Here is a 57318-nt window from a genome sequence, read left to right on the forward strand (position 1 = left end):
TGCGCTTTTCGTTTACTCTAAAAATTATTCAGATACTGCTTTTCCCTCTTGTACATGCTCCATCGCCATATGAACAAGCGACGACACATGATGGTCATCTAAAGAATAATACACGACTTTTCCATCTTTACGAAACTTGACGAGCCCTTGTTTCAACAGGGAGCGAAGATGATGAGATGCTGTCGCAATCGAGCAGTCGACAGAAGCAGAGACGTCACAAACGCACAATTCCTCTTCGATCGTCAACGCATAAACGATTCGTAGTCGTGTCGCATCTGAAAGGATCTTAAATAATTTTCCGATTTCAAGCGTCGGAATCGTATCAACGACTTGTCCAATCTCAGACGCACGCTGTTCATCAATAGCAATCGTTTCACAACGGGGAATGTCCATGTCCGTCACCTCGTTTCTATTTCTATATTGCACCATGAGAAACAGGACATTTGCAAGTTCAGCGCATCCGCCTACGAATGAGCCAAAATACAAACCATCCCCCTACGTAATCACCGATATCCCAAACGATTCGATTTTGATCGACCGCACGTACACCGATATCGATGATCTTCGTACTCTCCAATCGATTCCTATAACGCTTACGTAATCGAGAAGGAATCGGGAGACGAAGCAGTATTCGATAATAGATGTCTAAGTGGGTGTGTCCCCAAATTTCTGTAGCGATCGAACTTGTCTTGATATACAACGGACGTTTGTAGCGTCTTTCATACTTTTCCTTCAGCAAGAGAGCCATTTTATAAGATACACGATTAGGACGCGGAAATAAAATTTTCCCCAAATGGTAGATCCCCCGATTATCCACGCGAATGATTTGTGGTTCCAATCGATACCGGATCCAATAGCCCCGAAAACGGATCGTCTGCCATTTCAATACAATCACCTCTGAACGGATTATACCCTGTTCTGAAGAGATTGATGCCATTCCCATACAGCATCTGTCATATGTTGTGCAGCACGTCGTCGATCTTCTTTAGCAAAAATTTCCGAGATGACCGCATATCCTTCTAATGGGATAGGAAGAGAAGCGACATTCGTTGCCGTAATTCCACCAATGCCGATTAAAGGTAAGCGCACGGCTTCGCGAATCGCTTGAAGCATCGTGTGTGACATCGAGTCGGCGTCTGCTTTCGATGACGTCGCAAATAGAGAACCTACACCTAAATAAGATGCTCCATCTCGTTCTGCTTCAATCGCTTGCGCGACGGTTGCTACCGATACGCCGATCACAGTGTTCGGTAAGAGACGTCGCGCTGCGGTTAGAGGAATATCTTCTTGTCCGATATGCAAACCAGCTCCGACAAGTAACGCAATATCAATTCGGTCATTGATAATCAAAGGAACATCATGACGATCCGTCAATCTCTTTAACCGGACTGCCTGTTCGAAGAATTCCTTTCCCTGCGCTGTTTTTTCCCGTAATTGTATAATCGTTGCACCACCTAAAATCGCTTCTTCAACGACCGTTTCGATTGCGACTCCCGGATGATATCGACGATCTGTCACCGCATAAATGGAATAATCAATTGACATGTTCTACCACCTCCATCAAATCTTGCTCCGTCATCAGACTGATTGCATTGAACAACTCTCGTTTGAAATTACCTAGACCTTTTTCTGATGCTGCCTGTTCTCCTGCTTTTCCCATGATAAATGTTCCGTGGACTGCTGCCTCAAACGCAGAATATCCTGCACCAAGAAAACTCGCAATCAAAGAAGCTGTCATACACCCCGTACCTGTGACGTCTCCGAGACGCGGCGTACCTACTTGTAGTTCCACTTCGCGCATGCCATCCGTGATGTAGTCGATTGGACCTGTGACGACAATGACGGACTTTTGTTTACGAGCGAATGCACGAATGATTTCTCGATCCATGATCTCATCACTAGCAGCATCGACTCCTTTTGTTCGTCCATTCTCCCCAAGCAATGTCTTGATTTCTGAAGCATTTCCTTTAACGACCGTACATCCGAGTCTACTCAATTCTTTTGAAAAGGACGTACGCAATGATGTAGCTCCCGCTCCAACTGGATCAAGGATGATCGGAACGTTCAAGCGTCTCGCTTCGCTTGCGGCGAGTCGTTGAGCTGCTTGCATGTCTGCATCAATTGTTCCAATGTTCAAGACAAGAGCTTGCGCAAGTCGAACCATCTCTTCCACTTCGCGAATATCCTCCGCCATGACTGGAGATGCGCCAACGGCGAGTGTGACATTGGCGCAATCATTGATCGTGACTGTGTTCGTCAAATGATGAATGAGTGGTTTGTGTTTAAGAATGGTCGTAAACATGTGTATCCCTCCAAAGTGAATGAAAATGATGTGTCGGTCCAATCCCTTGTCCGAGAGCAAATCCATGACGAATCGCCTCTGTAACATACTTCTTGGCCTGACGTACACTGTCCGGTAAAGCTTCTCCAAGTGCCATCCGTGCCGCAATCGCTGCAGATAAGGTACAGCCTGTTCCGTGAGTATGTTGATTATCTAACCGATCTGATGTGAAACGATATTCCTCTCGCCCGTCCCATAATAAATCCGTGGCAGCTCCCGGTAGATGTCCACCTTTTAGCAAGACGGCTCCAGTCTTCATAGCCAACTGATGCATCGCCAGTCGCATCTCCTCTAGATTAGTAACTGACTGCCCTGTTAAGCGCTCTGCTTCCGGTAAATTTGGTGTGACGAGTGTCGCAAGTGGCAGTAACTCCGCGATTAGTGCTTCCTCTGCCTCCGTCCGCAATAGGGCATGCCCGCCTTTTGCGACCATGACAGGGTCTAGTATGATCGGAACTGTCTGTTTGCGAAGATGTGTTGCAATGACGTGAATCGTTTGTGCATTCGAGACCATACCGATTTTGATAGCATCCACACGAATATCTGAAAAGATTGAAGCTAATTGGGCATCAACGATTTCCGATGATAACTCTTCTACTGCTTGAACGCCCAGTGTATTTTGAGCCGTTACCGCCGTCAAAACACTCATCCCATAAACGCCCAATGCCGAAAATGTCTTTAAATCTGCCTGAATTCCAGCTCCACCACCGGAGTCAGATCCCGCAATCGTCAATACATGTTTCATATTTTTCTCACCTTTCCATCGAGCAATGTAAGGGAGTTGTTACCGACAAAAAAAGCGTCGACCGCTGTAAAAAAGCAGTCGACGCTATACGAAATCGTTATCCAACCATTTCGGTATCCGTTCGGCTCAACTTTCCTACGCTGGTATTATCCAGTTCAGGTAATAGGGTCGAAAACAGATTGGTTTTCCTCTCAGCCGGATTCCTCCAGCTCCCCTAGTTGCTCAAGTATTCATTTCGCCTTAACTGTAGCATAGCGGCAAGAAAAAAACGAGCCGAAGCTCGTTTTGAATTATAGGTATGCTAATGGATTAACTGCATTCAGAGGAGAAGAGGCACTGTACTGATAGCCTCCGACATGTAGTTCGAAATGCAAGTGTGGTCCTGTTGAATTCCCAGTACTACCAAGTGTTCCAACTTGCTGACCTTGAGAAACTGTTTGTCCTGCATGAACAGATAATGAACTCATATGAGCGTAGACTGTCGTATAGACTTTCCCGTCAAGGAAGTGAGAAATCATGACGTGATTTCCATAAGGCCCACCACCTGAAGCTGTAATGACCGTTCCAGCTGCTGCTGCGACGATTGGTGAGCCGACCGAACCACTGAAATCGACACCATTATGGAACGTATAGCCGTTCGCACCGCTTGCTGGTCCAAACCCTTGTGATACGCCACCAGAAGATGGACGAACGAATTTCCCACCGCTCGAAACAACGGGTGGGGCAACTGAAGTAGGTGATTCTGAACTCTTACCTGCTTGTTTTGCTGCTTGAGCATTCGCTTTAGCGGCTTTTTCAGCTGCTGCTTTCTCGGCTGCTGCTCTTTCAGCCGCTACTTTAGCTGCTGCCTTCGCTGCCGCAATCGCACGTTCTTGAGCTTCAAGTGTGGCTTGTAGTTCTTTCGCGTCTAGAAGTTCTGTCGTAAACTTCGTCTTACCTTTTCGTAATTTTTTAAGCGTAGCACTGCGTTCTTTCATTTGAACTTTCAACGCTTTTTTTTGTTCGATTAATGTTTTCTTCTCTTCAACCTGCTCCGCCTTTTTTTCAACGAGCGCTTGTTTTGCTTCCGCTAGCTTTTGTTGGGTTGCGATGTAATCCGAAATCATTTTATCATCTTGCTCTGCGATTTTTTTCCCTGCCATGACACGACTAAATAAATCACCTAAATCCTTCGATCCAAAAATGACTTCTTCCCATTTGATTGAGTTTCCATCGTTTTCTTGGAAGACACGTAGACGATCACCGAGTAGTTCTTCTTGTTTTTTCAACATCTCTTCGTAGCGAACGATGTCTGCTTTTAATTCATCGATTCGCAAATTCAATTTCTCGATTTGTTTATTTTTTTCGGAAATCTGAAAAATCTTTTCGTTGATCGCTGCATCGATTCGATTGATTTGACGTTGTTCTTTCGAAATTTTCGACTCTTGTTTTTTAATTGCTTTTTCTAATTTACGTTGTTCTGCGGCATTTTCAGCCTTTTTTTCTTTGATCGTTGCTGCCGCAATTGGTTGTGTTCCTGTTATAAGTAATGCTCCTAAAACAATGGTAGAAATTAGTTTTTTTAGCATATATCGTTTTCCTCACTTATGTTTTTCATATTTTATTATAGTATTCAAGTTTCTCTCATATCTGAAATAGATTATAGCACCCTAATCGTTTCAAAAAAATTTCATTTACATTTCAAATGAAAACGTTTTTTTGTAATATAATCATTTATTTTTTGAAAATCGCAAAAAAAGAACCGCTGCATAAGCAACGATTCTTTACTGTTTAAAACATCGTCATTGGGTTCACTGAGCTAGCTGGACCAGTTGCACTATAGCTGTATCCACCGACGTGGATTTCAAAGTGTAAGTGTGGACCAGTTGAATTCCCAGTACTTCCACGTAAACCGATTTGTTCACCTTGACTGACGCGTTGACCTGCGTGAGCATTGAGTGCGCTCATATGAGCATACAATGTTGTGTACGTTTTACCGTTTAATTGGTGAGCAATCATGATGTGGTTTCCGTAAGGACCACCACCTGATGCTGTAATGACTGTTCCTGTTGCAGCTGCAACGATTGGAGTTCCAACCGGACCACCAAAGTCGATCCCGTTATGGAACGTATAACCGTTTTCTCCACCTGCTGAGCCATAGCCTTGCGTGACAGCCCCAACCGTTGGATGGATGAACAGACCACCGGATGATGGTGACGGTTTAGGTGTCGCAGGTGCTGACGGTGTTGGCGCAGCTGGTGCTGGCGCAGCTGGTGCTGGCGCAGGTGTAGATGCTTTTGGAGTCGATTGTTTCGTCGAACCAGAAGGTTTCGCTGCTTGCGACGCTTTCTCTTGTGCTGCCTGCTGAGCCGCTGCTTCTTTAGCTGCTTGTTGCTCAGCTTCTTTTTGAGCCGCTGCTTGAGCTGCTTCAGCTTCTGCTCGCGCTTTTGCTTCACGTGCTGCTTGAGCTTGACGCTCTTTTTCGATACGTGCTTCACGTTCACGTGCTGCCTTTTCAGCTGCAATCGCTTTTTCTTGAGCAATCAGAATTTGCTGGACTTCTTTTGCATCCATCAATTGTGTTTCAAATTTCTCTTTTTTCTTACGTAATTCTTTTAAGCGTTTGTTTCGCTCTTTTAATTGCGATTCAAGTTCTGCTTGTTGGCGTTTCAATTCTTGCTTTTCAACAACCAATTGTGCTTTCTTGTCTTTCACTTCTTGTTGTGCATCCGCTAATTGCTTTTGCGTATTTTGATAATCCGTGATCATTTTATCATCTTGCTTTGAAATCGATTTTCCGGCCATGACACGGCTAACGAGGTCACCGACGTTTTTTGCCCCAAAAATGACTTCTTCCCATTTAATCGAGTTCCCGTCATTTTCTTGCATGACACGAAGACGATCCCCAAGTAGTTTTTCTTGGCGTTTTAATTTCGCTTTATACTTTTCGATTTCTTTTCCAAGTTGAACGATTTCTCGTTCCGTCGCCTTAATTTGACGATCTTTCGTTTCGACAGCAAAGATCTTTTCATTCAAGGCTTCGTCTAATCGATTGACTTCTTGTTGCGTCTTAGAAATTTTTTGACCCTCCTGATTAACGGAAGACTCTAAGTTTTTTTGTTTTTTAGCATTGTCTTGTTGCTGTTGTTCGTTTTTAGCTTTCTGTTCACTTAAATCGTCAGCTGCTGCAAAATGGGGTGCTGATGAAAGAACTAGTGCGGAAACGATGAGCGACGCGAACGTTTTTTTCATGTAGTATTCCCTCTTTTTCTCTAGTAGTATGTCGATGAATTATATGGAATAACAGTTACGTTAAAATTAAATTCTATAATAGTTTTTCTTATTTATAGGAACGTTTTTGATTATAGCATTCATTCCTCTTCCATAATATTTCAGTGATATTTCATTTTAAATAAATTGTTCCTCTTCTATGTAATAGAAAATGATGGAAAACAGCTTCCCATTGCAACTTTAATTCATTTTTGGGAAACTGAAGCGAATGGAGGGAAACATCAGATGAAACTAGATCATACCGGCATCGCCGTTCGCGATATGCAAGAAGCAATCTCATTTTATACAAAAGTACTTGGTGGAACATTAACAAAAGAGTACTCAAACCCCGCACCTGGTGTCGCTTCCAACATCGCCGTCATCGAGTTCGATGATGCGCATATCGAGCTGTTGACACCAACTAGCCAGGATAGTCCAATCGCTCGTTTTTTAAAACAACGTGGAAAAGGAGTCCATCACATTGCCTACCGTGTTGATGATTTAGATCAAGCAATCGCCGAAGCAAAACAACAAGGCTTAACATTTTTAGAAGATACGTATCGAACGACGCCGTTTGGACGACGACTGATTTATATGAACCCTCGTCATTCACATGGGGTTATCACGGAACTCTGTGATTATCCAGAGAACTCATAAAAAAATCAGCACTGCGACAACGCAGTGCTGATTTTTGTTTTATACGATTAGCCGAGTTTTGCAACGATTTCTCGATTGAATGCAGGAATGTCATCCGGTTGTCGACTTGAGATAAAATTATCATCAACGACGACTTCTTCGTCCGCGAAATCTACTCCAGCATTTTCTAGGTCGATGCGAATTGATTTATAACCTGTCATTTTTCTTCCTTTAACGATTTTGGCGTTAATCATCAACTGAGGTCCATGACAGATCGAGAAGATCGGTTTTTTTGACATATCGAATTCTTCGACGAATGAGACGAAACGATCATCTTCGCGTAGTAAATCTGGTGAAAATCCACCTGGTATCAAAAGGGCATCATAGTCTGCCGCCGATGTCTCATCAATTGAGAGATCAACGGTTACTTTTGCATCTTCCTGTTTACCAACAAGCTCTGCACCTTTTTTGGCACCAATGACAGTAATGTCGTGCCCCGCTTCTTTTAACGCATCAACCGGTCCAGTGAATTCTACATCTTCAAAATGATCGGCGAGTACGACTGCTACTTTTTTAGACATGTGATTCATCTCCCAAGTTATTTGAATTTAAATCGGATCTTCTCCGCGATCTCGTGGAGAAACCGGATCATCTGGCATCTCGTTTTTCCCTTTTAGGATTTCCTTTTGCTGCTCCTCTGTCAGTTTCCGTTCTTTATCAGACAGACGATCCCGTTCATCTTCCAATTTTTCATTTGGACGATCGGTTTCTTTTGGTGCCATCGAAAACCCTCCTTAAGGATGTATTCTTATAACGAATCGACGACTTTAACAGAAAGGTCAACATCGATGTTGCCACGAGTCGCTTTTGAATACGGGCAGAAATTGTGTGTCTTCTCAAGTAGTTCTTCTGCTTCTTCTTGCGATACCCCAACGACTTCGACGACGAGTTTCGCCGCAATTTTCACACCGTTATCCGCTTCGTCCTGTAAGAGGCTGACTTCTGAATTCGTCCGCGTCTCGACTCGTTTTTTCGCTTGGCGCGCCATCAAATTGTAGGCACCATCAAAACAAGCGGCATATCCTGCTGCGAATAACTGTTCCGGGTTTGATGTCGGAATGTCTTCTTTGCCTTTTGTTCCAGGCATGACTAAATCAAGATTAATGACGTTATCATCTGAAGCGACTTTCCCGTCGCGACCACCGACTGCAGATGCGCGTGAAGTAAGAATGACGTTTGACATGATAGAAAACCCCTTTTCCTGTTGAATTAAAAAAAGACTTTTTTGCCACATAAACAGTAATACCCGTCACTGGCGGAGATAAACACAAGGAGTGTTCAATCCCTTTACCCTGCCATTCTTTCAATAACGAAAAAAGACGATGAACTTAATGTCCATCGTCTTTTGATTTTGCTATTTTATCCGATATCCTCTGTTGCAACTTCTTCTTGATCAGGCAATTGAAGATAAATCGACTTCACTTGGTGGTTATCGACTTCCATGACCTTGATCGTATACGCTTGATAGCGGAATTCTTGACCACTTGATACTTCTGTATCCTGTGCCATGACCCAACCACCAATCGTATCAATATCTTCTTCTTCAATACCTAGGTTAAAGCGTTCATTTAAGTCATCAATTAAGACACGACCTGAAATCCGGTATAATCGCTCATGAATCTGTTCGATATCCGCTTTCTCATCTTTATCGAATTCGTCTCGGATTTCTCCGACGATTTCCTCCAATATGTCTTCCATCGTGATGACACCAGCTGTCCCTCCGTATTCATCAATGACGAGTGCCATTGGCGTCCGTTCCACCTGCATCTTCAGCATTGCGTCTTGAAGCGGTGAATACTCGGATACGATCGGCAAGTTATGGATGTAATAACTTAATGCTTTCCCTTTGTTCGCCATATGGTCCGTAAATAATTGTTTTGCATTGATGAAGCCAAGGATTTTATCCTTATCTCCTTCTTCCGCTACCGGATAACGTGTGAACTGATACTCTTCAACGAGACGAATAATGTCCTCCATCGATGCATCGTTCGAAATCGTGATTAAATCTGTCCGCGGTAACATGATGTCTTTCGCGATCCGCTCATCGAACGAGAAGATATTTTGCATGTAGGAAAGTTCGGTCTGGTTGATTTCTCCACTCTTGTAACTCTGCGTCATGATGATTTTAATTTCTTCTTCCGAGTGAACTTCTTCGTGACCAGCAGGTTCAACACCAAACAAACGAAGAATGACCCGGGCTGAACCGTTCAATGTCCAAATGAAAGGTTTCATGACCTTACCGAACCAATAAAGCGGTGGTGCGAGTAACATCGTGATGGCTTCCGTCTTTTGAATAGCCAAGGACTTAGGAGCTAGTTCTCCAAGCACGACATGAAGAAACGTTACAATTGAGAATGCAAGGACGAACGAAATGATCGTCGAAACGGAGTTTGGGATGTCGATTTCTTCGAACAACATACTGAGAATCGCACCTACCGTCGATTCTCCTAACCACCCGAGACCAAGCGCTGTCACGGTAATTCCAAGTTGACAGGCTGATAAATAATAATCCAAATTCTCAAGCAGCCTTTTCGCTACTTTCGCAGTCTTGCTTCCTTCTGTAATCAACTGATCGATTCGAGACATTCGCATTTTGACGACCGAAAATTCGGCGGCAACAAAAAAAGCGGTTAAAATGATGAGTAGTGCAATGACGAGTAGTCGAATAATGATCGTCGTCGTGTCGAATGTCTCCATTGAGTGTGTACTGTCCAATCGTTTCCCCGAAGAAAGGGGATTCACCTCCATTAATATAAAGCCAGATGCAAAGGCATCTGGTCGTTTACAGCAAAAAGAAGCTTTATTCTTTCAAAGCTTCCTTACTTTTTCATATTCATACTATAACGGAACTTTTGCAAAATGTGTACTTGAAGACACGATTTCAATCGGTCAGACCACGTATAGGATGAAGATTACAATCATGAGCAACATCGCGATTCCCTTTAACAACGCACTTGATAAGATACCGAGAACCGTACCGATCCCTACTGAAACGGCTGTTTGCCATGTTTTTTTACTAATGATTTTTTCCGTCAAGATGGCAAAGACGAACGGGAAAATCAATAGTCCGATTCCTGGTAAAATAAACGGTCCAGCAATCAATCCCACTGTCGTCGCGATTTTAGCCGCTTGAGATCCTCCCCGTCGATCAACAGTGTAGGCGCTGACGAGATAATCCAGTGTGAACAAGAGAATGATGAAAATCGCTTGAATCACCCAAAAACTAATTGATAATTCAGAGAAACCGAATCCGAATCCATAAATCAAAAAGCCTACTACTAAAATCGGCGCACTTGGGATGATCGGATATACGAGTCCTGCAAAAGCGACGAGAAAACACACGACGATTAGACTCCATAATAAAATTGTCACTTCCATCCCTCCCTTCTTCTAAAGTTCTTGCTTTTATTACGAACGTGAAGAGGCAAAGGTTTCATCAAGCGCTTGTTTCAATCGTCCTTCTAAAAAAGAACGATCCCACTCATTTTTATAGCATTATATTGGTTAAATTCCTGGTTTAAAGTTCTTTAAAACCCGCTTGACTGACTGATTTTGAGCAATATGTTTGGTAGAAGTGTATGGATGTGTTTTACTTCTTTTCATAACGTGAATAACTTAATTGTTATAATAACGAATGGAGGATGAAATGAGATGGCTCAACAAAACGAAGCTACATTGCATACGGATTTTACGAAGATTTATATTGACGGTCAGTGGCGCACAGGCGCAAGTGACAGCAACATGACGAACACAAATCCATTCACTGGAGAAGAGCTCTTTACGATCTCTGCCGCGAACCAACAAGATTTAGATGATGCGTATGAAGCGGCTCAAGTTGCTCAAAAAGACTGGGCGAAAGTTCCTGCCTTAAAACGCCAAGGTCTCATCGAAAACTTCCTGAAGGTGTTGTACGAAGAAAAAGAGACTATCATCGATTGGCTAATCAAAGAGTCAGGAAGTACACGTATTAAAGCGGAAGGTGAATTCCTCGCCTCAGTCTTGATCGTAAAAGAAGCTGCTACCTTCCCATTACGGATGCACGGTGAAATTCGTCCATCGGTCGTACCAGGCAAAGAAAACCGAATCTATCGTAAAGCACTTGGCGTCATCGGTGTCATCAGTCCATGGAACTTCCCGTTCCACTTAGCTGTGCGGTCGATCGCTACTGCTATCGCTATTGGGAATGCAGTCGTCGTTAAACCGGCAACAGACACACCTGTCTCAGGCGGTTTAATTTTCGCTAGCCTGTTTGAAAAAGCTGGATTACCAAAAGGTGTTTTAAATGTTATCGTCGGTCGTGGTTCAGAAATCGGTGACGCCATCGTCGAACACCCTGTCCCACGCTTGATTTCCTTTACAGGATCAACTGAAGTCGGTCGCCACATCGGAGAACTTGCCGGTAAACACCTGAAGAAAACAGCGCTTGAACTTGGCGGAAACAACGTCTTCGTCGTACTTGATGATGCTGATCTCGATCGTGCGGTTGAATCTGCTGTCTACAGCAAGTTCTATCATCAAGGTCAAATCTGTATGTCGACGAACCGAATTCTTGTCGCTTCTTCGATTCATGATGAGTTCGTCGAAAAATACGTTGCTCGTGTGAAAGAATTACAGTATGGTGATCCATCACATGACCGGACACAAGTCGGACCACTCATCAATCAATCACAAGTCGAACGCATCCTTGAAGATCTTGAAAAAACAAAAGCTGCCGGTGCAACCGTTCGTGTAGGTGGAGAAGCAAAAGACAACGTCATTGCGCCAACTGTCGTCACAGGCGTCACGAACGATATGCCGCTTGCTAAAAATGAAATCTTTGGACCAGTTGCAGTCATCATCCCATTCGATACAGATGAAGAGGCACTTGAAATCGCAAACTCTCTTCCATACGGATTGAGTGGTGCAGTGCACGGTTCATCTATTGAACGTGCGACCGCTTTTGCACTGGAAGTCGAGACAGGTATGATTCACATCAACGACCAATCGGTCAACGATGAGCCACATATGCCATTTGGTGGTGAAAAAGATTCAGGACTTGGTCGCTTTAACGGTGAATGGGTACTTGAAGAATTCTCAACTGTACAATGGTTGTCCGTCATGCATGATCGCCGCCAATACAAACCATTCTTTGAATAAATAATCGAGAGCAGGGAACTCTTCCCTGCTCTACATACTTAAAAAGGGAGCTGAACGGTTATGCCATTATTACGATTCGACGTCATTGAAGGACGTTCTGAAGAAGAGTTGAACGTGTTACTCAACACTGCACATGACGCGATGGTCGAAGCATTCGACGTACCGGAACGTGATCGGTATCAAATCGTGCATACACACAAAGCCCACGAAATGGTCATTCAAGATACAGGTCTTGGTTTTAAGCGGAGTAAAGATATCGTCCTTATCAGTGTGACAAGTAAAACGCGGACGAAAGAGAAGAAGCAACGTCTCTATCAATTGCTCGCTGAACGATTAGAAGCAAATTGTGGACTTGCTCCGACTGATTTAATGGTTTCAATCGTCGAAAATGATGCGGCGGACTGGAGTTTCGGTCTCGGTGAAGCACAGTTTTTAACAGGTAAACTATGAGCGTTCAACAAATGAAACAATTAAAGGGGGGTGTTACCGATGATTTCCGGTAACACACCCCCCTTTTTCTTCATTCATTAAACTATTAACATAAACCCTAACATGACTTATTCCACAGTGACTTCGACCTTCTCACGGGGATTTTCTCGCTGTAACGGCGCTTTCCAACTAAACTGATCAGGTTCTGGAACGAAATCGAGACCTCCTGGATGAAACGGTTGGCAACGGAGCAAACGGCGTGTCGTCAAATAACTCCCTTTTACTGCACCATGACGTTCAATTGCCTCCATCCCGTAATGGGAACACGTCGGATAGAATCGACATGTGGCTGGTTTCATGGGAGAAATGACTTTTTGATAAAAGCGAATGCCTCCCATTAAGACACGTTTCATAACGTCCCTTCTTTCTTCTTTTTTTCTAGTGTAACGCATCTGTCCATCATTTTCAGATGTTCTGCTTTATACTATAAGCAGATTTAAAAGAAGGATGTGTTGAGATGAAGGCATTAACATTCCACGAATTCGGAGGTTCTGATGTATTACGCTTCGAAGACGTGCCAACGCCAACAATCAGCGAAAAGGAAGTTCTGATTGAAATGAAAGCGATCGGTCTGAATTTTGCAGATATTTATCGTCGAAAAGGAAACTATCATTTAGAAGGACAGCCTCCCTATATTTTAGGTTACGAAGGAGCAGGAGTCATCACCGCAATCGGTGCAGCCGTTTCAACGTTCCATGTAGGTCAACGGATTGCTTTTGCGGACGTTCCGCTTGCGAACGCTGAGTACGTGGCGGCACCCGTTGATAAATTGATTCCGCTTCCTGACGGTATCTCATACGAAACAGCAGCTTCTGTCTTATTACAAGGATTGACGGCACATTATTTGACTCGCGACAGTTATCACGTTCAACCAGGAGATACCGTCTTAGTTCACGCTGCTGCCGGTGGCGTGGGGCAATTACTGACACAACTCATTCGTTTACTTGGTGCAACTCCGATTGGCTTAACTTCTTCTCCCGATAAGGCACAGATCGCAAAAACTGCCGGTTGTGAGTCTGTCTATTTGTACTCAGAGAACTGGGTCGAGCAAGTGCTTACACAAACTTCTGGTAGAGGGGTCGATGTCGTTTATGAGTCTATCGGTTCTACGCTAATGGACAGTTTCCATGTAACGAAAGTACATGGGACCGTCGTCTTCTATGGTATGGCAGGCGGTGATCCCGCACCTGTCGATCCACGCTTTTTAATGGATACGTCCAAAACATTAACAGGTGGCGACCTTTGGAATGTGTTAACGTCTTCTGAGGAACGCATCCGCAGATCGGGTGAGCTGTTTGATTGGATTTTATCTAGTCACCTTAACCTGCCCTCTCCGACAATTTTTGCTTTATCTGATGGAAAAGCAGCGCATGACTTTTTAGAAAGCCGACGTAGTACAGGAAAGTTACTGTTAATTCCTTAATCATTTTCTAGAGACGACTCTCCGTGAGTCGTTTTTTTGTGTGAAATTGGAATTATCGATTGATTTTTTATAATGAAGAGAGTAAAGTAAATCTCATCAAAACCTAAAACTCAAATTAGTTTTGAGTTTTAGAAAGGGGATTTGTATTTATGTTTCGCTCAGAATGGAAGAAATTGAAGAGTCCGATGATGATCGTCGTTATTCTCGCCCTCATCCTCGTACCGTTTCTTTACAACTCCATCTTCTTATCTGCATTCTGGGACCCGTACGGTCGTACAGAAGATATTAAGGTAGCTATCGTCAACGAAGATCAGGCGACAAAGTTTAAAGGAGAGAAAGTCGACATCGGGGATCAATTCGTCGATAAACTCAAAAAAAATGATGATTTTGATTGGCAGTTCTTGTCTCAGGATAAGGCAGAGAAAGAATTGCGTGACGGAAAAGTCTACATGACAGTCGTCATTCCAAAGAATTTTTCTAAAAATGCAACGACACTACTCGATGATCACCCGAAGAAGATTGAGTTAGAATATTACTTGAATCCAGCGAAAAACTACTCGGGAACACAAATTTCGAGTACTGCCGCAAAACAGTTAAACGAAAAAATCCGAAAATCCGTTACGAAACAATATAGTAGTGCTATATTCGGTGCGTTAAAGAAAATCGCAAACGGAATGGAAAAAGCGTCGGACGGTTCCTCTAAACTCGAGGACGGTAACCATAAAACAGCGGATGGCGCTAGAACACTAGCAACAAATCTTGGAAAACTCGCAGATGGCAGTCTGACACTGTCCGAAAAACTCGGGGAAGCGAATCAAGGTTCTAAAAAACTGAGTGATGGTGTCACGACACTCGACGAAAAAACCACCCTCTTCGCTCAAAAAACGGGTGAGCTATCTTCTGGATTGAACACACTCGATGAAAACGGTGGCAAGTTACAGGCAGGTGCCGCGCAACTTCAAGAAGGCGCAACAAAACTCAGCGGTGGCTCAACACAGGTACGCCAAGGGGCAGAACAACTGGCTGCGGGTACTGCTCAGCTTAATGAAAAAATTCCTCAGTTGACGGACGGATTAAATCAACTGGATGAAAAAGCACAAGCTGCGAATGCCTTTTTAACACAACTCAATCAAGATGCTGAACAGGCGAAACAGGACTTACAGGCCCGTCGCGAAGCACTTGAAGCAAACGTCGCTCAACTAAAAGAAGTTATTTCTGCTTCTGAACAGTTATCAGATGAAGAAAAACAAACATTACTCGGTTCTATTGGTTCATTAGAAGAAAATATTCAAAGTCTTGCTGCCCAAGAAGGTGCAATTGATCAGAGTCTTGCTCAAGCAACAGAAGCAACGAAGAAAATCGGTCAACTCGCCGCAGGTGGTCAGCAAGTCCAGTCTGCTGTATCGCAACTAAACGCTGGACAATTGAAGCTCGTCGATGGTGCGAAACAAGTTGAGTCTGGCGCACAACAATTAGCTAGTGGACAACAGACGTTCAATGAAAAACTCGGTCAGTATACTGCGGGTGTGCATAAAGCCGCAACAGGCGGTGCCCAACTAGCTGACGGCGCGAACCAACTGTCAGATGGTACACATCAACTTCAAGCTGGGGCTAGCGCGTTGAATAACGGATTAGGACAATTGGCATCTGGTTCTTCTACGATTACAGATGGTATCGGCAAAACGACCGAGGGTGCTTCAAAAATCGCGGATGCCAACACGAAACTTGAAGATGGAGCTAAAACACTGAAGGATGAGCTCAGCAAAGGAGCTAAAGACGCGACGGTCAAGCCGACAAAAGAGCGGGATAATATGCTAGCAGAACCCGTCGTCTTAAAAGAACATGACTATTCGACTGTCAACAATTACGGTTCTGGTTTATCAGCTTATATCCTTAGTATTGCCTTGTTCGCAGGTGCCTTGATGTTCTCTTCGGTCTATCAGATTCGTCCCGAACATGGTGAGAGTCTGACATGGCGCTTCCTCGTCGGTAAATTATCACTTATCTTACCGATTGGCGCATTACAAGGTGTCGCAGCGGCCACAGCAATCGTTTATGTGCTGGATGCTGATGTCGCGAGTGTCCCTGCGCTCTATGGATTCGCTGCCTTGACAGGTATGACGTTCATTACCATTCTGTTCACGCTCGCGATGCTACTCGGTCGCGTCGGACAGTTCCTTGCCTTCTTACTACTCCTTCTTCAAATCGGTGGTAGTGGTGGAACGTTCCCTGTCGAAATGACGCCAGGGTTCTTCCAAGCGATTCACGCTTTCTTACCGATGACATATTCGGTCGGTGGATTCCGCGAAGCGCTTGGACTCGGTGTGACGGATGCCCTCGTATCCAATAGTCAAGTCCTTGCGATCATATTAGTCGTCGCATTAATCATCAGCTTCGTTGGAGGGCTCGGAGCCAAACGGATTCTACTCTCAACGAAAGCGAGACGAAAACAACATGACACAGTCTGATAAAGAAACTTTGATACTCGACTCAGCAATGGCTTGCTTTTCAGAACTCGGTTATAAGGGAACGACGATCGAGCGTGTCGCCCGACGCGCTCATGTCGGAAAACCAACCGTCTATCAATTGTTCGAAAGTAAACTCAATCTGTTTGAATCACTCGTAACACGTGTGTTGCAAGAGATGAAAGAAGAAGCAGAACGCGCTTACGTCGAACAGGCGACCGTAGAAGAAAATAAACAAGCAATGATCGACGCCATCGTCTATCATCAGCAACAACACTTATTCATTCTTCAAATCATCGAAGAAACACGCAACTTAAAATTACAAGAGATGCAGGAATTACGGATGCGGATTGAACGACATGTCGTCGAATATATCAAGACATTACTTGAGACTCGTCTTGGTCAAGACGATCGCGACATACCGGTCGATGTCACGGCCTTCCTGATCTTTCGAACGTATATCGCGTTGATCGCCGAATGGCCATCGATTGCGCGTCCACTTGAACTCGATACGATTCGACGTGCCATGTTGCGCGTTCTGTGAATAAAAAACCGCTGATCAATGGATTGGGCTAACCTAAAATTTTGAGACAATATAAAACACCTTCGGAGTGGTACACTTTTAAAAAGTACTAACATCGGAGATGTTTTTGCATGGGCAAAAACGTATATTCAAGTGAAGTGAAATGGGCAGTAGTAAAAGATAAGCTGAATGGTAAGTTAACGACGAAAGAGATTATGGAGAAGTACGGAATCAAAAATGAATCTCAAATTAAAACATGGATGAGATGGTATCGCGCTAACGAACATTATCGATTTGATCAGCCGATTGGAAAACAATATACCTATGGACATGGTCCAGATTCTGCAAGTGAGGATGATAAGAGAGAACGACAAATGTCTCATCTGAAGATGGAAAACGAAATTGAAGATGGAAAACGAAATCTTAAAAAAGTACATGGAGATCGAAAGAGAGTTGAGAAAGAAGTAGTCATAAAAATTGTAGAGTTTCTTCGGGGAAGTATACAATCACCGCTATTCTTAGCGTTTTGAATGTACCGAGAGCAAACTATTACCGTTGGATTAAAGAATCTGTGAAAGCACCCTCGGTGCTCGAAAAAGCATCATTGGACTAAGTAAGCAGACGAAGTATCGGAACGGACATCGAAAAATAAAGGCATTATTACAGCAAATTTATCAGTTGAAAGCCAATCGGAATACCGTACAGAAAATCATGCAAAAACACCATCTCCAATGCCGGATCAAGCTGAAACGAAGATGGAAGTCTCAAGGTGAGCGCATCGTAACGGCACCGGATCTCATCAAGCGCGACTTCACAGCAAGTAAACCGAATCAGAAGTGGGTGACGGATATCACCTATATCCAATACGGCAGCACGACGAAATATCTTTCAACTATCATGGACTTATTCAATAACGAAATCATCGCCTACAAGTTATACGAGCATCAACAAATGCCTCTTGTGATCGATACGTTGAAGATAGCGCTTGAGAACCGAAACTATCCCGAAGGGGTCATCCTTCATTCGGACCAAGGCAGTGTCTATACGTCATATGCCTTTCAAGAATTCGTTAAGAGCAATCACCTAATAAGTAGCATGTCTCGTAGAGGAAACTGTTGGGACAACGCAGTTATTGAATCGTTCCATTCTAACTTTAAAGTCCAAGGAGTTCCAGTACGCCAAATTTAACTCGCTAAGAGACTATGAGGTCTCTGAACGCGTTATTAATTACTTAAACTACTATAACGAAGAACGAATCCAAGAAAAATTAGGCTACCTGACACCGAAAAGATACGGTGTACTGGCAGCCTAATCAAGGTGTTTTATATGTGTCTCATAGTGCTAGGTCAGTCTAGGATCGGCGGTTTTTTATTATCCAATTCTTTTTCTAAATCACGTGCCGTTTGGCTAGATAAGACTGTTTTTTCATCCTTCAGCGTTCCAAATAACCAATCTCCTACCGGATTGGATACACCGAACCAATAATGTTCATTTTTGAAGTGATGTAACAGATGCGTCTTTTTCATCCATTTCCCAAAGCGTGTTCTCGGCTTTAGCGGAACATGCGCCACATAATGCTTCCACTCGTAAACAAGTAACATGACGATCAATCCACTTGCAGCTGCAGCTGTCAATACGACAGACTGCGTCAGAAGATATGTCACCACCGCAAAAAATCCGAGATTCGGCAAGGAATACCATACTGGTAAAAATAACAGATGCAGTTCATTCGGATGCGCATGATGATCGTAATGGAGTCGTTTCAACAACTTTCGTCCGAACACGTTCTTCGGTGGTGATAGATGAAACAAAAAGCGATGGGTGAAATATTCACTAAAACTAAAGACGATCAATCCGATGCAAAAGAATAGCAACATGGACCAACTGAATGGTTGCGCGATGATATACCCACTTATTGCAATTAGTAATACAAGCATGATTAAAATATCTGGAAACAGAAAAAAACGGCGATACACATTTGACATGAATGTCCTCTCCTTTTCCTTCATTACAACGTTTAGTCGTACGTTCATCGATTCGTCACGTTTTTTCCTGCAAGACATATAGTCATCTTTGCTCCTTCCCTTATACTAAAAAAGGAATGGAGTGATGATCGTTTTGAGTTTATCGACCGGAATCATCTTTGTGTTACTCGCTTATACGCTTATGTCGCTTTACGACATGTGGCAGGTTTACCGGACAACGAGCAAGCTCTGGATATTTGTTTTATTTCTTGCAACACTGATCAGTATTGTTCTTGCCTTTTTCGTGGCCCCTGTCCTTGCACTATTCTTCTACTGGTCACGTCACTCGTTGAAACGAAATATCGGCATCCTATTACTGATTATCGTCTGTCTCGTCTCAATCATGACGAAACTGTCTGCTTGATCGACTTCCTTCATGAACTATTCATGAAGGTTTTTTTCATGATCTATTACCGAAGAAGAGACGACGCATCAATTCACGTTCCGGCATTTCTGTTGCATTGAGTACATTTAGAAATGGTCGATCATCATATGGAATCGTCAGAATCTCCGAACGTATTTGTCCTTTTTCTAAAGTGAGGATTGCTACTGGGGCAAGAGCTGTTTCCTGACACCCGACCGCTCCAGGGTTGATGTACAGCGTTTGATCCGTCTCAACTTGTTGTGCTGGATGGTGGTGACCAAAGCCAATGATTCGCGCCTCATTTCCGGAAAAAAGGACGGGTAAGTTTTCTTTCGTTCCATCCACTGCTGGCTTTAAGGGCTCCTCACCGATTTTCTTAGTCTGATCGGCATAGGCATAATGTGTCAGATACATCATTTGTTCCTGATGGGTGACATTCAATACACGCGGTAAACGCTCCAAATAACTCTGATTCTCCTGCGTCAATGAATCTGCAATCCATTGGTGATGCTCTTTCGCATGTTGGTAACTAGCGGGATAGACATCCCCATGAATCAAAGCAAGGACGCATTCATCATGGTTTCCTGAAATCGTCTGAATATCAGATCGCTGCCTTAACAAATTGATGACCTCATTATGTTCAGGTCCGATACCGACGAGATCACCGAGGCAATATATAGCATCGATGTCTGAAGACTGATCGAGATAGGACAACACGGCACGCAATGCTGAAGCATTCCCGTGAATATCTGTAAAAATCACTACTTTCATGTAAACGCCTCCATTGTTAGTACATTAGGATTTCCCGATGATAGCGTGAATTCCTATTAGATTTAGAGAAAAAATAAATTGTCAGAAAATATTGATTATTGATCAGAAGCATGTTAGGCTTAGAAAAATTCACAGAGAGGGGCACGATTGAATGATTCCGACGCAACAGCCATTTAACCAAGCCGGACGACTGATTATTCTATGCATGAGGGACTGAAAACTTTTCCGATGATGAAACGGAAATGATTTTTGGGCCCTCCTTTCGATGCATCGAATGAGGCGCCCGCACAGAATGAGTGGCGCCTATCCCAAAAATGGATAGGCTTTTTTCATGGCAAAAAATAGAGATAGATAGAGAGAGGATGACAACGTTGAAAGAATATGCGATGGATCGAATGGTAAAAGTATCAGCTGGAATGGCGAATGCCGTTCTTGTAACACTCGGTGTCGGACTCCTGATTGAGACGCTCGGCAATTTTTTACATATCCAAATGCTACTGACGATTGGCGGCGTCGCAAAAGTACTGCTTGCTCCTGCACTCGGTGCCGGTATCGCCTTTCAGCTCGGAGGAAACACACTTGTCCTGTTCAGCGCGATGATCGCAGCGACGATTGGTGGTGCTGCGCTTCAATCGACTGCTTCTGGACTCGTTCTTGCCCCCGGTCAGCCAATCAGTGCATTACTCGCAGCTGCGGTCGCTGTATATGTCGGAAAACGCATGACTGGAAAAACGAAATTTGACATGATGGTCATCCCGATGAGTGCTGTGCTTGCCGGTGGTATCACTGGTATCGGTGCTGCTGCCGTAACGACACCACTCCTTACAAAATTCAGCGCTATGATCACCGCTTCAGTCGAATCGTCTCCTATTGCTACATCTCTTGTCATTGCACTCATCTTTAGTGTCTTATTGATGTCTCCCGCTTCGTCCGCTGCACTCGCTATCGCTTTGCAGCTTGATCCTGTAGCAAGTGCCGCTGCACTCATTGGCTGTTCCGCTCAATTCGTTGGCTTCACATTGATGGCATATCGTCAGACGGATCCCGGTGGTTTGATTGCTTCTTTCTTTGTCACACCTAAAGTACAATTCCCGAATATCGTTAAAAATCCACGTCTTGTCGTTGCACCGTTTCTCGCAGCGATGATTTCAGCTCCTGTAGCGACGCTTCTTCTCTCTTTGAAAGTACCATATGAACTCGCTGGACTCGGTTTAAATTCGATGATTGCGCCACTCAATATCTTCGTCAACCAAGGTCCTCAGGCGTTCCTTATCTTCTTCTTGACTGGTGTCGTTTTACCTGGCGTCTTGACACTCGTCTTCTATCGATTGACGACTGTCGCAGGCTGGACGAAGCGTGGCGATCTTCATCTCGAAATCCAATAAAATAATATCTCTACCTTCCAACTATTCCTGATTGATTTCGGGAATAGTTTTTTTAATGCAAAAAAAAATCGTTCCTTCGAAAAGGAACGATTTCGGTATGATTCTGACTGGGCTCGAACCAGCGACCTCTACCCTGTCAAGGTAGCGCTCTCCCAGCTGAGCTACAGAATCATGCTGTGTTGTTACTGGGTATATTTTTATTATAGCAGCATATCGAAAGGTGTAAAGCCTTTTTAACAAAAAAAATTATCTTTTTTCAAAAAGATCTTTTTGAATAAAACAGTTTTAAAGTTGCGGGTTCTATGAGTGTCCTCTACTATGTAAATAAGCACATATAAACGAAAGGAGTGTTCATATGAACTTTTTAACCCGATTCAGTTTAAAGAATTCGGTGGCTGTTTTCATCATCGCCATTCTTTTAGTTTTAGGAGGCGTCTATTCTTTCTCGAAATTAAAAGTCGATCAGTTCCCAGAAATCGAATTTCCTCAAATCTCTGTTGAAGCAGTATATCCTGGTGCTTCGCCCGACGATGTCGATAAACAAGTCGTCTCGAAGCTTGAAACTGCTTTGAAAGGAATCGAAGGAGCTACTAAGCTGACAAGCTCTTCTTATGAAAGCATCGGTATCTTAAACATCGAATTCCCGTTCGATACTGATATGGATAAAGTCGAACAACAGATTGATGCTGCAATCCAAGATGCGAATCTACCAGAGGAAGCAACAACGAAATTAAATCGTCTGTCCTTTGGATCGTTCCCAATCTATAATATCTCTTTCTTTAGTAAGGATGGTAAAGACATCGAAAAAATCCTCAAGGACGATATCGAACCTGAACTTAATAAGATTCCAGGAATCAATAGCGTTTCCGTTGGTGGCTACAAAGATGATCTCGTTCAAATCACCGTCGATAATCAGAAAGCAACAGAAGCAGGACTCTCGCTCTCAAGTATCAAGGAACAAATCAACGGAAAGTATGTCTCGTTCCCATCTGGTCAGCTATCAGAAAACGATTCAAAAATACCGATTCGCGTTGAGGAAAAACTAGAAAATCTAGATAAACTAAAAAATCTACAATTGACACCCGTTGCAGGTGCGACTAGTTCAGCTAGTAGCGATCAAACAGGTGGTTCATCTGCTGGCGGTCCACCACAAGGTGCAACACAAGGACCACTAAGTACAACAGGTGGAGCAGCTACAGATCAGGCGTCTGAACCTGCAGAACCGATTCGTCTAGAAGATATTGCAAAAATCGAAGCAGTCTCGCAACAAAGCGAAAAAACACGTTACGATTTAAAAGATTCCTTATCGATGGCAATCACGAAAAAACAAGATGCCAATACGGTCGAAATCGCAGATGAAGTCACGAAGATCCTTAATAAATATGACGATCAAGTCGACTATACGATTGGGATCGATTCAGCGAAGGATATCGAGGAATCCGTCGCGACACTCGTCAAAGAAGGATTACTTGGTGCCCTCTTTGCCTCTCTCGCTGTACTCTTGTTCTTACGAAATATTCGCGCAACGATTATTGCCATCGTCTCGATTCCTTTATCGTTACTCATTGCTGCTATCTTCTTGAACTGGCAAGATATTTCTCTGAACATCATGACACTTGGCGGGATGGCCGTTGCGGTCGGTCGTGTCGTTGATGATAGTATCGTCGTTATCGAGAACATCTTCCGGCGTGTTCGAAAATCCGAATCCGGTATGACGGATGAGATCATCGAACAATCGACAAAAGAGATTTTAAAAGCAATCACGTCATCGACGCTAACGACCGTCGTCGTCTTCCTGCCAATCGGATTCGTCGGTGGAATCACTGGTAAGTTCTTCTTACCGTTTGCTTTGACAATTATTTTCTCATTACTTGCTTCACTACTCGTTGCGATCACGATCGTACCGATTCTTGCGAAATTTGCCTTTAAGAAGGTTCCAGCAGAAGAAAAAGAAGGTGCTCTTCAACGGTGGTATGGCAAGCTGATTGAAAAGTCACTCTCGCATAAGGCGACGATCTTAATTGTATCGTTCATTCTTCTCGGCGGTTCTCTAGCGATCGTTCCACGTCTCGGCTTTACGTTCATTCCGAACGAAGCCTCAAAGACACTAACGGCATCGCTTGAACTTCCGGCTGCCACATCGCTCGAGAAAACGAGCGACGTCTCATTTGAGATGGAAAAGATGTTTGATAAAGAACAAGCAATCGCTGACGTCACGACGTCTGTCGGAGCACGAGACTTTACGACAGGCTTACGTCTCGATAATAAAGCAAGTTATTTCTTGAACCTGAAGGACGGCGCGAACGTTGAGCAAACGATCAAATCACTTGAGACACAGATGGAGGACATCGCTCAAGAGGAAAACGTCAATGTCAAAATCAGCGTAGCTGAATTATCAACAGGTGGTCCTCCGTCGAACAACAACGTCGATGTCGACCTGTTCTCGAACGATCTCGAAGCGCTTCAAAAAGCTGCGAAATTAGTCGAGGATAATATGTCCAAAAATAGTGATTTAAAATATATCACAAACAACTTCAGCGAAAAACAAAAGCAATTCCTCGTTGAAATCGATCCTGAAAAAGCAAGTGATCGTGGACTATCCGGCTTTCAGATCCTCGGGACCGTCAATGATCAAACGAAGCCTGTTACTGTTGGCACGTTGAATCTTGATAATAAAGATCAAGACGTACAATTGTCTTATGAAAAAGGACTCGTTTCGAAGAAAGATCTCGAAGACGTCCAACTGTTCTCAGCAAACGGTCCTGTTGCTCTAAAAGATGTCGCGACCGTCAAAGAAGTTGAGACCTTCACATCAATTCAGAAGCTCGACGGAAAAGTATATGCTCGCGTTTCCGGACAAGTTAAAGGAGACGACGTACAAAACGTTTCTAATGCTGTAAAAACAGAGGTCGAAAAAATTAATTTACCAGACGGTGTCTCGTTGACAAGTGGTGGTGGGAATGATGATACAGTCGAAATCTTCCAGTCCCTCGGAATCGCGATTGTCGTTGCAATCGGGCTTGTTTACCTGACGATGCTGATCACGTTCGGAAAAGCACGAATTCCGTTCATCATCTTGTCTTCACTGATTTTTGTTCCAATCGGTTCACTCGTCACGCTCTTCTTTGCAAATGAACCATTATCGGTCAGTGTCATGATCGGCTTCTTGATGTTAATTGGTATCGTCACCACGAATGCCATCGTTCTCGTCGACCGTATTGGTCAAAACGTTGGTCGTGGTATGCCAATTCGCGAATCATTGATTGAAGCGGGTAAAACACGATTGCGTCCAATCCTGATGACCGCATTCGCAACGATCATGGCATTGGTACCACTCGCATTAACAACTTCTTCAGGGACATTGATCTCAAAAGGTCTCGCCCTAACAGTTATTGGGGGGTTAACGACATCTACGTTGTTAACACTCATCATTGTTCCAGTCGTCTATGAACTGTTCTTCTTCAAAAAAGCGAAAAAAGAACGAACAACCAATTAAGTGAACATCAAAAAAGCCCATCGCTTGGATTGCGATGGGCTTTTTATAGTGTGAGGCTTATGATTCCAACGGTTCATCCGTCTGCTCCAATGTACCGTCATGTTCAGCTACCAATCAGCATGCCGGTCATTGTCAAACAGTCCATCTCTTTCATTCAAGACGAATAATAGATGAATCCAACACCCTCTATTTATCATGTTTTAAGATGTCGAAGTCTTTACTGGTTTCCAAGGAGCAAGATGAAAATACTCTTCCATTGTCAACCCACTGAGTTTCAGGCGAGCAGCAAGCGTCGCCCCTACATAACGGTAGTGCCAGCTTTCATACGTATAACCTGTCCACGATTCTTTACCAGATGGATAACGAAGATGGAAACCATACCGGTGCGCATTCGCGAACAGCCATTTCGCCTCTTTCGTCTTCGCAAAACTGAACATCGCGTATTTAGAAGAATCTGCTCCCCCTATATCAAAAGCGAGTCCTGTCTGATGTTCGCTTTTTCCTGGCTCCGCACTATAAGTACTCGCTTTTTCATATCCATCTCGCGCGACATATTTATCAAACAATGCCTTTTGGTAAGCGTACGAACGGTATGTACTAAATGCGACCAGCGTAATCCCCTCTTTTTTTGCTGCCAAGCGCATTTTCTCAAAAGCTGCACGCGCTTGCTGATTCTCTCCAGGAGCGTACGTCGAACGGAGTGCTAAGTTCTTATTCGCGATGAGTGTCTTGCCAATACGTTTCCCACCGATTTGTTCATCAGTCAACAGATATTTCGTACTTACATAGCCAATCTTCGTTCCGTACTGTATTTTGGACCACGTACCGATTTTTGATAGTTCTGTTACATAAATCCCTGTCGGAATGACTGCAATACTCGGTTGCTCGACTGATGTCCCTTGACGTAAATGAAGGGATGTCTTGGCTTGACGATAAGAAGAAGTCGCCGCCTCAGCTTCTGATATATAAGTCGACGTACAGGCTACCGTCAATGCCAATGTCGTGATGAGTGTCTTGATGTATTTCATGAATCGTGTATCTCCTTTATGCATGAGGATCTGCATCCATATTTTAGATTAGAATACCATTATTTTTTTCAAACAGGGTTCATTCGGAATGCTTGTCATGAAAATGAAGTATTTCTGAAGTTTTCTAAATGTAGCTTAAGGGTGAATTGCAATGGGTAAATAACGTTGAATGCGCTTTCGAAACAAGTTCTGAAACAGAAAGGAGGAGTGTACGTGACATTGTGGGAATGGATCTTCAGCATTGGTAGCGTCTGTTGGATCAGTGAAATGATTCGTTTTCGGAATCGATCCGATTCCCAGTCGCGCGCCGCAGAACAAGTAAGTTTTTATTTGATTTTCCTTGTCTTGAGTGGAACGATCGTCTGCTCTTTCCTCTTTGCGGACGAAAGTGTTTCTCCCTGGTTGCGCATCACTTCCTGCCTGCTGTTGTGGAGTGGAGTCGCTTTACGCCTTTGGGGAATTCTCCACTTAAAACAACAATTCACTCGTCACGTCGTCGTCGCAGCTGATGACAAGCTTGTCAGTAGTGGTCCTTATCGTTTCTTGCGCCATCCATTGTACAGTGGATTATTGTTGATCACGATCAGCTTTCCTCTGTTCACGGGACAAATGGTCCTATTCGCTTTCGCTGGAGTGCTCATGTTCTTTTTCCTACTCTATCGAATCCGGATCGAGGAAGCGATGTTGACAAAAGGTTTCGGACCTGCCTATACGATGTGGGCTGCAAAACGAAAACGTTTGATTCCATTCATCTATTAAAAGGAGAAGTGATCCATTTGAAGAAACGTGCAATCGTCATTGGAGCTGGTCTTGCCGGTATGTCTGCTGCCATTCGTTTAGCTGGAGATGGTTACGCAGTCACGATGCTTGAAAAAAATGCAAACGTCGGTGGGAAACTAAATCAGCGCAGCGGGAAAGGATTTACTTTTGATACTGGTCCATCGATTTTAACGATGCCTTGGGTACTCGAACAACTCTTCTCAAGTGTTCATCGTAACTTAGATGATTACTTAGAAATCGAACGCATTGAACCCCAATGGCGTACTTTTTTTGAAGATGGAACAAAAATCGACGTCAAAGGTGACTTACCTGGAATGCTTGAAGAAGTCGAGCAAATTTCGTCACGAGCGGATTTCGTCGAATTGTTCCGGTACTCAAAACAAATGTATGACTTATGTCTCGACAGCTTTTATAAATACAGTCTCGAAGATTTAAAGGACTTAAAAAAATACCATACGATGTCTGATTTATTAAAGATGGACCCGATGAACACCGTCGCGACCGGAACAAAAAAACACCTCAATAATCCGTATCTCGAACAGCTGTTCAACTACATGGTCATGTATGTCGGTTCCAACCCTTATCAAGCGCCAGCCGTCTTCAATCAAATGATTTATGTACAGATGGGGCTTGGCATCTATTATGTTAAAGGCGGGATGTATCAAATCGCGCGTGCTATGAAACGATTGCTTGACGAGCTCCGCGTCACGGTGCATCTCAACTCACCGGTTGAACAAATCGTCCTTGAAAATAAAAAAGCAGTTGGTGTCCTTTCGAATGGTACGTTCCATGCAGCCGACATCGTCGTCTCAAATCTTGAGGTCATCCCGACTTACGAACGAATCGTACCTGAGAAAAAAGCCCGGAAGCAGGCAAAAAAATTACAGGCATCGTTTGCTCCCTCTGTTTCTGGACTCGTATTATTACTTGGTGTGAACCGTGAGTATAGTGGACTAGCACATCACAACTTCTTTTTCTCAGAAAATCCAGAGCGCGAATTCGCTCAAATGTTCAAAGAAGGAACGCCTCCTGAGGATCCGACGATTTATGTCGGGGTTTCGTCGAAATCTGATGCTTCGCAAGCGCCCGATGGAAAAGATAATCTGTTCGTCTTGACGCATGTCCCTCCTCTAACACTCCAAAAAGGTGAGGTCGACTGGGATGCGTACCGTGAAGTCGTTCTCGATAAACTGGAGCGGATGGGACTTCATGGACTTCGAGAATCGATCGAGTTTGAATATCGCTTTACCCCAGAAGATTTGAAGGAATTATACGGTCCAAACGGTGGATCGATTTATGGTGTCGCAGCCGATCGGAAGAAAAATGGTGGATTCAAGATTCCATCGAAGAGTGACTTGTACGAAGGACTTTATTTCGTCGGTGGTTCGACACACCCAGGCGGCGGTGTACCGATGGTCACATTGTCCGGTCAACTGACGGCTGACTTGATCCGAAAACATGAAGGTGCTGTTCCTACACCTTAAGATTTCTCCAATTACAAAAGAGACGGAAACTGATTCACGCATCAGTTCCGTCTCTTTTGTAATTTGTATTCGTCAAAAGTGGTACGACGTGAATGTCCGCCTTTTCTCCTGATTTCACATCCATTCGACATACGGCTGGCATCGATAAGGACTTCCAAAATGCGTAATCGAATGTCGGATCAAATGTTTCTAAGAGTAGCACCATGATATTTCCATGTGTTCCAAGAACGACTGTTTCGTCAGGATGCTTCTCCACTAGTTCGTCGATGAATGGTCGAATGCGTTGCGACGCTTCGTTGTTCGTTTCGCCTCCATACGGATTTTCATTCGGATGTTGCCATACATATGTGACCGCTCCTTGAAAATCGTCAAGCTCTCCCGGTGCCAACAATCGCTCTCGTAGTTCCTCTACCTCAATGATTGGTTGTTGACGTGCCTCCGCGAGCGGTGCAATCGTCTCGATTGCCCGTCGATACGGGCTGCTGTAGAATCTGTCGATTGGAATTTCTTGAAAGGTTTCAAGTAAACGTATCGCATCTGCCTGTCCTGTATCGGAAAGTGGACGTGCTTTCTCATCTGTTGAGTATGTCGAATGTGCGTGCCGTACGAAATAGAGTGTCGTCATGTTTTGAATTTCCCCTTTATTGGTGTGTCCAGCGGTATCCGATTCCGCGAACTGTTTCCAGATGCTGTTCAATCGGAAAACCGCAAACACGTAGTTTTTCTCTTAAATGTCTGATATGCGAGTCGATCGTCCGCTCGTCTACAGCCGCTTCCGCTCCCCATAACATCGTCGTTAGTTGATCGCGCGTCCAAACACGTCGTGGAGAATCTAAAAATACACCTAACAACTCAAACTCCGTCTTCGTTAACGAAATCTTTTGTTGGAGGTAACTACAACGATAGCTTTCCCGGTCATAGGATAGACCATCGTACTGTTGCTGTAATAAAACTTCCATTCGTCCGATCAGTTCCCCTTCTTGAATCGGTTTTGATATGTAATCATTCGCTCCTACTTCTCGTGTCCGAATGATGTCTTCCCGTTGATTCCGCGCCGTAACCATTAAGATCGGGATGTTAGAGTGTTCTCGAATGAGACGACAACATGTCCAGCCATCCATATCCGGCATCATGACATCTAGTAAAATCAGGTCGAATACGCGCTGACGGCAGAGATCAAGAGCTTGTTGCGCAGAATCCACAAGCTGACACGTGTACCCATACGGCTGAATATACAGTTTGAGCAGTTCAAGCATTCTTGGTTCATCATCTACGATCAATACATGCGGCATTTTATTTCTCCTTCCACTGCAGTGTCACTTGTGTTCCATGTCCAAGTTGACTCTTGATGTTCAATTCTGCTCCATGTGTCTGAGCAATTGCTTCAACGATGGAGAGTCCGATTCCAGTTCCTCCATGTTTTCGAGAACGAGATGCTTCCGTTCGGTAGAGCCGTTTCGTTACATGAGGTAAAGATTCTGCAGCGATCCCTTCTCCTGTATCTTCGATTTGAATGAAAACTCCTACTGCGTTGACACCATAACGAACGATGATTTTTCCCGACGTCGTATGTCGCCGTGCATTTTCAATGATATTCACGATCATCTGACGGAGCTGCTGAGCGTCACCCATCACTTCTATTCGCTCACCTTCTATCTCGAACGAAACATTTTCTTGTTCGATGTCTAAACGCATCAATCGTATCACTTGATGAATCAAGTCTTCGACATCGACAGGTTTTCGTTCCATCATAAAAGCATTGGCATCAATGCGTGCTAACCAAAATAATTGCTCAATCCATTCATTCATTTGCTGACTTTCTTCTCGAATGATCGTAATGTAGCGTTGTTGCTCATCCGGCGTCAACGTTTGACGTTCGAGAATGTCCGCGTATCCCTTTATATATGTCAATGGTGTTCGTAGTTCATGAGATACGCTTGCTAAAAATTCGGATCGTTCCCGATTCAAAAAATCGAGATCTTGTTTTAATTGCTGAATCGAACGCGCCAATTGTCCCAGTTCGTCTTGTCGATCAATCGGCAACGCTCCATCTTCCCCATCTAATAGACGTGCCGTCGCTTTTTCCATTTGAACCAGCGGACGAGAGATGAGCCGGGTCGTCCAAATGCTTGCCGCACCTGCTAATAAAAGTGCGAGCAGACCCACTTGGAAAAACTGCTGTTTCAACGGATCAAGTACGTGATCCACGATTGCTTTAGAAGCGAACATGAAGACATGACCCCGATGTTTCCCGTCGATGGTAATGGGACTGTCCGTCATTAAAAAGTCACGCATCGTCACGATTTTTCCTTGTTGACGGTAATCAAAATCCGTATGCTCTAACATGCTCTTCATCTCATTCGACAAAGGTCGTGACGCTTCAAGTTGTTTTCCATCTGCATCAGTGATCACCACAGTAAACGATGAATCTGCTTCCATCATGCTGACATGGCGCATCGTCGTTTGGTCATAGGAATCGACAAGGACATCACGGTGTGTATTTCCTCGGTTCAGTAAACCGTCCACTACTTCCTGCGTTCGTGTTTGAGACAACTGATAATACAATGTCCCGAACAACACACTGCCACAAATTAAAAATGCCGCAAGAACGATTCCTCCGACCGAGTATGAAATACGACGCATGACGATTCCTCCTTTTTCTCTCCACTTTTAGTATAGCTAAAAAAATCGCGATCGATGCAGACAAACGAAACTGTCACCTCATCTGCACACGATTTGCATATACGCTGGGTATAGTAAAGAAGACTAGTGACTTCAGGAGGATTATATATGAAAAAATCATTGACATTAACCGCACTTGCTCTTAGTTCTACGCTTTGGCTCGGTGCATGTGGATCCGCCAATAACGATGGAAGTAATAGTGACTCACACGACATGTCTCATGGAGATATGATGCATTCGAGCGACGGAAAGCTACCATCCGGTTTAAAGGAAGCCAGTGATCCGACTTATCCGAAAGGAAGCAACGTCACGTTGACGACGGATCATATGGACGGTATGGACGGAGCTAAAGCAACGATTGCGGGAGCTTACGATACCGTCGTCTATGCGATCAGTTACAAACCGACTACTGGTGGAAAGATGGTGAAAAATCATAAATGGGTCATTCAGGAAGAACTCGATCCCGTTCCAACTAAGCCACTGCAAGTTGGTGATGAAACGACTGTCAAGGCAGATCATATGAAAGGTATGGATGGAGCTAAAGCGACGATTGATGAAGTAAAGGAAACGACTGTCTACATGGTGAACTATGAACCAACGGACGGTGGAGAGATGGTGAAAAATCATAAATGGGTCACCGAGGATGAGATAAAGAAATAATAAAAAAGCCCGCTTTTCCTATAAAGGAGAAGCGGGTTTTCGGTATGATTCTGACTGGGCTCGAACCAGCGACCTCTACCCTGTCAAGGTAGCGCTCTCCCAGCTGAGCTACAGAATCATGTTTGCAGTACGTTATGTACTTGCTAGGACATGTATTAATATATCAAGAAACTAAAAGGCTGACAAGTCTTTTTCTGAAAAAAAATAAAAAAATTAAAATGGAGGAATTGAACCCCGCTTCCTCCATTTTGAATGACTTACAGGAAGGTCGACACTTGATCGATCGGTAAACGTAGTGCCGGACGCTTTTTCGCATCTTCGACCGCTTTTCCGATAGCAATCAACATGACCGGTACATACCGTGACTCGGTGATGAACGTTTCCGCAAAACGTTGATGATCAAATCCACCCATTGCGAGTGTTGATAATCCACGCGCTTCTGCCGCAAGCATCAATTGCATCGCAGCAAGGCTCGCATTCGACATAGCCGCGTCGCGCCCATAGGCTTCACTTTGATAAGCGCCTTCTACCTGTGCCTTGATCGAATCAAACAGATCCTCTGTCATGCCACCTGCTTCTACTGCCGGACCGTACACCGGATTGTAGTTTCGATTAGCTTGAACATCACCTAAGATCGCAATGACTGCTGAAGCCGAAGTGATAGCCGGCTGATTGTATGCGATCGGTGCAAGCTGTTGCTTCGCTTCTTCTGAATGGAAGACCGTGAAATGCCAGTGTTGCAAATTCCAAGCACTCGGCGCCGCTGTCGTCCATTCTAATAGTTCTTCCACTTCCTGTTTTGAAAGTTTGAACGTTTCGTCGTAATGACGAACGGAACGTCTTTCTGTTAAGACACGCATTGTATCAAGTGTTGCCTGTGTCATGTGTAAATCCCCCTTATTATTATCAGATTACTTAGATATCGTAGCATGTCTCTTTTTTATTGTCCTCTATCAATACTTCAAACGAATTTACTGTTATAAAACAATAGTTGACATTAAACTTCTGTACTAATACAATAAAAACAAGAAAAAGACCATTGCGTTTATTTTGAAGGAGGAAAAAACACATGGAACAACCCCTTTACCAAGAAGCATCTGCTGCATTCTATCGTGAGCTTCCCGTCAAGACGTGTGCCCATTGCGGAAAAGAGATGGATGAACAATGTGAATCCTATCAAACGGAATGCGATGAGTGTGCTGTAACAGAACACTAATAACACATGAAACAATCACTTATTCAGTGGTTGTTTTTTTATTTCTTACAAACTTCTTCTAAATAAATCGATATTTTTTAGAAAAATCGATTTTTCGTCATCTTTTTGTCATCTGTTTGTTACAAAAGAAACAGTCAGAATGTTACATTATCTGTATATGATATTTTTGACAAAAGGAGCGACAGACAACGATGGATCCATTTACCTCAAGCCACGCTAGCGAACTCGGTCCACGACCGCGGACAAAAAAAAGAAAGTTTTTCCCTCGGTTCTTCTTACTTCTCACACTTGTCTTTCTCGGAGTTGGGGGATATGTCGCTTATCGATACGTATTTACTCCTGAACAACAATCCATTACGACAGGTAAATCCATTACTGAAGTCCCTGTCGTCAATATGGAAAAAGCACGCGTGGAAAAATGGAATGGTGTGACGAAAAAAGTCGCTTATTTAACATTCGAGGATGGTCCATCCGCATTAACACCGGACTTACTTCGAACATTGGATCAACTTCAGACTCGTGCCACTTTCTTTTATCTCGGAACACAAATAGATGCTTTTCCGCAAGAAGTTAAAGCTGCTGCGAAAGCCGGACATTACATCGGCTTACACGGGGAAACACACGATTACGATACATTGTACAAAAAAGGAAAGTATGTCTCAGAGATGCAAAGTGTTCAGAAGAAAATCCATGAGTTGACGAAGCTAACACCACATTTGACACGACCACCTTATGGCTCTGATCCAGGCATCACGAAAAAGATGGCATCTGCCATTCACGCTGCAGACTTCCGAGTATGGGACTGGTCGATCGATTCAATGGACTGGTATTACAAAGATAGTGCAAAAGAAGTGGCTAATACGGTCATTCGGCGAGCAGAGCGTCCATTTGAAATCATTCTCTTGCATGAACAACCACAAGCTATCAAGGCCCTTCCGGCCATTGTTGCCGGACTTCAAAAAAAGGGCTATCAGTTCGCGATTTATGATGAAGATTTCCATATTCCGTACAACTTCGTGCAATACTCGAATTTATAAGGAGTTACTATCTAGATGAAAAAATCATTCGTAGCAGTACTATTCCTGTCGAGCTTCGGACTCGCTGCCTGCTCCAACGATTCACCAGCCTCTCTTCATGAACAGCTAGAGCAACAAGTCAAAGGTGAAGAAAAGGCATTCATGCTAGCTGATCAACGTGCTCGTAAGGACGAAATTTCAGTTAATACGTACCAAGCCGTTCTTGATGCAGGTGCTGAAGAAATCAAACGCTCTCAAAATGAACGGGAGGAACTAGAAGCCTTAAATGATGAACGGCTTGCTTTATTGAAACAAGAAGAAACGTTACGTAAGGAAACGTACGCTGAACTTGATCTTGAAGAATTGAAGGATGCTGTAAACAAACTTGATGGTAAAGCAAAAACGGAAGGAACTGCCTTAGTGGCAATCATCAAGGAACGCCAGCAGACGTTTCAAACGTTCTCGAAAACGTATCGACAAGCGATGGACGCTGAAAAGAGAGTGCTTTCACGCTTGACTAAAAAACCGGATTTCGTTAAGATTGATGAGTCAACAGCGGATTTAAATCGTTTAACACGGAAAGCTACCGCGTCATTAAAGAAGTGGAACACGCTGACCGTTCAGTACAACCAAACGAAAACCCGGCTGTATCGTTTGCTCGACACATCAACTCAATAAATCACACAGGTTGCAACCAAACCCTGTCCAAAAAACCTGGACAAGGCCCCGTTGCAACCTTTTTTGTGTGGTTTTTACTAAAAATGGAGGGAAATTATTCATGCATCGCTCAAAAGCAACCTTATTCGTTCTCATTGGCGCTATCAGTTATGGTGTCCTCTCAACGATCGTCAAACTCGCTTATGCAGCTGGATTTAACTCAGCAGCCGTTTCTGGAAGTCAATTTTTCTTCGGTTGGCTGATGATTTTCAGTCTTGCCTTATTTACGAAAAATCTTCGTCTCGATCTTAAGACAGCTGGTCTTCTCATGTTGATCGGTATCTCTAGTGGTACAACTGGTTATCTGTACTATCAAAGTCTTCAGACCGTATCGGCATCCGTTGCAATCATTCTCTTATTCCAATTCACTTGGATCGGTGTCATCATCGATGCGCTCGCATTCAGACGTTTACCATCTCGCGCGCATTTCCTGTCTGCGATTCTGTTGATTGGCGGAGCCATTCTTGCGAGTGCCGCTTACTCGAGTCCACTTGACTTCCGTGGAACATTATTCGGTCTTGGAGCGGCTGTCAGCTTCTCAATTTTCTTACTCGCTAGTGGACGCATCGCCAATCATTTACCCGTCATCAAGAAGAGTTTTTACATGATGACAGGTGGTCTTGCTTTCGTCATGACGATGTATCCACCGACGACGTTCTTATCCTCTGCGAACTTCGAAAATGGACTTCTGTTATACGCGATTCCGCTTGGTCTGTTCGCGTTAATTTTACCACCGCTCTTATTTGCTGCGGGCGCGCCTCACCTCTCCCCAGCAAGCGTTTCTTTGCTTGGAGCAGCTGAACTACCGACAGCGGTCATCTGTTCCGTGTTAATTTTAGGTGAACATCTGATGAGCTCTCAATGGATTGGGATCGTCATCATCTTGATTGGAATCTTTTATCCGATCTATCGCTCGAGCAAAACAGCACCTGTTGCGAGCGTACAGCAAAACGACCTTTCCTGAGCTCAGGAAAGGTCGTTTTCTTTACTTCTGTCGTTTCATCGCATCTGCAACGAATTCGACATCTGTGCCAATGATGATTTGAACACTAGTCGCCCCCATCTTCATGACACCTTTTGCTCCAGCCGCTTTAATCGCTGCTTCATCAATGATGCTTGGATCCTTGACTTGAAGACGTAAACGTGTCGCACAGTTGTCAATCGACGTGACATTTTCTGTTCCTTTCAATCCAGCAAAAATTTGAGCTGCTTGTTGTTCATATTTATCGTCTGAGTCCGTCAAAACGACTCCCGTGTCTGTAACGAGCGATTCATCTTCACGACCTGGTGTCTTCAGATCGAATTTTGTGATCATGAAGTAGAACAGGAAGTAGTAGACGACCGCGAACGCGAGACCAACCGGGATGATCAACAATGGTTTTTTCGCAATCCCGAAGTTCAAGGCGTAATCAATGAAACCAGCCGAGAAGGAGAAGCCATGTAAAATACCGAGTAAGTTAACGATGGCCATCGATAGACCCGTTAGTACAGCATGGATGACGTATAAAACAGGTGACAAGAACATGAACGAGAACTCGATTGGTTCCGTAATTCCTGTCAGGAAGGATGTCAGTCCAAGACCAATCATCGCTCCAGCAACGGCTTTTCGATTTTCCTTACGCGCAGCCATGACGATGGCAAAGGCTGCAGCTGGCAAGGCAAACATCATGATCGGGAAGAAGCCAGCTTGATAAATCCCCGCTGTTGGATCTCCAGCGAAGAAACGCGCAATATCCCCGTTCGCTACCGTACCATCTGCTTTTTCGTATGAACCGAAAACAAACCAAAAAATATTATTTAAAACATGGTGCAAGCCGACAGGAATCAGGAGACGGTTAAAGAATCCAAACAAAGCAGCGCCTCCTGCGCCAAGACCGACCATCCATTCACCGGCACCGTTGATACCTTGCTCGATGAACGGCCAAACATAACCAAAGATGAAAGCAAGTACGAGCATGACAGCTGAGGTAATGATTGGAACAAAACGACGGCCTCCGAAGAATGCCAACCAATCCGGTAACTTAATATTGTAGAAGCGATTGTATAGAAGACCGGCAACGATACCCGCAATGATCCCACCGAATACTGCCATATTGACGGTTGAACCGAGCGTCGCCTGGTTCGCAATCGAACCAAGCGTCGCGCCATCGACCTTGGTCGAGGAATCATTGACGATCGCCGCAATCGCATCATATTTTGCTTGAATCTGTGCACTGGAATAATCCTTGTTCATCGAGTCGACGCCATTTTTTAAGACAAGATACCCGATGGCTCCGGCAAGACCCGCTGCCCCACTCGCATCAATCGATAGACCGATTGCGACACCAATGGCAAATATCAATGGAAGGTTATCAAAAATTGCCCCTCCTGCTGCTACCATCAATGGAATATCTAGCATATCCGCCGAACCTAATCGAAGTACGATTCCGGCAGCTGGTAATACTGCGATTGGTAACATCAAAGCCTTACCAATTCGTTGTAGAAACTGCAACATCCCTTTCACCCTTTCCTGAATAAAACGATAATGACAGAACAATGTAAACGCTTTTACGTTTTTAATTATTCCATATAAATATCTAAATGACTAGACCTTTATACAAATTATTCACTATCTTTTTTATTAGTATAAAAATTCATTATAGCAAACACTAAAAACCGGACTAGAGTAATCCTCCAGTCCGGTTTTTCTATTTAATTCCCACGGTCTTAACGACGAGTTGTATCTTCAAAATTTTGTTGAACGTTTCCTACGGTTTTCTTGGCGTCACCTTTTAATTGATCTTTTTTACCTTCGCGCTCTGTCGATTTATCTCCTGTTGCTTTACCGAGTGCTTCTTTTGCTTTACCCGCTACTTTATCAACAAGACCATCTGCTTTTTTATTGAGACCACTGTCATTTGACATAACCATTACCCCCATTTAAAAAGTTTTTTTTGCAATAGTTGTATGTTCCCGTATGACTGAATTTCAAACATTTCCTGTATCCATACCGACACTCATCCAAATAAAAATAACAGTGAACATCTTGTTCACTGTTATTCGATTTGAATGTATTCATTTACTGGGCGACGGAAACGCCTAACACTTGTTCAATCCGTTCGAACGCCCAATCCAACTCTTCTTTTGTGATGACAAGCGGTGGTGCAAAGCGAATGACTGTCTCGTGTGTTTCTTTACAGAGTAAGCCTTTCTCTTTCAACGCTTCGCAATATGGTCGAGCTGCTTCTGTTAGTTCAACACCAATGAACAATCCACGACCACGTACTTCTTTGATCATCGGGTTGTTAATTTGTTTTAATTTTTCCATGAAGTACGTACCGAGTTCGAGTGAACGTTCCGGTAACTTTTCGTCTTCTAATACTTCAAGTGAAGCAATCGATACGGCACAAGCGAGTGGATTACCACCGAATGTCGAGCCGTGTGAACCTGGATTGAAGACAGAAAGGACATCTTTATTCGCGGCAACACATGAGATTGGGAATACCCCACCACCCAGTGCTTTCCCAAGAATGTACATGTCTGGTGTTACCTCGTCCCAATCAGAAGCAAACCATTTACCGGAACGACCAAGTCCAGATTGAATCTCATCCGATACGAGCAAAACATTCTGCGCACGACAAACTTCTTGTGCATCTTTTAGGAAGCCATCATACGGAATTAAAATTCCTGCTTCGCCTTGAATCGGCTCCAAGATGAATGCCGCTGTATTTTCAGTGATTGCCTGTTTTAGTGCCTCCAGATCGCCGTATGGAATCGTCTTGATTCCAGGAAGAAGCGGTCCAAATCCTCGTTGATATTCTGCCTCCGTCGACATGGAGACGGCTGTCATCGTTCTACCGTGAAAGTTTCCTTCACAAACGATGATTTCAGCATCACCTGGGATTTGTTTCACTTCATATGCCCAGCGTCGTGCTGCTTTCACTGCCGTCTCAACAGCTTCCGCACCTGTATTCATCGGTAATACCATGTCTTTACCCGTCAATTGTGCTACTTTTTCATAGAAAAAGCCCAGTTGATCATTGTGGAAGGCACGTGACGTCAAAGTGATCTTATCCGCCTGTCGTTTTAGAGCTTCGATGATTTTCGGATGACGATGTCCTTGGTTGACAGCTGAGTAAGCACTCAACATATCCATGTAACGACGTCCTTCCGGATCCGTGACGAAGACACCTTCTGCTTCTGAAATGACGATCGGGAGTGGATGGTAGTTATGTGCTCCGAACTGTTCTGTCTGTTGAATGATTTTCTCTGTTTGATTCATCGAGATTCCCCCTTATAGCTCTTTAGAAAACGCTTTCAAAATCATTATAGCAGATTTTCTTGTATAATCTTCATCTAAAAAATGTATAACCTAGAGGATTGGGATGCGTAAGAATTGAATATATTGGGAAAAGACAAGACAAGTGAACCGTCATCTCTTTTCATCATAAAGGAGCGTGCGCACGTAATGGATCGTTCGACCATTGATTCCTATGAAGTCGTCATTCAAGAGTTTCCACTACCGTCTTTCATCTTAAATATCGATTTGACCATTCGTTCCTGGAACGAGTTAGCAGAACAGCATTGGGGCTGGACACAACAGGAAATCGTCGGACAAATCGTTCCTTTACTTGACCAGGAAGATATGGCATTCAGCCATCAGATTTGGCATTCCTTTCTGGAACGCCGTCAATCGGTCCAATTGCCGAATGCCTCCTTATTCCATAAGTCTGGTACTCCCATGACCTCAACGTTGCTACTGTCTCCTCTACTTGATGAAGTAGGCAATGCCATTGCTGCTTTCGTTTGCTGTATTCCGTCTGCTCAACAACCGATTACAACAAAACCATTATTTCAAGGTTTGATGGATTTACGTCAGGCGTTCGATCAAATCGCCAGTGTCGCTGTATTTGACGCGCGTGGTGCAATTACGTATATAAACGACCAACTCATGGATGTAACAGGTTACTGTCCTGAAATGCTTATTGGTCAGCCATGGTCCGTAATTCTCGATCAAACTAGTACGACTGTCTCAGAAATCCGAACACAACTCCGTGAACGCAAAGCATGGTCTGGTCGTCTTAGTCTCATTTCACACACGGGTGAACGAAAACATCTTCAAGCGACATTGATTCCGATTTATGATGCAAACGGCGTGCGTTTTCAGCATCTGTTCATCGGTAACGACATTACGGAAACAACTGTGCTTGAAGAAGAACTTGATTTTTTAGTGCATCACCATGAGATGACGCATTTATTGAATAAACGTGGATTTTTACGCGAAGGGGAAGCATTGTTCCAGTCTGCTGCATCACATGAACCCATTGCACTCATTTTGTTCGATATCGATCGTTTCAAAGTCATAAACGATTCTTTTGGAACACATGTCGGGGATCAACTCCTTCAAGCAATGGCAACACGGCTTTTGCAACATGCGACGGGTGTCCTTGCTTTTCATCCGACGAGTGATTTATTCGGTGTCCTATTACCTGCACCCTCGAGTAATCTACTCTTTCAATATGCTCGAAAATTACAACAAGCGTTACAACGTCCTTATTACATTAACGGTCATTCACTCATCGTTTCTTGCACATTCGGTATCACCGTCTATCCGTCTGAAGCGAAAACACTTGAAGATTTATACCGCCGCTCTGAAACTGCTCTCTATGCGGGAAAATCAATTGGTACGGGAACGATTCAGTACTTAACACACGAGATGGACACACAATTCACACGTAAAATCCAACTCGAACGTTCTCTCTTCACGGCACTTGAAGATCAGTCGCTCTACCTTGCTTATCAACCGATCATCGAGCTTCAATCACAAGCCGTCAAAGGATTCGAAGCGTTATTACGGTGGAATCATACGGCGCTCGGAAATATTCCGCCGGATGAGTTCATCCCACTCGCCGAAGAGGCTTCTCTAATCACACCAATCAACAACTGGGTCATCATCGAAGCATGTGAACAGCTCGCGAAGTGGCAACAAACGATTGACCCTGAATTGACGATGGCGATCAACATTTCACCGCACCAATTCCAAAGTGACTCCTTTATTCGAACGTTGCAACATGTCGTAACGGAGCGACTCGTTTCGCCATCTTCCGTCACGCTCGAGATGACAGAGAATATTGCTATCTTACAGACACAACGAACCGTCGAACGCATGCACCTCATTAAGTCACTCGGTTTCCGCTTATCGATTGATGATTTTGGAACCGGCTACTCTTCTTTACAGTATCTCAGCGCGTTTCCAATTGATGAATTAAAAATCGATAAAGTGTTCATTGATGGACTAGCAATGAACGAACATGCTTTGCTGGATTCTATCATTCAACTGGGTCGCAATCTAGAGTTGAACCTCGTCGCTGAGGGTGTCGAGACAGAACATGCCTTGACTTACTTGAAAACGACAGATTGCCAGTACATGCAAGGGTTCATTTTCTCTGAACCACTGTCCGTACAGGATGTCGAAAAAAGATTCTTAACCCCTTAATAAAAAAAGAAGTCACGGTGATTTTTATCCACCGTGACTTCTTTTGCATATCGTTTCTTACAATTGAATTTCTCCTACGACCATTCCGTAAACAGCCACTCCGGCTAAGACAACAAGAATCATGCTAGCAATCCACTCATAGCGTGACATGCCTGTCCGTTGCTGTTCTCGTTCTGCTAACGCATATGCTAAAATGCCTGGCGCATAAACTAATGCCGCAATGACGATATACCAAACGCCCGACGCATAGACGAGCCAAATAGAGTACGCGGATGCGATGACCGAGAAGAGTAACATTTTCCGATTCCGCTCTTCCCGTGAAGTCCGGATGCTGTACAAGGCTGATAACAGATATGGTAAGAGCGCACAAATCCCGGCAATACTTGATAGAACGAGATACGTCTGTGCAGAGAATAGCGCAATCCCAGCAACAATTTGTGTGGCGATCTGTGTAATCAGTAGTGCTCCGACTGGTGCCCCTTTTCGATTCGTCTTAGCGAACGCTTTTGGGAACGCACCATCTTTCGCAACCAAATATGAAATCTCTGATGCTAAAATCGTCCATCCAAGAAGCGCTCCGGATAGAGAGATGATTAAACCAATCATGATGATCGTCGCGCCGACTGGTCCGATTGCTGCCTCTAATACATACGCCATCGTCGGTTCCTTTAATCCAGCCAGTTTTTCTTGACTAAGGACGCCAAGTGATAAGACCGAAATCAAGATATAGATGACTAAAACACCAACGAGTCCCGTTACGGTCGCTTTTCCGACATCACTTCGATTTTTAGCACGACTCGATAAAACGACTGCCCCTTCAATTCCAACGAACGCCCAAAGCGTGACGAGCATCGTTCCTTTTACTTGATTGAAGATTGAACCGAGTTCTGTACCCTCTCCCCAGATGTCTAAATTGAACGTTTTGATATTAAAGGCGATCCCAACCAATAGAATGAAAATCAAGATTGGAACGAGCTTTGCAATCGTTGTAATCAGATTGACGAGGGTCGCTTCCTTGATCCCGCTTGAGACAAGCCAGAATAATCCCCAAATGACTACCATACTCATCAAGAGAAGGAATATCCGATTCTCTGCCGCGAAAATCGGGAAGAAATAACTAATCGCATTGAAGACGAGTGTGATGTTCGCAACCGTTCCAATCCATGCAGATACCCAGTATCCCCAAGCACTGTTGAAACCGACGAAACGTCCGAACCCTTCACGTGCATAGGCATAAATACCACCTTCAAGTTCGGGTTTACTGTTTGCAAGGTGCTGGAAGACGAGCGCGAGCATGATCATTCCAATTCCTGTAATACTCCATCCGATGAGAATAGGTCCTGCACTTGCACTTTGGGCCATTGCACCGGGAAGGTTAAAGGCACCTCCACCGACCATCGAACCGATAACCATTGCTGCGAGAGCAAAGAAGCCGATTTTTTGCTGATTCATGATGAGACACTTCCTTTTTCCGTATATCTATTACATCTTACGTATATTCATTCGAAAGACACAAAAGTCATTATAACAAATCACCTTTTAAAGTAAAGAAAGGATTTGAGACGAATGAACTGGATTCATGTATTTCAGCTCGAGGACCTCTTTAAACTCCTAATGGCTGCTGCCCTTGGAATTTTCATGGGATTCGAGCGTGAAATAAAAAATAAACCGGTCGGTATACGCACTAGCCTCGTAATTACCCTCATCAGCTGTCTTTTAACCATCGTATCGATCAAATCCGTTTCACTCTATCACGATATGGCGACGAATGTTCAAATGGATCCGATGCGCCTTGTCGCACAAATCATTGCCGGTATCGGCTTCATTGGTGCTGGTGTCATTTTGCGTCGTCCTCACGATATCGTCAGTGGATTGACGACGGCCGCCATTATATGGAGTTCAAGTGGAATTGGAATTGCTGTCGGTGCAGGATTTATATGGGAATCAGTTTTTCTTGTTTTGTTTTTGTTCTTCTTATTAGAGGGGTTGACTCGAGGAATGCGCCGTATTAATAACAGTCGGTTCGAAGCGAACGTCCTTGTCGCACACTTGCTCCTTCCTGCTGATCTGGATCCATCTGAAATCATCTTCGCTCTTGAACGAAAAGGTGTTCATATTACGAATATGCGCATGCGAGGAGATCCGGTTCGATTGACATTACGAATGTATTCCCCGCATAAACTGACCATATTCCTACTTTATGACTATTTAAAATCACTCGGAATTAAGGATATAGACCTTGATCAGTGAGAATTATCTGAAAATTTATGTTGCATTTTTAATCACTTTCACTTAAATTAACAATATGTTCACATTTTTCTGAAATATTTAACTCTAACTCTCGGGGGGTCATCGTTCCATGAATAAAACATCGAAAATTGCGTTTGCTGGACTATCTAGCATCGCACTACTTGCTGTCGCTGCATGCGGGCAAGGAAATGATGAAAACACAAGCGGATCTGATTCAAAAAACAAGAAAAAGGAAGTCACGCTCGTTTCGACGACAGATGTACCTCAGCTTGATCCGACGAAAACGACGGACTCGACTTCCATCATTGTTACGAACAACGTCTTTGAAGGACTTTATCGACTTGATGGTGATAACAAGCCGACACCTGGAATCGCAGAAAGTGTCGAAGTGTCAAAAGATAAAAAGACATATACGTTCAAATTGCGTAAAGATGCGAAGTGGTCGGATGGATCAGCCGTCACAGCAGATGATTTCATCTATGCTTGGAAGCGTGCACTTGATCCAAAGACAGCCGCAGAATATGCGTACATTTTGCAGGACTTGAAAAATGCCAATAAAATTATGGCAGGCAAAGCTGAACTCGATGAACTCGGTGTCAAGAAAATCGATGATCAGACACTTGAAGTACAACTCGAAGCTCCAGCACCTTACTTCCTTGGTTTGACGAGTTTTCCGACTTACTTACCATTAAAGCAATCATTCGTTGAAGATAAAGGCGATAAGTTCGCGACAAGTGTGGACACTATGGTCTTCAACGGACCTTTTGTCCTCGATAAGTGGCAAGCGAACGCGGGTTGGACATATAAGAAAAACCCGGATTACTGGGATAAAGCAAACGTCAAGATGGATCAGATCAACGTTAAAGTCGTTAAGGAAATCTCGACTGGCGTCAACCTCTTTGAAGCAAAAGAAGTCGACTTCGCACCGATTACATCTGAATTCGTTTCACAATATGAAAAATCCGAGGATTACAAGACACGTCCAGATGCTCGGATCAACTTCCTCCGCTTTAACCAAAAGAATAAAGCATTGAAAAACAAGAACATTCGAAAAGCGCTCGCACTTGGTTTTGAGAAACAAGGGATTACGGACGTCATCCTAAACGATGGATCAAAACCAGCAAACTTCATCGTTGCGAAAGACTTCACGTTCACACCGGATGGTGAGGATTTCCGAGCGAAATATCCGGATCTTCAAAGCTATGATGCCGATGCAGCGAAAAAAGCTTGGGATGCTGGATTGAAAGAACTTGGTGTCAAAACAGTCGAACTCAGCATGCTCTCACGAGATGAGGATGCATTCAAGAAAGTCTCTGAATACTTAAAAGGTGATCTAGAGAAACATCTTCCTGGTTTGACGATCAATATCAAACAACAACCGTTCAAGAACTTCCTCGACCTCGAATCGAAGGGCGATTATGATATCTCTGCAGCTGGATGGGGACCTGACTATCAGGATCCAATGACGTTCCTCGATATGTGGTTGACAGGCGGAAGCTTCAACCGGATGGAATACTCGAACAAAAAATTCGATGATCTCATCAAAGGGGCAAAACAACAAGCAGATGAAGCGAAACGTTGGTCTGATATGCAAGAAGCTGAAAAAATCTTGCTAACCGATGACTACGCGATCGCGCCGATCTATCAAAAAGGTGAAGCGTACTTGCAACGGACAAACATTGATAAATTATACCGTCACCCATTCGGTGCCGATATGAGCTTTAAATGGATGGAAATCAAGTAAACGAGGACCTGACGCACACATCGAATTCTTTAATCAACAAGTAGTGGACCTCGTCCGCTACTTGTTTTTGATTTCCTGAAGATATCCCTAAAAACAACAAAGACCCCTTCTGACGGAGCCATCGGGGGTCTTTACTGTGCGATTTGTTTATAAAAAGCGATTTCTTCATCTTGTCCTTCTTCCACTGCTCGGAAGAATTCAGCAAAATAGGCGTACAAAACGGTGCGTTCTTCATACGTCGGTCTGGCTTGACGAATAACGGAGAATGCAAGGTTTCGCAATTGACGTTTCGTTCGCCGATGTGTCGGAAGTGCATAAAATTGACGCGTGAATGAACGATAGACGTCCGCAATCAAGACTTCATGTCCTTCAAAATATGATTTATCCATAAATATAGTCCCCTTTCCACTTTAGTGATCCTATTCTTTTCTACGACTCTTTTAAATAAAGAGTTTCAAAGAAAGTGAGATTTCTCACAAATGATATAGACCTTACTATAACAAGCTTTCCAAAATGATTCAACATCCAAACTATTAAGTTTCATTAAGAATATTTAGACCTTTTGTAAAGTATCTTTCTTTGATTTTAGATCATCTATTTCTAATAAAAAACGGTCTGAGTCCCGGAAAGAGACTCAGACTCGCGATGGACTTTAGTTTGCTTGTACTGAAATATGCTGGAAGTGTTTCACATCGAATAACCCACTGTCGGTCAACTTCAATTCCGGAATGACCGGTAAGCAAAGGAACGACATCGTCAAATAAGGATTAAAGGACCGATCCGCTTCTAATACATCAAGTGCATCGTTTAATGCTTCGAGTGTATCCCCGACTTCTTGGAAAGGACGATTCGTCATCAGCCCAGCGATTTCAAGCGGTAACTCTGCAAGCACGTCTTGTCCATTAACAGCAATGACACCCCCACCCGCTTGAACAAGACGTTCTGCAGCGAGTTGCATCTCTTCGTCTGATGCCCCAACGATGACGAGATTATGGGAATCATGAGCAACGGTCGCAGCAATCGCGCCACGCTTCATCTTAAATCCTTTGACGATTCCAACTGCTGAGAACGATGTCCCGTGATGACGCTCAATGACAGCAATTTTTAAGAGATCCTCCTCTGGCACAGGAACGAAATGTCCTTCTTGAAGCGGAACGTCAAGAATCAAGTGCTCGGTGACGATGCTTTTCGGAATGACTCCGATGACATGCGCACGTGCTGATTCGAGTGGAAGGGCGAATACTTCTGGTGTGATCGGTTTTGTATTCAAGGTTCCACGTAATGACTCCGGCACATGAGCACGGCGAACGGGTCGAATCGTTTTCCCTGCTCGTGCGACACAATTCCCTTGAATATAAACCTCATCAATCACGACGTTATCGGCATCCGATAATAAGACGAAGTCCGCCCGGCGTCCTGGTACGATGGCTCCCCGATCGTCTAGACGATACGCGTTCGTCGCGTGCAACGATGCCATCGCATACGCTGTTTCGCGTTTAATCCCATGACGAATCGCATAGCGAATATTATAATCAATCGTACCTTCCCGTAATGTATCGTCCAAATGTTTATCATCCGTACAGAAGAGGAACCTGCTGGCATTACTCTCTGTCACGGCATCGAGTACTTCCTTCAAGTTTCGGGCTGCTGACCCTTCCCGTACTTCGACATACAGACCACGACGTGCTCGGGCAATCGCATCTTCCTTACTGACGGATTCATGATCCGTCCGAATTCCAGCGACACCATAAATGTTGATTTCGCGTGGTCCGAGTCCTGCAGCATGTCCATCGACAAGTTTCCCTGCGTCTTCAATCTGTTTGATTTTTTGTAACATGTCGCGATCGGCTCGTTCGACAGCCGGATAATCCATGACTTCCCCTAAACCATGGACACCCGGATGATTGACGAATGGCGCAAGTGCCGCAGCATCAAGTGATGCCCCCGCATGTTCAAACGAAGTCGCCGGGACACAGCTCGGTAACATCATGCGCACGTCAAGGGCGAGACCTTCTGCATCATCTAGCATGAAGGACAAACCTTCTGCGCCTTTGACGTTCGCGATCTCATGTGGATCCGCGATGATCGTCGTGACGCCTAGTGGTAAAATCGCCTGTTCATACTCACTTGGTGGTACCATCGATGATTCAATATGAACATGAGCGTCAATAAAACTTGGAGCGATAAACAGATTCGTTCCCGGACGATTCTCGACTCCCTCATATCCCTCTCCGACAGCAGCAATAAAGCCTGAATCAATCGCTACATCTGCCGTATACGTCTCACGTGTCATGACATCGATGACTGAAATGTTTTGATAGACGACAGCTGCTTTCTCTTTTTTTGCAGCAATCGCGATCAATCGTTCACGTACTGTTTGTTCCATCCTGTCTCCTCCTGGTGTAAGCGTATTTTCACTATCTTACAATTAGTTTGGAAGCTGTTGCAATTTATTTTTTGTAACGTCAAGATGAAAGAGTATGGATTTAATGCCTGAGGGGGAAAAACGTATGAAATATCGTGTCGGTTCACTTATTCCAAACATCGATCCATCCGTTTATTTAGCGGATGGATCAAAGGTCATCGGAGAGGTCACGATCGGAAAAGACTCATCCGTCTGGTTCAATACGGTCATCCGGGGAGATGAAGGTCCGATCCAAATCGGAGAACGCGTCAACATTCAAGATGGTTCGATGATTCATCAGTATGAAGGGTTTCCGACTATCATTGAAGATGAAGTCACGATTGGTCATATGGCAATGATTCATGGAGGTATCATTCGAAAAGGAGCGTTGATTGGAATGTCGGCAACGATCCTTGATGAAGCTGAAATTGGAGAAGGTGCATTCGTTGCTGCCGGAAGTCTTGTTCCGCCAAAAATGAAGGTGCCTGCAGGGACAATGGTTATGGGGGTTCCTGCAAAAATCGTCCGCGATATCAGCGACCACGATCGATTCATCATGGAACGGACAGTCCGAAAATATGTGAAACGAGGGCAGCAATATGCCGATAGTTGTGAAGCCATTACAGAGGATTTGACAAGTTTGTGAGAACGTTTACAAAGTTCACAGGTTCTTAATACCTCCCCTCTTCCGTCTTTACAATTCTTTCGTACACTAGAGGTGCAAGAGATGAATCAAGACACAGAGAGGGGATTTTTATATGATTCCAGTATATGAAGAACGTATTATGTCTGATTTATTTTCATCTACGAGTAACCCAAGCTATGGTTTGCCGACGTTACCTGAATTCGAAACAGATTGGTTGACAGCTGAGGTTCAAGTACGTATCGTTAAAGATGCCGAGCACCGCCTTGGAACATTAAACCGAGAGGAAGAACGTGTATGATTCAGCAACGCACTGTTCGCGCTTGGCTCGCTAGTCGCATCAAAAAATAATTTAATCACTTGATTACGTATTTTCCAAAACGATATAGCGCGTCAGCGCGCATACAAAAAGAGCCGAAGCGGATTCCCGCCTCGGCTCTACCTGTTTATTTAGAAATCAATCCTTCTTTAATCAAGAAATCACGCGCGACTTTTTCAGGACGCTGCTTCTCAACATCTGCTTTGTAGTTCAGTTCTTGCATCGTTTCATCCGTGATTTTATCCTTCAATGTGTTGAGGACTTTTTTCAGCTCTGGATGTTCTTTAAGGGTTTCTTGACGAACAAGTGGTACCGCATAGTAGGGTGGGAAAAACTCTTTATCATCTTTGAGTACAGTCAAATCAAACTTCTTCAAAAGACCGTCTGTTGAAAAACTATCGATGACATTCGTTCGACCGTTCGTCAATGCTGTATAGCGAAGTCCTCCATCAACTGGTTGTACATCTTTGAACTTCATATCCGGATACTTCTTCTTTAGACCAAGATAACCATCCTCACGGTTCGCGAATTCAATCGTTGAACCGAGAATCAAGCGATCACTGACTTTTGACATATCCGACACTGTCTTCAAGTCGTACTTCTTAATGTCTTCTTTTGTCATGGCAAGAGCATACGTATTGTTGAAGCCGATCGGATCTAGGACATCGACCTGACTTTTTTCGGGAATCATCTTCCCGACTTTTGCATAGACCGTTTTCGGATCCGTCTCGACTTCCTGCTTGAGCACGTCGATCAACAATGTCCCTGTGTACTCGACATACGCGTCAATCTCCCCTTTTTCAAGCGCCCCGTAAGCGACCTTCGTCCCCCCGAGATTTAATTGACGTTCGACTTGTAGATCCGTTTTATCTTCGATTAAATCCGCTAACATATTTCCAAGAATCAACTGTTCCGTAAAGTTCTTCGATCCGATGACGATCTTATCTTCCTTGAGGAAAGAATAAGCGACTGTACCACCAACCAATAGGAAGACGATGCTTGCGATTGCGATCTTGCGTCCCGCTGACATCGCTTTACGGCGCTTCCGTGCCTTGTTTTTAATTCGACCATCTGCGAGCGGAATACCGTTCGGCGCCACCGAATATTCAATCCGGCTGACGACGAAGTCGATGATAAGCGCTAAGATACCAGCTGGAATCGCTCCGGCGAGAATCTGGTTATTATCAACCGTTTGAATACCTGAAAAGACAAGGTAACCAAGACCACCGGCACCGATGAATGCTGAAATCGTCATTAAACCAACCGCTGTGACGGCTGAAATCCGAATCCCTGCCATCATGATCGGTAAGGCAAGCGGAATCTGGACCTTACTGAGGATTTGACGATCCGTCAAACCAATTCCTTTTGCTGCTTCAAGCGTATCTCCCGGAATACTCGATAGACCTGTGTACGTATTTTTGACGATTGGCAAGAGTGAATAGAGCACGACCATGATGATCGCTGGTGTCGATCCGATACCGATGAACGGAATTAAGAAACCGAGTAAGGCAAGACTCGGGACGGCTTGCACGACGCTCGTCAGCGCGAGGACCGGTTTTGCGAACTTTTGATAGCGCGTGATTAAAATCCCGATCGGAATCCCAAGGACGACGGCGATGACGACGGCAAAGACCGTCAGCTGTAAGTGCTCCAGTAATAAGTCACCGATTTGATCGGTATTATTTTTTATATAATCAAAGAAACCGTTCATTGAACTTCCTCCTCATGAATGAATTGCTCACTCAAGACGGAAAGTAAGCTACTACGCGTGATTAATCCTCTTAGTTTTCCTGTTGCATCTGTTACCGGCAGATAACCTGTCTCTTCCTGATTCATGACTTCAAGGACATCAAGTAACGAATCGTGTTCATTGACGGCAATGATTTCGCCCTCCATTACTTCTTCAATTCGTTGGCTCTTATCCGGGATCGTCTGGATGTTCTTTAACTTAATCAGCCCTTGTAAAACGCGGTCACGATCAGTGATCAATAGACTGTCGACTTTTCGCCCACGCATGATTTCAATTCCCTGTAGCAATGTACGTTTGCCACTGATTGAAACTGGATCCTCAATCATGATATCTTCTGCCTTGATGAATTCTGGACTACTCCAAATTTTATTTTTTCCGATGAACGATTCGACATATTCATCTTTTGGATGACGCAGGATTTCTTCTGGAGTATCGAACTGAACGATCTCCCCGTCACGCATGATACATATCCGATCCGCTAACTTGATCGCTTCATCCATATCATGAGTGACGAAAACAATCGTCTTTTTCACTTCCTCTTGTAAGTTGAAAAGCTCTTCCTGCAAATCATTACGAGTAACGGGATCGAGAGCACTGAACGGCTCATCCATCAGGATGACATCAGGATCATTCATCAGAGCACGCGCGAAACCGACACGTTGCTGCTGTCCGCCACTGAGTTCGCTCGGATAACGATCAATAAATTGTCTCGGATCAAGCCCGACCATCGTTAATAGTTGTTCTGTCCGCTGATCCATCTCATCGTGATCTTTCCCCTCAAGTCCAGCAATCAATTGAATGTTTTCCCGGACCGTCATATGAGGGAACAGACCAGTTTGCTGAATGACATATCCCATATGGCGTCTTAATTCAATCGTATCCGTCTTCATGATATCCTTCCCATTGACCAAAATTGTGCCTGAAGAAGGTTCGATCAATCGATTGATCATTTTAAGTGATGTCGTTTTCCCACAACCACTTGGTCCGATGAAAACAACGAGTTCACCCTTTTGAATCTCGAGCGATAAGCCTTTTAAGACGACATTTTCCTTAAACTGCTTGCCGACGTTTTTGAATTCGATCATTCCTTCTCACTCCTTTTTACTATTTCCATATATTATGTTTTCCCAAAAAGGTTACGGTTTAAACAAATTTCCATTAAATCAGTTTTATTTCTTTGAAAAAGGGGAAATTTTTAGTTCTTTTTTTAAAAATAAAGGGAATACGTAAATAAAGAGTACTGATAAAGCATGTTTTGATGAAGGAGGCCCTTAACGATGAACATCAAGAAACCCACCATCATGATGATCGGATTGCTTCTCCTAACCCCACTTTCAATTCCCTCACAGGTCGATGCAGCGAGTTCTACGTTTGTCACAAAAGGAACGACGACCAAAAAAGTCGTCGCATTGACATTTGATGACGGTTCAGATGGAACGAACATTGCCAAAATATTAAGTGTCTTAAAAAGTAATCAAGTGAAAGCTACTTTCTTTTTAACAGGCAGTGGTGCAAACAACCATCCTCAATCGATTAAAAATATCACAACCGCCTCTCCAACACATCAAATCGGCAATCACTCGTATTCACATCCGGATTTCACGACTTTATCAGCAAGCCAAATGACAAGTGAATTATCCCGGACGGAGTCGCTCATCCGATCCTTGACCGGAAAAACGACGAAACCGATTTTTCGGGCGCCGTTCGGTGCGAGTAACAGTAAGGTATTGAGTGTCGTCGGAGCGGCTGGTTATACGAAAACGATTCAATGGAATATCGATTCGACGGATTGGAAAGGCATCTCTTCAACAGCTATCTTGGATCGTGTGTTACCAAAAGTCGTTCCTGGATCAATCATCCTCATGCACACTGGGGCTGGTGCGAAAGGAACACCAACCGCCCTGCCGACGATGATTTCGAAATTAAAAGCAAAAGGCTATTCGTTCGTCACGATTTCAGAACTGTTGCGTTCTACGGTCCCAACCGGTACGACGTATACTGTCAAAGCGGGCGATACACTCTATTCGATTGCCCGTAAATACAATGTCTCGGTCTCTGCCCTCGCGAGTGCGAACAACATCACGAATTGGAGTCTACTCAATGTCGGTCAAGTCTTAAAAATCCCGACAACGACGTATACGGTTAAAGCGGGTGATACACTTTACTCGATTGCGACACGTTACGGCGTCACCGTCACAGCATTAATGCAGGCGAACGGCATCACAAATCCGAATCTCTTACTCGTTGGACAAGTCTTGAAAATCCCAAAATGAATATACTGATCACAGCAAAAAAAACGATTCCTCTCTAGTCGCGAGAAGAATCGTCACATGTATGAAAAACCGGCGAGATTGCGCCGGTTTTTTTGTCGTCAATCGCTTGACCCCTCACCTCTTATGACTCCGAACGGACTCCATTGATTCCAAGATCACACTGAACTAAGTCCGCATATGTTTGTCGACGGACGACTTCGCGGGATTCCCCGTCCCGAACGAAGACGAGTGCCGGACGTAAGAATTGATTGTAGTTGCTTGCCATCGAGAAGTTATACGCTCCCGTTCCAAATACAGCGAGGGTATCGCCACTCTTTGGCGTAACTAACTGCGCTTTTTCAGCGACGAGATCACCTGATTCACAAGCTGCTCCAACGACAGTCATTTCGGTCGTTTCGCCACTCATCCGGTTAGCGATGACGGTTTCATAAACCGCTCCGTAAAGTGCGGGACGAATGTTATCCGTCATTCCACCGTCCACCGAAAGATATGTCCGGACGCCTTCGATCTCTTTGATTGCCCCAACTGTATAAAGTGTCGTCCCTGCATTCGCAACGACCCAGCGTCCTGGTTCGATACCGATTCGAGGACGTTCGATGCCAAGTCGTGCCGTTTCCGTCTCAATGACATCCATGACGCGTGCGATCGTCGCTTCAAAATCAAGTGGCTGGTCGTCCTGCGTATAGGCAATTCCGAACCCACCTCCAACGTTGACTTCGCTGACTGTGAAATCATGTTTTACACGAATTGTTTCGACGAAGCCCATCATCGTCCGAGCCGTCTGTTCGAACAGCGACGGATCTTGGATTTGCGAACCGACATGACAATGGATGCCAAGTAACGATAGATGTTCTGATGCTAAAATCGCTTCGATTGCGTCCAAGTAATCTGACGCATGTGTCGAGAAACCGAATTTCGTATCGACACCACCTGTCTGAATTTTCGCATGCGCTCCACCGATGACTTGTGGCACGATCCGAATCAAGACATGAACCGTTCGACCAGCTTGTGCCGCAATCGCTTCCAGTTGTGCAATCTCTGCAAAGTGATCGATGACGATTCGTCCGACACCTTCTTCGACAGCATACTGAAGATCAGCCGTTGATTTATTCGAACCATGGAAATAAATTCGCTCTGCTGGAACGCCCGATTGACGGGCGATGAAGAGTTCCCCGCCCGTGACGACGTCAATTCCAAGACCATGACGCACGACTTGTTCATACACCGCACTGACAGTCAATGCTTTAGAAGCGAAGGAAGCATACGTATTCGGATACTTATCAAGGAAGTGTTCCCGGACGGTCGCCAGTCGATCCGTCAGCTCCCGTTCTGCCATCAAGTACAATGGTGTTCCGTACTGTGCTGCAAGATCGGTCGCTGCGACACCATCGATGTGCAACGTGTTGTTTTCTTCTGTCAGGTATTGACTTCCATACATAATAAGTTCCTCCTTATAGATACTGATGCGTCAAACGCCAAGACCGGGCACTCATCTGCTCTGAATTGTTCGCTGCTCCTGTCCGAGTAATATCGTCAATTTCAACGCCATCCCCGTATAGCACGACCTCGTCTCCGACCTCAACCGTCCCATCGACAGCGACGAACGTATGACTCATGAATAATTTGTTGATGACCGGATAAGGTTTTTCTTTAATATGAACAGGCAGAGCGGCACGCCCACGGACGACACCGTCTCCATAGCCGACTGGTAAGATGGCAATCCGCATCGGTTCTGTACTCGTAAAGTTCGTCCCGTACCCAACGTGTTCACCCGGTCCGATTTCGCGAATTTCAACGACCTCCGTCGTCATCCGTAGCGAAGGAACGAGCCAGTCCATCTTTTCAATCGGTGAATAGCCAAATAAGAAGATTCCAGGGCGGACATAATTACAAAATGCGAGACGCGGATCGTGTTTGACGATCGTCGCACTGTTTTCCGAGTGCATATACGTAAACGTATGGCGCTTTCGTAACACATCGGCGATGGCGACGAAACGTTCGACTTGTCCATCGTGATCCGCATCCGGCTCATCGGCAAGCGGAAAATGTGTATATAAACCTGTTAAAGCGAGCGAATCTGCTTGCGCAAGCGCAAGAACAGCTTCCGCCTCTTGAAGCGAACTGACACCAAAACGATTCATCCCGACGTTGATCTTCAAATGTAACTCGATTCCTTGCAGCTGTTTACTGTTTAGGGCGAGCCATTCTAGCGATGAGACACCGAGTGCAATTCCGAAACGTCGTGCTGTTTCAAAATCCTCCGTCGGATTCATCACCAGTACATAACTGTCTGGAAAATTCGTTTTGATTTCAATGGCTTCATACAACTCGGCGACAGCAAAGTGATGCACATCAGACGCCGTCAGCGTTTCGACCATCTCGAGCATGCCTAAGTTGTACGCATTGTTCTTGACCACGGCAAAAATATGTTTACGTGATCGAGCGAAGACCGATGCGACGTTCTGTCGCACCGCCTTCCGATCGATCGTGACGAGTGTACGCGTCGTCATTCTGCGACAGCTGGTGTCACATACGTCAACCAATCCGCATATTGCGGCAATTGACCTGTGACGGCTTGACGGTAAAGATCGAGCAACTCATCTGCGACGTTCCGTGTTCCGCCGTTGATGGAGATATGATCGATTTCACCGACACTCGTGATTTCAGCAGCTGTTCCTGTTAAGAAAATCTCATCTGCGACATATAACTCATCGCGTCCGATGTGACGTTCGACGACAGGATAGCCTTGATCTTGTGCCAAACGGATGATGACTTGGCGTGTGATACCGTCGAGTACTGAACAATCAAGTGACGGTGTATGAATCGTTCCGTTTTTAAGAAGGAAAAGATTCGCAACACTCGCTTCACTAACGTTTCCGTTCATGTCGAGCGCGATTGCTTCATCAAATCCATCACGGATGGCTTCACCTTTTAAGAGTTGTGAGTTCATATAGTTGGCAGCCGCTTTCGCTTGCATCGGCATCATCGTTGATGAGACGCGGCGGTATGATGCGACTTTGGCACGGATGCCAGCACCTTTATCGAAGTATTCCCCAAGCTCCCAGCAAGAGATGCCGACATGAACCGTCGTATCTTTCGCCATCAATGCTTGCCATGGCGTACCGAGGAACACGAATGGACGGATATAACAAGATTCGAATCCGTTTTTCGCAACTAGATCAATCGTCGCCTGGACGAGTTCATCAACCGTATACGGAATTGTGACGTGGTAATAGGCGCAACTACGGAAAAGACGTTCGATATGTTCCTTCAATTGGAAAATCGCCGGTCCGTCCGGTGTCGCGTAGGCACGAATTCCTTCAAAGAATCCACTACCATAGTGAATCGCATGTGACATGACGCTCGTGTTCGCATCTTTCGGATCATGAAAGACTCCATCTAACCAAATTGCTTCTCCATACTGTGTATCCACTGCCATGTGTTTTCCTCCTCTTCGACGTCAATCAGAGTGAACGTAAATCATCCACCAATTGCGTCTTCTCTTCTGTTTTCGCATCTTTCTGTTTGATGACACGTGCAGGTGTTCCGGCAACGACGCTTCCAGCAGGTACGTCTTCTGTGACGACACTACCGGCAGCGACGACGGCATCTTTACCGACTTTGACGCCTTCGAGAATGACTGCATTCGCACCAATCAAGACACCGTCTTCAATGATGACAGGTGTTTTTGAAGGTGGTTCGAGGACACCCGCGACCACGGCACCTGCGCCAACATGAACGTTTTTCCCGATCGTCCCACGTGCACCGACGACAGCGTTCATATCAATCATTGTACCATCTCCGATCGATGCGCCGATATTAATGATGGCACCCATCATAACGACCGCGTTGTCACCAATGACGACATGATCACGAATCCATGAACCTGGTTCGATTCGCGCATTCAAATGACGTGTATCAAGCATAGGTACCGCACTGTTGCGACGGTCATACTCCACATGAACATCCGTGATGCGATCTGAATACTTTTCTAAGAAAGTAGCCGCAAGTCCTGCATCTGCGAAGAAAATTTTTGATTCATCTGATCCGAACGCTGTAGCACCTTCGATCGTCAAGCCCGCCAAATCGCCGTTGACATAAAGTTTTACCGGTGTTTGTTTTTTTGCATCTTTAATGAATTTAGCAATTTCGTAAGCATCAGTGAGTAACATGTGAATCCTCCTGTGTGTAGAGCGTCTCTAACGTATAGAGTCCCGCTGTTTTTTGAATGAGTGCTTCAGCTGCTTTGATCGCACCAGAAGCAAATACTTTTTTCGATAGCGCTGTATGTTTGATTTCAATCAACTCGTCGACACCTGCGAATAAGACTTCGTGTTCTCCGAAGATCGTTCCACCGCGCATCGCATGCATCCCGATCTCGTTCGTCTCCCGCTTTTGCCGCGTCTGTGACCGGTCATACACAGGTGTGACGTCACGTGCCGTCTGAATCGTTTGCAGTAACAACTCGGCCGTCCCACTTGGAGCATCGACTTTTTGATTATGATGTTTCTCAAGCAATTCGATGTCATACGCCCCTGCCAGTGGCACCAGTGTCTTCAGTAGTTGCTGTACCATTGCGATACCATACGACATGTTATACGACTGGAAGATCGGAATTTCTTTTGCAGCGTTCTTGATGGACGCAAGCTCCGCTTCAGAAAAACCAGTCGTCGCGATAACGAGTGGCGTCTTTGTCGCCAGCCCGTATGCGAGTAGATCCGGTAGCAAACTCGGATGCGAGAAGTCGATGATCGCATCGACCGTTTCTGA

Annotated in this window: 55 protein-coding genes, 2 tRNA genes, 1 pseudogene and 1 riboswitch (1 of these 59 cut by a window edge); of the genes and pseudogenes, 23 read left to right on the top strand and 35 right to left on the bottom strand. The window is 44.4% G+C overall.

Translation table 11 applies throughout. The features are described from left to right. Window positions 1-24: 24 nt before the first annotated feature. The 7 genes from B3S86_RS14515 to B3S86_RS14545 all read right to left on the bottom strand — a co-directional run bounded on the left by B3S86_RS14515 (window position 25) and on the right by B3S86_RS14545 (window position 6317). Window positions 25-393: an ArsR/SmtB family transcription factor gene (locus tag B3S86_RS14515; protein ID WP_035412491.1), complete on the bottom strand. Its 369-nt coding sequence runs from the start codon at window positions 391-393 to the stop codon at window positions 25-27. A gap of 58 nt (window positions 394-451) precedes the next feature. Next, window positions 452-793: a hypothetical protein gene (locus tag B3S86_RS14520; RefSeq protein WP_290754046.1), complete on the bottom strand. Its 342-nt coding sequence runs from the start codon at window positions 791-793 to the stop codon at window positions 452-454. 113 nt (window positions 794-906) lie between these two features. After that, the gene (gene thiE, locus B3S86_RS14525) at window positions 907-1545 is read right to left on the bottom strand and encodes a thiamine phosphate synthase (protein ID WP_035412485.1); all 639 of its coding nucleotides are present in this window, start codon (window positions 1543-1545) and stop codon (window positions 907-909) included. Beyond that, the gene (thiM, locus tag B3S86_RS14530; RefSeq protein ID WP_035412483.1) at window positions 1535-2302 is read right to left on the bottom strand and encodes a hydroxyethylthiazole kinase; all 768 of its coding nucleotides are present in this window, start codon (window positions 2300-2302) and stop codon (window positions 1535-1537) included. Before thiM ends, thiE begins: the two co-directional genes overlap by 11 nt. Further along, complete coding sequence (gene thiD / locus B3S86_RS14535) at window positions 2283-3086, bottom strand: bifunctional hydroxymethylpyrimidine kinase/phosphomethylpyrimidine kinase (RefSeq protein ID WP_290754051.1); 804 nt, start codon at window positions 3084-3086, stop codon at window positions 2283-2285. The genes thiM and thiD overlap by 20 nt, the downstream gene beginning before the upstream one ends. Before the next feature lie 115 nt (window positions 3087-3201). Continuing rightward, window positions 3202-3312, bottom strand: a riboswitch (TPP riboswitch). Between the two features lie 64 nt (window positions 3313-3376). Further along, the gene (locus B3S86_RS14540) at window positions 3377-4654 is read right to left on the bottom strand and encodes a murein hydrolase activator EnvC family protein (RefSeq protein ID WP_290754054.1); all 1278 of its coding nucleotides are present in this window, start codon (window positions 4652-4654) and stop codon (window positions 3377-3379) included. Window positions 4655-4856: 202 nt separating this feature from the next. Further along, window positions 4857-6317: a murein hydrolase activator EnvC family protein gene (locus B3S86_RS14545; RefSeq protein WP_290754057.1), complete on the bottom strand. Its 1461-nt coding sequence runs from the start codon at window positions 6315-6317 to the stop codon at window positions 4857-4859. Between the two features lie 264 nt (window positions 6318-6581). On the opposite strand from B3S86_RS14545, the gene mce reads away from it, so the two are divergent. Next, a complete protein-coding gene (mce, locus tag B3S86_RS14550; protein WP_035412473.1) occupies window positions 6582-6992 on the top strand; it encodes a methylmalonyl-CoA epimerase in 411 nt (136 codons plus the stop codon). Between the two features lie 47 nt (window positions 6993-7039). On the opposite strand, the gene B3S86_RS14555 is transcribed toward mce, so the two are convergent. The 5 genes from B3S86_RS14555 to B3S86_RS14575 all read right to left on the bottom strand — a co-directional run bounded on the left by B3S86_RS14555 (window position 7040) and on the right by B3S86_RS14575 (window position 10403). Continuing rightward, window positions 7040-7552 (bottom strand): type 1 glutamine amidotransferase domain-containing protein, encoded by a 513-nt coding sequence (locus B3S86_RS14555; protein WP_214856425.1) that lies wholly within the window; start codon window positions 7550-7552, stop codon window positions 7040-7042. 27 nt (window positions 7553-7579) lie between these two features. After that, a complete protein-coding gene (locus tag B3S86_RS14560; protein WP_197026247.1) occupies window positions 7580-7753 on the bottom strand; it encodes a hypothetical protein in 174 nt (57 codons plus the stop codon). Window positions 7754-7779: 26 nt separating this feature from the next. Beyond that, window positions 7780-8214, bottom strand: a complete 435-nt coding sequence (locus tag B3S86_RS14565; RefSeq protein ID WP_035412467.1) for an organic hydroperoxide resistance protein — start codon at window positions 8212-8214, stop codon at window positions 7780-7782. A gap of 176 nt (window positions 8215-8390) precedes the next feature. Continuing rightward, complete coding sequence (locus tag B3S86_RS14570) at window positions 8391-9728, bottom strand: hemolysin family protein (RefSeq protein WP_056063508.1); 1338 nt, start codon at window positions 9726-9728, stop codon at window positions 8391-8393. 192 nt (window positions 9729-9920) lie between these two features. Continuing rightward, a complete protein-coding gene (locus B3S86_RS14575; protein WP_035412760.1) occupies window positions 9921-10403 on the bottom strand; it encodes a DUF456 domain-containing protein in 483 nt (160 codons plus the stop codon). Window positions 10404-10682: 279 nt separating this feature from the next. Between B3S86_RS14575 and B3S86_RS14580 the strand changes: the two genes are divergently transcribed. Together B3S86_RS14580 and B3S86_RS14585 are read left to right on the top strand one after the other, a co-directional pair. Then, entirely contained in the window at window positions 10683-12167 is a 1485-nt protein-coding gene (locus B3S86_RS14580) for an aldehyde dehydrogenase family protein (protein WP_081780441.1), read from the top strand. A gap of 60 nt (window positions 12168-12227) precedes the next feature. After that, the gene (locus B3S86_RS14585) at window positions 12228-12617 is read left to right on the top strand and encodes a tautomerase family protein (protein ID WP_056063504.1); all 390 of its coding nucleotides are present in this window, start codon (window positions 12228-12230) and stop codon (window positions 12615-12617) included. A gap of 107 nt (window positions 12618-12724) precedes the next feature. Here the strand turns inward: B3S86_RS14585 and yidD are convergent, their stop codons facing one another. Next, window positions 12725-13009, bottom strand: a complete 285-nt coding sequence (gene yidD, locus B3S86_RS14590; protein ID WP_035412458.1) for a membrane protein insertion efficiency factor YidD — start codon at window positions 13007-13009, stop codon at window positions 12725-12727. 104 nt (window positions 13010-13113) lie between these two features. Here yidD and B3S86_RS14595 point away from each other — a divergent pair, with 104 nt between their 5' ends. The 4 genes and pseudogenes from B3S86_RS14595 (at window position 13114) to B3S86_RS14610 (ending at window position 18379) form a co-directional block, all read left to right on the top strand. Beyond that, window positions 13114-14079 carry a quinone oxidoreductase family protein gene (locus B3S86_RS14595; RefSeq protein ID WP_290754077.1) on the top strand — a complete coding sequence of 322 codons (966 nt, stop codon included), beginning with the start codon at window positions 13114-13116 and terminating at the stop codon, window positions 14077-14079. Window positions 14080-14228: 149 nt separating this feature from the next. After that, on the top strand, window positions 14229-16547 hold the full coding sequence (locus tag B3S86_RS14600; protein ID WP_290754080.1) for a YhgE/Pip domain-containing protein: 2319 nt from the start codon (window positions 14229-14231) through the stop codon (window positions 16545-16547). Next, entirely contained in the window at window positions 16534-17088 is a 555-nt protein-coding gene (locus tag B3S86_RS14605) for a TetR/AcrR family transcriptional regulator (protein ID WP_035412451.1), read from the top strand. Before B3S86_RS14600 ends, B3S86_RS14605 begins: the two co-directional genes overlap by 14 nt. A gap of 110 nt (window positions 17089-17198) precedes the next feature. Beyond that, window positions 17199-18379, top strand: a pseudogene (locus B3S86_RS14610) (IS3 family transposase). 34 nt (window positions 18380-18413) lie between these two features. Here B3S86_RS14610 and B3S86_RS14615 read toward each other — a convergent pair. Next, entirely contained in the window at window positions 18414-19052 is a 639-nt protein-coding gene (locus B3S86_RS14615; RefSeq protein ID WP_290754084.1) for a sterol desaturase family protein, read from the bottom strand. A 124-nt stretch (window positions 19053-19176) separates the two neighbouring features. Between B3S86_RS14615 and B3S86_RS14620 the strand changes: the two genes are divergently transcribed. Further along, window positions 19177-19455, top strand: coding sequence for a hypothetical protein (locus B3S86_RS14620; protein ID WP_290754087.1), 279 nt, complete (start codon window positions 19177-19179; stop codon window positions 19453-19455). Window positions 19456-19491: 36 nt separating this feature from the next. On the opposite strand, the gene B3S86_RS14625 is transcribed toward B3S86_RS14620, so the two are convergent. Then, window positions 19492-20226: a metallophosphoesterase family protein gene (locus tag B3S86_RS14625; RefSeq protein ID WP_290754090.1), complete on the bottom strand. Its 735-nt coding sequence runs from the start codon at window positions 20224-20226 to the stop codon at window positions 19492-19494. Window positions 20227-20588: 362 nt separating this feature from the next. Here B3S86_RS14625 and B3S86_RS14630 point away from each other — a divergent pair, with 362 nt between their 5' ends. Next, a complete protein-coding gene (locus B3S86_RS14630) occupies window positions 20589-21611 on the top strand; it encodes a PTS transporter subunit IIC (protein WP_035412440.1) in 1023 nt (340 codons plus the stop codon). Window positions 21612-21709: 98 nt separating this feature from the next. Here B3S86_RS14630 and B3S86_RS14635 read toward each other — a convergent pair. Further along, window positions 21710-21782 (bottom strand) — tRNA-Val (locus tag B3S86_RS14635). A 184-nt stretch (window positions 21783-21966) separates the two neighbouring features. On the opposite strand from B3S86_RS14635, the gene B3S86_RS14640 reads away from it, so the two are divergent. Continuing rightward, window positions 21967-25107: an efflux RND transporter permease subunit gene (locus B3S86_RS14640; protein ID WP_290754095.1), complete on the top strand. Its 3141-nt coding sequence runs from the start codon at window positions 21967-21969 to the stop codon at window positions 25105-25107. A 200-nt stretch (window positions 25108-25307) separates the two neighbouring features. Here B3S86_RS14640 and B3S86_RS14645 read toward each other — a convergent pair whose 3' ends face one another. Next, on the bottom strand, window positions 25308-26135 hold the full coding sequence (locus tag B3S86_RS14645) for a D-alanyl-D-alanine carboxypeptidase family protein (RefSeq protein WP_290754098.1): 828 nt from the start codon (window positions 26133-26135) through the stop codon (window positions 25308-25310). 213 nt (window positions 26136-26348) lie between these two features. Here B3S86_RS14645 and B3S86_RS14650 point away from each other — a divergent pair, with 213 nt between their 5' ends. Together B3S86_RS14650 and B3S86_RS14655 are read left to right on the top strand one after the other, a co-directional pair. Further along, window positions 26349-26894, top strand: a complete 546-nt coding sequence (locus B3S86_RS14650) for a methyltransferase family protein (protein WP_290754101.1) — start codon at window positions 26349-26351, stop codon at window positions 26892-26894. Window positions 26895-26911: 17 nt separating this feature from the next. Next, window positions 26912-28399 (top strand): phytoene desaturase family protein, encoded by a 1488-nt coding sequence (locus tag B3S86_RS14655; protein WP_290754104.1) that lies wholly within the window; start codon window positions 26912-26914, stop codon window positions 28397-28399. 34 nt (window positions 28400-28433) lie between these two features. Here the strand turns inward: B3S86_RS14655 and B3S86_RS14660 are convergent, their stop codons facing one another. Genes B3S86_RS14660 through B3S86_RS14670 form a run of 3 tightly spaced genes read right to left on the bottom strand, consistent with a single transcriptional unit; the run spans window position 28434 to window position 31042 of the window. Continuing rightward, window positions 28434-29024 (bottom strand): histidine phosphatase family protein, encoded by a 591-nt coding sequence (locus tag B3S86_RS14660; RefSeq protein ID WP_290754106.1) that lies wholly within the window; start codon window positions 29022-29024, stop codon window positions 28434-28436. Between the two features lie 16 nt (window positions 29025-29040). Continuing rightward, window positions 29041-29691, bottom strand: coding sequence for a response regulator transcription factor (locus B3S86_RS14665; RefSeq protein WP_290754109.1), 651 nt, complete (start codon window positions 29689-29691; stop codon window positions 29041-29043). 1 nt (window position 29692) lies between these two features. Further along, window positions 29693-31042 carry a HAMP domain-containing sensor histidine kinase gene (locus B3S86_RS14670; protein WP_290754112.1) on the bottom strand — a complete coding sequence of 450 codons (1350 nt, stop codon included), beginning with the start codon at window positions 31040-31042 and terminating at the stop codon, window positions 29693-29695. Window positions 31043-31189: 147 nt separating this feature from the next. On the opposite strand from B3S86_RS14670, the gene B3S86_RS14675 reads away from it, so the two are divergent. Beyond that, complete coding sequence (locus B3S86_RS14675) at window positions 31190-31741, top strand: YdhK family protein (protein WP_133208512.1); 552 nt, start codon at window positions 31190-31192, stop codon at window positions 31739-31741. A gap of 45 nt (window positions 31742-31786) precedes the next feature. Here the strand turns inward: B3S86_RS14675 and B3S86_RS14680 are convergent. Both B3S86_RS14680 and B3S86_RS14685 read right to left on the bottom strand, forming a co-directional pair. After that, window positions 31787-31859: transfer RNA gene (locus B3S86_RS14680), tRNA-Val, on the bottom strand. Window positions 31860-31998: 139 nt separating this feature from the next. Continuing rightward, window positions 31999-32625, bottom strand: coding sequence for a nitroreductase family protein (locus B3S86_RS14685; protein ID WP_290754115.1), 627 nt, complete (start codon window positions 32623-32625; stop codon window positions 31999-32001). A 185-nt stretch (window positions 32626-32810) separates the two neighbouring features. Between B3S86_RS14685 and yhfH the strand changes: the two genes are divergently transcribed. The 4 genes from yhfH to B3S86_RS14705 all read left to right on the top strand — a co-directional run bounded on the left by yhfH (window position 32811) and on the right by B3S86_RS14705 (window position 35654). Next, window positions 32811-32957: a protein YhfH gene (gene yhfH, locus B3S86_RS14690; RefSeq protein WP_064505459.1), complete on the top strand. Its 147-nt coding sequence runs from the start codon at window positions 32811-32813 to the stop codon at window positions 32955-32957. A gap of 191 nt (window positions 32958-33148) precedes the next feature. Continuing rightward, on the top strand, window positions 33149-33994 hold the full coding sequence (locus B3S86_RS14695; protein ID WP_290754118.1) for a polysaccharide deacetylase family protein: 846 nt from the start codon (window positions 33149-33151) through the stop codon (window positions 33992-33994). A 15-nt stretch (window positions 33995-34009) separates the two neighbouring features. Next, window positions 34010-34651, top strand: a complete 642-nt coding sequence (locus B3S86_RS14700) for a YkyA family protein (RefSeq protein ID WP_290754121.1) — start codon at window positions 34010-34012, stop codon at window positions 34649-34651. Between the two features lie 100 nt (window positions 34652-34751). Then, a complete protein-coding gene (locus B3S86_RS14705; protein WP_290754124.1) occupies window positions 34752-35654 on the top strand; it encodes an EamA family transporter in 903 nt (300 codons plus the stop codon). A 21-nt stretch (window positions 35655-35675) separates the two neighbouring features. On the opposite strand, the gene nagE is transcribed toward B3S86_RS14705, so the two are convergent. The 3 genes from nagE to B3S86_RS14720 all read right to left on the bottom strand — a co-directional run bounded on the left by nagE (window position 35676) and on the right by B3S86_RS14720 (window position 38951). Beyond that, complete coding sequence (gene nagE / locus B3S86_RS14710) at window positions 35676-37184, bottom strand: N-acetylglucosamine-specific PTS transporter subunit IIBC (protein WP_035412415.1); 1509 nt, start codon at window positions 37182-37184, stop codon at window positions 35676-35678. Window positions 37185-37396: 212 nt separating this feature from the next. Beyond that, entirely contained in the window at window positions 37397-37594 is a 198-nt protein-coding gene (locus tag B3S86_RS14715) for a CsbD family protein (RefSeq protein WP_035412412.1), read from the bottom strand. Between the two features lie 154 nt (window positions 37595-37748). Beyond that, window positions 37749-38951: an ornithine--oxo-acid transaminase gene (locus tag B3S86_RS14720; protein WP_023467138.1), complete on the bottom strand. Its 1203-nt coding sequence runs from the start codon at window positions 38949-38951 to the stop codon at window positions 37749-37751. 186 nt (window positions 38952-39137) lie between these two features. Between B3S86_RS14720 and B3S86_RS14725 the strand changes: the two genes are divergently transcribed. Continuing rightward, window positions 39138-41165: a sensor domain-containing phosphodiesterase gene (locus tag B3S86_RS14725; RefSeq protein WP_290754133.1), complete on the top strand. Its 2028-nt coding sequence runs from the start codon at window positions 39138-39140 to the stop codon at window positions 41163-41165. Between the two features lie 57 nt (window positions 41166-41222). Here the strand turns inward: B3S86_RS14725 and B3S86_RS14730 are convergent, their stop codons facing one another. Next, the gene (locus B3S86_RS14730; protein WP_290754237.1) at window positions 41223-42620 is read right to left on the bottom strand and encodes a basic amino acid/polyamine antiporter; all 1398 of its coding nucleotides are present in this window, start codon (window positions 42618-42620) and stop codon (window positions 41223-41225) included. A gap of 111 nt (window positions 42621-42731) precedes the next feature. Between B3S86_RS14730 and B3S86_RS14735 the strand changes: the two genes are divergently transcribed. Next, window positions 42732-43415, top strand: a complete 684-nt coding sequence (locus B3S86_RS14735) for an MgtC/SapB family protein (protein WP_290754136.1) — start codon at window positions 42732-42734, stop codon at window positions 43413-43415. Between the two features lie 109 nt (window positions 43416-43524). Further along, on the top strand, window positions 43525-45159 hold the full coding sequence (locus tag B3S86_RS14740; protein ID WP_290754139.1) for a peptide ABC transporter substrate-binding protein: 1635 nt from the start codon (window positions 43525-43527) through the stop codon (window positions 45157-45159). Window positions 45160-45290: 131 nt separating this feature from the next. Here the strand turns inward: B3S86_RS14740 and B3S86_RS14745 are convergent, their stop codons facing one another. Both B3S86_RS14745 and ade read right to left on the bottom strand, forming a co-directional pair. Beyond that, window positions 45291-45548, bottom strand: coding sequence for a hypothetical protein (locus B3S86_RS14745; RefSeq protein WP_035412398.1), 258 nt, complete (start codon window positions 45546-45548; stop codon window positions 45291-45293). Window positions 45549-45811: 263 nt separating this feature from the next. Beyond that, the gene (ade, locus tag B3S86_RS14750; RefSeq protein ID WP_290754142.1) at window positions 45812-47545 is read right to left on the bottom strand and encodes an adenine deaminase; all 1734 of its coding nucleotides are present in this window, start codon (window positions 47543-47545) and stop codon (window positions 45812-45814) included. Window positions 47546-47669: 124 nt separating this feature from the next. On the opposite strand from ade, the gene B3S86_RS14755 reads away from it, so the two are divergent. Both B3S86_RS14755 and B3S86_RS14760 read left to right on the top strand, forming a co-directional pair. After that, window positions 47670-48209 (top strand): gamma carbonic anhydrase family protein, encoded by a 540-nt coding sequence (locus tag B3S86_RS14755; protein WP_047395039.1) that lies wholly within the window; start codon window positions 47670-47672, stop codon window positions 48207-48209. Between the two features lie 112 nt (window positions 48210-48321). Then, window positions 48322-48507: a hypothetical protein gene (locus tag B3S86_RS14760; RefSeq protein ID WP_035412391.1), complete on the top strand. Its 186-nt coding sequence runs from the start codon at window positions 48322-48324 to the stop codon at window positions 48505-48507. Window positions 48508-48652: 145 nt separating this feature from the next. Here the strand turns inward: B3S86_RS14760 and B3S86_RS14765 are convergent, their stop codons facing one another. Both B3S86_RS14765 and B3S86_RS14770 read right to left on the bottom strand, forming a co-directional pair. After that, window positions 48653-50236, bottom strand: coding sequence for a glycine betaine ABC transporter substrate-binding protein (locus B3S86_RS14765; RefSeq protein WP_290754148.1), 1584 nt, complete (start codon window positions 50234-50236; stop codon window positions 48653-48655). Continuing rightward, window positions 50233-51360, bottom strand: a complete 1128-nt coding sequence (locus tag B3S86_RS14770; protein ID WP_035412384.1) for an ABC transporter ATP-binding protein — start codon at window positions 51358-51360, stop codon at window positions 50233-50235. Before B3S86_RS14770 ends, B3S86_RS14765 begins: the two co-directional genes overlap by 4 nt. Before the next feature lie 192 nt (window positions 51361-51552). On the opposite strand from B3S86_RS14770, the gene B3S86_RS14775 reads away from it, so the two are divergent. Further along, a complete protein-coding gene (locus tag B3S86_RS14775; RefSeq protein WP_056063464.1) occupies window positions 51553-52548 on the top strand; it encodes a LysM peptidoglycan-binding domain-containing protein in 996 nt (331 codons plus the stop codon). Between the two features lie 121 nt (window positions 52549-52669). On the opposite strand, the gene lysA is transcribed toward B3S86_RS14775, so the two are convergent. The 5 genes in view from lysA to dapB are tightly spaced (at most 25 nt apart) and all read right to left on the bottom strand, a layout consistent with a single transcriptional unit that may run on beyond the window. Continuing rightward, window positions 52670-53986 (bottom strand): diaminopimelate decarboxylase, encoded by a 1317-nt coding sequence (lysA, locus tag B3S86_RS14780; protein ID WP_290754155.1) that lies wholly within the window; start codon window positions 53984-53986, stop codon window positions 52670-52672. Between the two features lie 13 nt (window positions 53987-53999). Further along, window positions 54000-55058, bottom strand: a complete 1059-nt coding sequence (gene alr, locus B3S86_RS14785) for an alanine racemase (RefSeq protein WP_290754158.1) — start codon at window positions 55056-55058, stop codon at window positions 54000-54002. Beyond that, the gene (locus B3S86_RS14790) at window positions 55055-55987 is read right to left on the bottom strand and encodes a branched-chain amino acid transaminase (RefSeq protein ID WP_023467124.1); all 933 of its coding nucleotides are present in this window, start codon (window positions 55985-55987) and stop codon (window positions 55055-55057) included. Before B3S86_RS14790 ends, alr begins: the two co-directional genes overlap by 4 nt. A 25-nt stretch (window positions 55988-56012) precedes the next feature. Beyond that, on the bottom strand, window positions 56013-56720 hold the full coding sequence (gene dapD / locus B3S86_RS14795; protein WP_029340774.1) for a 2,3,4,5-tetrahydropyridine-2,6-dicarboxylate N-acetyltransferase: 708 nt from the start codon (window positions 56718-56720) through the stop codon (window positions 56013-56015). After that, window positions 56707-57318, bottom strand: partial view of a 4-hydroxy-tetrahydrodipicolinate reductase gene (gene dapB / locus B3S86_RS14800; RefSeq protein WP_056063458.1) — the 3' portion only. The gene runs 135 nt beyond the window's last position; 612 of the gene's 747 nt are visible here — the last part of the coding sequence; its start codon lies beyond the right edge, outside the window — the gene reads right to left on this strand; it ends in the stop codon at window positions 56707-56709. Before dapB ends, dapD begins: the two co-directional genes overlap by 14 nt.

It is taken from the genome of Exiguobacterium sp. UBA3968 (genome assembly GCF_002385115.1).
Taxonomy (GTDB): Bacteria; Bacillota; Bacilli; order Exiguobacteriales; family Exiguobacteriaceae; genus Exiguobacterium_A.

Excerpts from the sequence above, each read along its gene's own strand:
- B3S86_RS14515 (WP_035412491.1), bottom strand. The coding sequence starts at position 393 with ATGGACATTCCCCGTTGTGAAACGATTGCTATTGATGAACAGCGTGCG.
- thiE (WP_035412485.1), bottom strand. The coding sequence starts at position 1,545 with ATGTCAATTGATTATTCCATTTATGCGGTGACAGATCGTCGATATCAT.
- thiM (WP_035412483.1), bottom strand. The coding sequence starts at position 2,302 with ATGTTTACGACCATTCTTAAACACAAACCACTCATTCATCATTTGACG.
- thiD (WP_290754051.1), bottom strand. The coding sequence starts at position 3,086 with ATGAAACATGTATTGACGATTGCGGGATCTGACTCCGGTGGTGGAGCT.
- B3S86_RS14540 (WP_290754054.1), bottom strand. The coding sequence starts at position 4,654 with ATGCTAAAAAAACTAATTTCTACCATTGTTTTAGGAGCATTACTTATA.
- B3S86_RS14545 (WP_290754057.1), bottom strand. The coding sequence starts at position 6,317 with ATGAAAAAAACGTTCGCGTCGCTCATCGTTTCCGCACTAGTTCTTTCA.
- mce (WP_035412473.1), top strand. The coding sequence starts at position 6,582 with ATGAAACTAGATCATACCGGCATCGCCGTTCGCGATATGCAAGAAGCA.
- B3S86_RS14555 (WP_214856425.1), bottom strand. The coding sequence starts at position 7,552 with ATGTCTAAAAAAGTAGCAGTCGTACTCGCCGATCATTTTGAAGATGTA.
- B3S86_RS14560 (WP_197026247.1), bottom strand. The coding sequence starts at position 7,753 with ATGGCACCAAAAGAAACCGATCGTCCAAATGAAAAATTGGAAGATGAA.
- B3S86_RS14565 (WP_035412467.1), bottom strand. The coding sequence starts at position 8,214 with ATGTCAAACGTCATTCTTACTTCACGCGCATCTGCAGTCGGTGGTCGC.
- B3S86_RS14570 (WP_056063508.1), bottom strand. The coding sequence starts at position 9,728 with ATGGAGACATTCGACACGACGACGATCATTATTCGACTACTCGTCATT.
- B3S86_RS14580 (WP_081780441.1), top strand. The coding sequence starts at position 10,683 with ATGGCTCAACAAAACGAAGCTACATTGCATACGGATTTTACGAAGATT.
- B3S86_RS14585 (WP_056063504.1), top strand. The coding sequence starts at position 12,228 with ATGCCATTATTACGATTCGACGTCATTGAAGGACGTTCTGAAGAAGAG.
- yidD (WP_035412458.1), bottom strand. The coding sequence starts at position 13,009 with ATGAAACGTGTCTTAATGGGAGGCATTCGCTTTTATCAAAAAGTCATT.
- B3S86_RS14595 (WP_290754077.1), top strand. The coding sequence starts at position 13,114 with ATGAAGGCATTAACATTCCACGAATTCGGAGGTTCTGATGTATTACGC.
- B3S86_RS14600 (WP_290754080.1), top strand. The coding sequence starts at position 14,229 with ATGTTTCGCTCAGAATGGAAGAAATTGAAGAGTCCGATGATGATCGTC.
- B3S86_RS14605 (WP_035412451.1), top strand. The coding sequence starts at position 16,534 with ATGACACAGTCTGATAAAGAAACTTTGATACTCGACTCAGCAATGGCT.
- B3S86_RS14615 (WP_290754084.1), bottom strand. The coding sequence starts at position 19,052 with ATGTCAAATGTGTATCGCCGTTTTTTTCTGTTTCCAGATATTTTAATC.
- B3S86_RS14620 (WP_290754087.1), top strand. The coding sequence starts at position 19,177 with ATGATCGTTTTGAGTTTATCGACCGGAATCATCTTTGTGTTACTCGCT.
- B3S86_RS14625 (WP_290754090.1), bottom strand. The coding sequence starts at position 20,226 with ATGAAAGTAGTGATTTTTACAGATATTCACGGGAATGCTTCAGCATTG.
- B3S86_RS14630 (WP_035412440.1), top strand. The coding sequence starts at position 20,589 with ATGACAACGTTGAAAGAATATGCGATGGATCGAATGGTAAAAGTATCA.
- B3S86_RS14640 (WP_290754095.1), top strand. The coding sequence starts at position 21,967 with ATGAACTTTTTAACCCGATTCAGTTTAAAGAATTCGGTGGCTGTTTTC.
- B3S86_RS14645 (WP_290754098.1), bottom strand. The coding sequence starts at position 26,135 with ATGAAATACATCAAGACACTCATCACGACATTGGCATTGACGGTAGCC.
- B3S86_RS14660 (WP_290754106.1), bottom strand. The coding sequence starts at position 29,024 with ATGACGACACTCTATTTCGTACGGCACGCACATTCGACATACTCAACA.
- B3S86_RS14665 (WP_290754109.1), bottom strand. The coding sequence starts at position 29,691 with ATGCCGCATGTATTGATCGTAGATGATGAACCAAGAATGCTTGAACTG.
- B3S86_RS14670 (WP_290754112.1), bottom strand. The coding sequence starts at position 31,042 with ATGCGTCGTATTTCATACTCGGTCGGAGGAATCGTTCTTGCGGCATTT.
- B3S86_RS14675 (WP_133208512.1), top strand. The coding sequence starts at position 31,190 with ATGAAAAAATCATTGACATTAACCGCACTTGCTCTTAGTTCTACGCTT.
- B3S86_RS14685 (WP_290754115.1), bottom strand. The coding sequence starts at position 32,625 with ATGACACAGGCAACACTTGATACAATGCGTGTCTTAACAGAAAGACGT.
- yhfH (WP_064505459.1), top strand. The coding sequence starts at position 32,811 with ATGGAACAACCCCTTTACCAAGAAGCATCTGCTGCATTCTATCGTGAG.
- B3S86_RS14695 (WP_290754118.1), top strand. The coding sequence starts at position 33,149 with ATGGATCCATTTACCTCAAGCCACGCTAGCGAACTCGGTCCACGACCG.
- B3S86_RS14700 (WP_290754121.1), top strand. The coding sequence starts at position 34,010 with ATGAAAAAATCATTCGTAGCAGTACTATTCCTGTCGAGCTTCGGACTC.
- B3S86_RS14705 (WP_290754124.1), top strand. The coding sequence starts at position 34,752 with ATGCATCGCTCAAAAGCAACCTTATTCGTTCTCATTGGCGCTATCAGT.
- nagE (WP_035412415.1), bottom strand. The coding sequence starts at position 37,184 with ATGTTGCAGTTTCTACAACGAATTGGTAAGGCTTTGATGTTACCAATC.
- B3S86_RS14715 (WP_035412412.1), bottom strand. The coding sequence starts at position 37,594 with ATGTCAAATGACAGTGGTCTCAATAAAAAAGCAGATGGTCTTGTTGAT.
- B3S86_RS14720 (WP_023467138.1), bottom strand. The coding sequence starts at position 38,951 with ATGAATCAAACAGAGAAAATCATTCAACAGACAGAACAGTTCGGAGCA.
- B3S86_RS14725 (WP_290754133.1), top strand. The coding sequence starts at position 39,138 with ATGGATCGTTCGACCATTGATTCCTATGAAGTCGTCATTCAAGAGTTT.
- B3S86_RS14735 (WP_290754136.1), top strand. The coding sequence starts at position 42,732 with ATGAACTGGATTCATGTATTTCAGCTCGAGGACCTCTTTAAACTCCTA.
- B3S86_RS14740 (WP_290754139.1), top strand. The coding sequence starts at position 43,525 with ATGAATAAAACATCGAAAATTGCGTTTGCTGGACTATCTAGCATCGCA.
- B3S86_RS14745 (WP_035412398.1), bottom strand. The coding sequence starts at position 45,548 with ATGGATAAATCATATTTTGAAGGACATGAAGTCTTGATTGCGGACGTC.
- ade (WP_290754142.1), bottom strand. The coding sequence starts at position 47,545 with ATGGAACAAACAGTACGTGAACGATTGATCGCGATTGCTGCAAAAAAA.
- B3S86_RS14755 (WP_047395039.1), top strand. The coding sequence starts at position 47,670 with ATGAAATATCGTGTCGGTTCACTTATTCCAAACATCGATCCATCCGTT.
- B3S86_RS14760 (WP_035412391.1), top strand. The coding sequence starts at position 48,322 with ATGATTCCAGTATATGAAGAACGTATTATGTCTGATTTATTTTCATCT.
- B3S86_RS14765 (WP_290754148.1), bottom strand. The coding sequence starts at position 50,236 with ATGAACGGTTTCTTTGATTATATAAAAAATAATACCGATCAAATCGGT.
- B3S86_RS14770 (WP_035412384.1), bottom strand. The coding sequence starts at position 51,360 with ATGATCGAATTCAAAAACGTCGGCAAGCAGTTTAAGGAAAATGTCGTC.
- B3S86_RS14775 (WP_056063464.1), top strand. The coding sequence starts at position 51,553 with ATGAACATCAAGAAACCCACCATCATGATGATCGGATTGCTTCTCCTA.
- lysA (WP_290754155.1), bottom strand. The coding sequence starts at position 53,986 with ATGTATGGAAGTCAATACCTGACAGAAGAAAACAACACGTTGCACATC.
- alr (WP_290754158.1), bottom strand. The coding sequence starts at position 55,058 with ATGACGACGCGTACACTCGTCACGATCGATCGGAAGGCGGTGCGACAG.
- B3S86_RS14790 (WP_023467124.1), bottom strand. The coding sequence starts at position 55,987 with ATGGCAGTGGATACACAGTATGGAGAAGCAATTTGGTTAGATGGAGTC.
- dapD (WP_029340774.1), bottom strand. The coding sequence starts at position 56,720 with ATGTTACTCACTGATGCTTACGAAATTGCTAAATTCATTAAAGATGCA.